General features: G+C 35.9%; 63 protein-coding genes and 3 pseudogenes (1 of these 66 cut by a window edge). 18 read left to right on the forward strand and 48 right to left on the reverse strand.

The window, feature by feature from the left end:
• Positions 1–108: 108 nt before the first annotated feature.
• Both AMD00_RS06290 and AMD00_RS06295 read right to left on the reverse strand, forming a co-directional pair.
• A complete protein-coding gene (locus AMD00_RS06290) occupies positions 109–594 on the reverse strand; it encodes a chemotaxis protein CheW (RefSeq protein WP_053416194.1) in 486 nt (161 codons plus the stop codon).
• 28 nt (positions 595–622) lie between these two features.
• On the reverse strand, positions 623–1,741 hold the full coding sequence (locus AMD00_RS06295; RefSeq protein ID WP_053416195.1) for a M20/M25/M40 family metallo-hydrolase: 1,119 nt from the start codon (positions 1,739–1,741) through the stop codon (positions 623–625).
• Positions 1,742–2,064: 323 nt separating this feature from the next.
• On the opposite strand from AMD00_RS06295, the gene AMD00_RS06300 reads away from it, so the two are divergent.
• Positions 2,065–2,574: a GNAT family N-acetyltransferase gene (locus AMD00_RS06300; protein ID WP_053416196.1), complete on the forward strand. Its 510-nt coding sequence runs from the start codon at positions 2,065–2,067 to the stop codon at positions 2,572–2,574.
• Positions 2,575–2,932: 358 nt separating this feature from the next.
• On the opposite strand, the gene AMD00_RS06305 is transcribed toward AMD00_RS06300, so the two are convergent.
• Both AMD00_RS06305 and mce read right to left on the reverse strand, forming a co-directional pair.
• Complete coding sequence (locus tag AMD00_RS06305; protein WP_038184838.1) at positions 2,933–4,480, reverse strand: acyl-CoA carboxylase subunit beta; 1,548 nt, start codon at positions 4,478–4,480, stop codon at positions 2,933–2,935.
• A gap of 6 nt (positions 4,481–4,486) precedes the next feature.
• On the reverse strand, positions 4,487–4,897 hold the full coding sequence (gene mce / locus AMD00_RS06310) for a methylmalonyl-CoA epimerase (RefSeq protein ID WP_053416197.1): 411 nt from the start codon (positions 4,895–4,897) through the stop codon (positions 4,487–4,489).
• 124 nt (positions 4,898–5,021) lie between these two features.
• Between mce and prli42 the strand changes: the two genes are divergently transcribed.
• A complete protein-coding gene (prli42, locus tag AMD00_RS23160; RefSeq protein ID WP_155981185.1) occupies positions 5,022–5,114 on the forward strand; it encodes a stressosome-associated protein Prli42 in 93 nt (30 codons plus the stop codon).
• A gap of 262 nt (positions 5,115–5,376) precedes the next feature.
• On the opposite strand, the gene AMD00_RS06315 is transcribed toward prli42, so the two are convergent.
• Complete coding sequence (locus AMD00_RS06315) at positions 5,377–5,580, reverse strand: hypothetical protein (protein ID WP_053416198.1); 204 nt, start codon at positions 5,578–5,580, stop codon at positions 5,377–5,379.
• Between the two features lie 244 nt (positions 5,581–5,824).
• A complete protein-coding gene (locus tag AMD00_RS06320; protein ID WP_053416199.1) occupies positions 5,825–6,364 on the reverse strand; it encodes a GNAT family N-acetyltransferase in 540 nt (179 codons plus the stop codon).
• 415 nt (positions 6,365–6,779) lie between these two features.
• Between AMD00_RS06320 and AMD00_RS06325 the strand changes: the two genes are divergently transcribed.
• Positions 6,780–7,037, forward strand: a complete 258-nt coding sequence (locus AMD00_RS06325) for a GlsB/YeaQ/YmgE family stress response membrane protein (RefSeq protein ID WP_053416200.1) — start codon at positions 6,780–6,782, stop codon at positions 7,035–7,037.
• A gap of 179 nt (positions 7,038–7,216) precedes the next feature.
• On the opposite strand, the gene AMD00_RS06330 is transcribed toward AMD00_RS06325, so the two are convergent.
• From AMD00_RS06330 to AMD00_RS06340, 5 genes are all read right to left on the reverse strand, one after another.
• On the reverse strand, positions 7,217–7,567 hold the full coding sequence (locus AMD00_RS06330; protein ID WP_053416201.1) for a hypothetical protein: 351 nt from the start codon (positions 7,565–7,567) through the stop codon (positions 7,217–7,219).
• Positions 7,568–7,644: 77 nt separating this feature from the next.
• On the reverse strand, positions 7,645–7,791 hold the full coding sequence (locus tag AMD00_RS23165) for a hypothetical protein (protein WP_157059186.1): 147 nt from the start codon (positions 7,789–7,791) through the stop codon (positions 7,645–7,647).
• 88 nt (positions 7,792–7,879) lie between these two features.
• Positions 7,880–8,182 (reverse strand): hypothetical protein, encoded by a 303-nt coding sequence (locus AMD00_RS06335; RefSeq protein WP_157059187.1) that lies wholly within the window; start codon positions 8,180–8,182, stop codon positions 7,880–7,882.
• Positions 8,183–8,717: 535 nt separating this feature from the next.
• Positions 8,718–8,894 carry a hypothetical protein gene (locus tag AMD00_RS23170; RefSeq protein WP_157059188.1) on the reverse strand — a complete coding sequence of 59 codons (177 nt, stop codon included), beginning with the start codon at positions 8,892–8,894 and terminating at the stop codon, positions 8,718–8,720.
• 247 nt (positions 8,895–9,141) lie between these two features.
• Positions 9,142–9,507, reverse strand: a complete 366-nt coding sequence (locus AMD00_RS06340; protein ID WP_053416203.1) for a VOC family protein — start codon at positions 9,505–9,507, stop codon at positions 9,142–9,144.
• A gap of 923 nt (positions 9,508–10,430) precedes the next feature.
• On the opposite strand from AMD00_RS06340, the pseudogene AMD00_RS22805 reads away from it, so the two are divergent.
• Positions 10,431–10,580 (forward strand): annotated as a pseudogene (locus AMD00_RS22805) (multicopper oxidase domain-containing protein); the annotation flags it as partial.
• Between the two features lie 186 nt (positions 10,581–10,766).
• Here AMD00_RS22805 and AMD00_RS06345 read toward each other — a convergent pair.
• The 3 genes and pseudogenes from AMD00_RS06345 to AMD00_RS06350 form a co-directional block, all read right to left on the reverse strand.
• Positions 10,767–11,171, reverse strand: a complete 405-nt coding sequence (locus AMD00_RS06345) for a DUF1259 domain-containing protein (RefSeq protein WP_053416204.1) — start codon at positions 11,169–11,171, stop codon at positions 10,767–10,769.
• Between the two features lie 402 nt (positions 11,172–11,573).
• The gene (locus AMD00_RS22810; RefSeq protein ID WP_083446142.1) at positions 11,574–11,726 is read right to left on the reverse strand and encodes a DUF3954 domain-containing protein; all 153 of its coding nucleotides are present in this window, start codon (positions 11,724–11,726) and stop codon (positions 11,574–11,576) included.
• Between the two features lie 185 nt (positions 11,727–11,911).
• Positions 11,912–12,325 (reverse strand): annotated as a pseudogene (locus AMD00_RS06350) (RusA family crossover junction endodeoxyribonuclease).
• Positions 12,326–12,505: 180 nt separating this feature from the next.
• Between AMD00_RS06350 and AMD00_RS06355 the strand changes: the two are divergent.
• Positions 12,506–12,976 carry a DinB family protein gene (locus AMD00_RS06355; protein ID WP_053416205.1) on the forward strand — a complete coding sequence of 157 codons (471 nt, stop codon included), beginning with the start codon at positions 12,506–12,508 and terminating at the stop codon, positions 12,974–12,976.
• 51 nt (positions 12,977–13,027) lie between these two features.
• Here the strand turns inward: AMD00_RS06355 and AMD00_RS06360 are convergent, their stop codons facing one another.
• Positions 13,028–13,315, reverse strand: coding sequence for a DNA cytosine methyltransferase (locus AMD00_RS06360; RefSeq protein WP_245639450.1), 288 nt, complete (start codon positions 13,313–13,315; stop codon positions 13,028–13,030).
• Positions 13,316–13,403: 88 nt separating this feature from the next.
• Positions 13,404–13,664 carry a hypothetical protein gene (locus AMD00_RS06365; protein WP_053416207.1) on the reverse strand — a complete coding sequence of 87 codons (261 nt, stop codon included), beginning with the start codon at positions 13,662–13,664 and terminating at the stop codon, positions 13,404–13,406.
• A 98-nt stretch (positions 13,665–13,762) separates the two neighbouring features.
• On the opposite strand from AMD00_RS06365, the gene AMD00_RS06370 reads away from it, so the two are divergent.
• The 7 genes and pseudogenes from AMD00_RS06370 to AMD00_RS06395 all read left to right on the forward strand — a co-directional run bounded on the left by AMD00_RS06370 (position 13,763) and on the right by AMD00_RS06395 (position 17,066).
• Positions 13,763–14,272 (forward strand): DUF3231 family protein, encoded by a 510-nt coding sequence (locus AMD00_RS06370; protein WP_053416208.1) that lies wholly within the window; start codon positions 13,763–13,765, stop codon positions 14,270–14,272.
• A gap of 402 nt (positions 14,273–14,674) precedes the next feature.
• On the forward strand, positions 14,675–15,100 hold the full coding sequence (locus tag AMD00_RS06375; RefSeq protein ID WP_053416209.1) for a hypothetical protein: 426 nt from the start codon (positions 14,675–14,677) through the stop codon (positions 15,098–15,100).
• A 38-nt stretch (positions 15,101–15,138) separates the two neighbouring features.
• A complete protein-coding gene (locus tag AMD00_RS24120; protein WP_281173040.1) occupies positions 15,139–15,270 on the forward strand; it encodes a hypothetical protein in 132 nt (43 codons plus the stop codon).
• A gap of 685 nt (positions 15,271–15,955) precedes the next feature.
• Complete coding sequence (locus tag AMD00_RS06385; RefSeq protein ID WP_053416211.1) at positions 15,956–16,141, forward strand: hypothetical protein; 186 nt, start codon at positions 15,956–15,958, stop codon at positions 16,139–16,141.
• Between the two features lie 27 nt (positions 16,142–16,168).
• Positions 16,169–16,261, forward strand: a pseudogene (locus tag AMD00_RS24125) (Arm DNA-binding domain-containing protein); the annotation flags it as partial.
• A complete protein-coding gene (locus AMD00_RS06390; protein WP_053416212.1) occupies positions 16,244–16,609 on the forward strand; it encodes a tyrosine-type recombinase/integrase in 366 nt (121 codons plus the stop codon). The pseudogene AMD00_RS24125 and the gene AMD00_RS06390, both read left to right, overlap by 18 nt.
• A gap of 55 nt (positions 16,610–16,664) precedes the next feature.
• Entirely contained in the window at positions 16,665–17,066 is a 402-nt protein-coding gene (locus AMD00_RS06395) for a site-specific integrase (RefSeq protein WP_053416213.1), read from the forward strand.
• 145 nt (positions 17,067–17,211) lie between these two features.
• Here the strand turns inward: AMD00_RS06395 and AMD00_RS06400 are convergent, their stop codons facing one another.
• The 12 genes from AMD00_RS06400 to AMD00_RS06455 all read right to left on the reverse strand — a co-directional run bounded on the left by AMD00_RS06400 (position 17,212) and on the right by AMD00_RS06455 (position 32,590).
• On the reverse strand, positions 17,212–18,213 hold the full coding sequence (locus AMD00_RS06400) for an aromatic acid exporter family protein (protein ID WP_053416214.1): 1,002 nt from the start codon (positions 18,211–18,213) through the stop codon (positions 17,212–17,214).
• Between the two features lie 79 nt (positions 18,214–18,292).
• A complete protein-coding gene (locus AMD00_RS06405; protein WP_053416215.1) occupies positions 18,293–18,733 on the reverse strand; it encodes a BrxA/BrxB family bacilliredoxin in 441 nt (146 codons plus the stop codon).
• Between the two features lie 131 nt (positions 18,734–18,864).
• On the reverse strand, positions 18,865–19,098 hold the full coding sequence (locus AMD00_RS06410; RefSeq protein WP_053416216.1) for a hypothetical protein: 234 nt from the start codon (positions 19,096–19,098) through the stop codon (positions 18,865–18,867).
• Positions 19,099–19,266: 168 nt separating this feature from the next.
• The gene (meaB, locus tag AMD00_RS06415; RefSeq protein ID WP_053416217.1) at positions 19,267–20,352 is read right to left on the reverse strand and encodes a methylmalonyl Co-A mutase-associated GTPase MeaB; all 1,086 of its coding nucleotides are present in this window, start codon (positions 20,350–20,352) and stop codon (positions 19,267–19,269) included.
• Complete coding sequence (gene scpA, locus AMD00_RS06420) at positions 20,352–22,505, reverse strand: methylmalonyl-CoA mutase (RefSeq protein WP_053416218.1); 2,154 nt, start codon at positions 22,503–22,505, stop codon at positions 20,352–20,354. Before scpA ends, meaB begins: the two co-directional genes overlap by 1 nt.
• Positions 22,502–24,205, reverse strand: a complete 1,704-nt coding sequence (locus AMD00_RS06425) for a methylmalonyl-CoA mutase family protein (RefSeq protein WP_053416219.1) — start codon at positions 24,203–24,205, stop codon at positions 22,502–22,504. The genes scpA and AMD00_RS06425 overlap by 4 nt, the downstream gene beginning before the upstream one ends.
• 118 nt (positions 24,206–24,323) lie before the next feature.
• Positions 24,324–25,625: a dihydrolipoamide acetyltransferase family protein gene (locus AMD00_RS06430; protein WP_053416220.1), complete on the reverse strand. Its 1,302-nt coding sequence runs from the start codon at positions 25,623–25,625 to the stop codon at positions 24,324–24,326.
• A 19-nt stretch (positions 25,626–25,644) separates the two neighbouring features.
• A complete protein-coding gene (locus tag AMD00_RS06435; protein WP_053416221.1) occupies positions 25,645–26,628 on the reverse strand; it encodes an alpha-ketoacid dehydrogenase subunit beta in 984 nt (327 codons plus the stop codon).
• Positions 26,628–27,644 (reverse strand): thiamine pyrophosphate-dependent dehydrogenase E1 component subunit alpha, encoded by a 1,017-nt coding sequence (locus tag AMD00_RS06440; protein ID WP_053416222.1) that lies wholly within the window; start codon positions 27,642–27,644, stop codon positions 26,628–26,630. The genes AMD00_RS06435 and AMD00_RS06440 overlap by 1 nt, the downstream gene beginning before the upstream one ends.
• 16 nt (positions 27,645–27,660) lie before the next feature.
• On the reverse strand, positions 27,661–29,088 hold the full coding sequence (gene lpdA, locus AMD00_RS06445) for a dihydrolipoyl dehydrogenase (RefSeq protein WP_053416223.1): 1,428 nt from the start codon (positions 29,086–29,088) through the stop codon (positions 27,661–27,663).
• A 185-nt stretch (positions 29,089–29,273) separates the two neighbouring features.
• Complete coding sequence (bcd, locus tag AMD00_RS06450) at positions 29,274–30,368, reverse strand: branched-chain amino acid dehydrogenase (RefSeq protein WP_053416224.1); 1,095 nt, start codon at positions 30,366–30,368, stop codon at positions 29,274–29,276.
• A gap of 173 nt (positions 30,369–30,541) precedes the next feature.
• Entirely contained in the window at positions 30,542–32,590 is a 2,049-nt protein-coding gene (locus AMD00_RS06455; protein WP_053416225.1) for a sigma-54-dependent Fis family transcriptional regulator, read from the reverse strand.
• 136 nt (positions 32,591–32,726) lie between these two features.
• Between AMD00_RS06455 and AMD00_RS06460 the strand changes: the two genes are divergently transcribed.
• Positions 32,727–32,978, forward strand: a complete 252-nt coding sequence (locus AMD00_RS06460) for a DUF2627 domain-containing protein (protein ID WP_053416226.1) — start codon at positions 32,727–32,729, stop codon at positions 32,976–32,978.
• On the opposite strand, the gene AMD00_RS06465 is transcribed toward AMD00_RS06460, so the two are convergent.
• The 3 genes from AMD00_RS06465 to AMD00_RS24130 all read right to left on the reverse strand — a co-directional run bounded on the left by AMD00_RS06465 (position 32,975) and on the right by AMD00_RS24130 (position 36,891).
• Complete coding sequence (locus AMD00_RS06465) at positions 32,975–33,691, reverse strand: glycerophosphodiester phosphodiesterase (RefSeq protein WP_245639451.1); 717 nt, start codon at positions 33,689–33,691, stop codon at positions 32,975–32,977. The two genes, AMD00_RS06460 and AMD00_RS06465, sit on opposite strands and share 4 nt — an antisense overlap.
• Before the next feature lie 7 nt (positions 33,692–33,698).
• Positions 33,699–35,330: a DUF342 domain-containing protein gene (locus AMD00_RS06470; protein WP_245639452.1), complete on the reverse strand. Its 1,632-nt coding sequence runs from the start codon at positions 35,328–35,330 to the stop codon at positions 33,699–33,701.
• Positions 35,331–36,759: 1,429 nt separating this feature from the next.
• Positions 36,760–36,891 carry a hypothetical protein gene (locus AMD00_RS24130; protein ID WP_281173041.1) on the reverse strand — a complete coding sequence of 44 codons (132 nt, stop codon included), beginning with the start codon at positions 36,889–36,891 and terminating at the stop codon, positions 36,760–36,762.
• Positions 36,892–37,170: 279 nt separating this feature from the next.
• On the opposite strand from AMD00_RS24130, the gene AMD00_RS06475 reads away from it, so the two are divergent.
• The 3 genes from AMD00_RS06475 to AMD00_RS23175 all read left to right on the forward strand — a co-directional run bounded on the left by AMD00_RS06475 (position 37,171) and on the right by AMD00_RS23175 (position 38,584).
• The gene (locus AMD00_RS06475; RefSeq protein ID WP_053416229.1) at positions 37,171–37,623 is read left to right on the forward strand and encodes a helix-turn-helix transcriptional regulator; all 453 of its coding nucleotides are present in this window, start codon (positions 37,171–37,173) and stop codon (positions 37,621–37,623) included.
• A gap of 24 nt (positions 37,624–37,647) precedes the next feature.
• Positions 37,648–38,016, forward strand: coding sequence for a hypothetical protein (locus tag AMD00_RS06480; protein WP_053416230.1), 369 nt, complete (start codon positions 37,648–37,650; stop codon positions 38,014–38,016).
• Positions 38,017–38,413: 397 nt separating this feature from the next.
• Positions 38,414–38,584, forward strand: coding sequence for a hypothetical protein (locus tag AMD00_RS23175; protein WP_157059189.1), 171 nt, complete (start codon positions 38,414–38,416; stop codon positions 38,582–38,584).
• Between the two features lie 316 nt (positions 38,585–38,900).
• Here AMD00_RS23175 and AMD00_RS06485 read toward each other — a convergent pair whose 3' ends face one another.
• The 14 genes from AMD00_RS06485 to AMD00_RS06550 form a co-directional block, all read right to left on the reverse strand.
• Positions 38,901–39,104, reverse strand: a complete 204-nt coding sequence (locus tag AMD00_RS06485) for a hypothetical protein (protein WP_157059190.1) — start codon at positions 39,102–39,104, stop codon at positions 38,901–38,903.
• A 348-nt stretch (positions 39,105–39,452) separates the two neighbouring features.
• Positions 39,453–40,427 (reverse strand): tyrosine-type recombinase/integrase, encoded by a 975-nt coding sequence (locus AMD00_RS06490; protein WP_157059220.1) that lies wholly within the window; start codon positions 40,425–40,427, stop codon positions 39,453–39,455.
• Between the two features lie 203 nt (positions 40,428–40,630).
• Positions 40,631–41,422, reverse strand: a complete 792-nt coding sequence (spo0A, locus tag AMD00_RS06495; RefSeq protein ID WP_038184908.1) for a sporulation transcription factor Spo0A — start codon at positions 41,420–41,422, stop codon at positions 40,631–40,633.
• 350 nt (positions 41,423–41,772) lie between these two features.
• Complete coding sequence (locus tag AMD00_RS06500; RefSeq protein WP_053416232.1) at positions 41,773–42,729, reverse strand: SpoIVB peptidase S55 domain-containing protein; 957 nt, start codon at positions 42,727–42,729, stop codon at positions 41,773–41,775.
• A 178-nt stretch (positions 42,730–42,907) separates the two neighbouring features.
• Positions 42,908–44,608 carry a DNA repair protein RecN gene (gene recN / locus AMD00_RS06505; RefSeq protein WP_053416233.1) on the reverse strand — a complete coding sequence of 567 codons (1,701 nt, stop codon included), beginning with the start codon at positions 44,606–44,608 and terminating at the stop codon, positions 42,908–42,910.
• 16 nt (positions 44,609–44,624) lie between these two features.
• Entirely contained in the window at positions 44,625–45,074 is a 450-nt protein-coding gene (gene ahrC, locus AMD00_RS06510; protein ID WP_053416234.1) for a transcriptional regulator AhrC/ArgR, read from the reverse strand.
• A 102-nt stretch (positions 45,075–45,176) separates the two neighbouring features.
• Entirely contained in the window at positions 45,177–45,998 is an 822-nt protein-coding gene (locus AMD00_RS06515) for a TlyA family RNA methyltransferase (RefSeq protein WP_053416235.1), read from the reverse strand.
• Positions 45,998–47,905, reverse strand: a complete 1,908-nt coding sequence (gene dxs / locus AMD00_RS06520; RefSeq protein WP_053416236.1) for a 1-deoxy-D-xylulose-5-phosphate synthase — start codon at positions 47,903–47,905, stop codon at positions 45,998–46,000. The genes AMD00_RS06515 and dxs overlap by 1 nt, the downstream gene beginning before the upstream one ends.
• Positions 47,906–47,996: 91 nt before the next feature.
• Positions 47,997–48,881, reverse strand: a complete 885-nt coding sequence (locus tag AMD00_RS06525) for a polyprenyl synthetase family protein (protein WP_053416237.1) — start codon at positions 48,879–48,881, stop codon at positions 47,997–47,999.
• A complete protein-coding gene (locus AMD00_RS06530) occupies positions 48,878–49,120 on the reverse strand; it encodes an exodeoxyribonuclease VII small subunit (protein ID WP_053416238.1) in 243 nt (80 codons plus the stop codon). Before AMD00_RS06530 ends, AMD00_RS06525 begins: the two co-directional genes overlap by 4 nt.
• On the reverse strand, positions 49,120–50,478 hold the full coding sequence (xseA, locus tag AMD00_RS06535; protein ID WP_053416239.1) for an exodeoxyribonuclease VII large subunit: 1,359 nt from the start codon (positions 50,476–50,478) through the stop codon (positions 49,120–49,122). The genes AMD00_RS06530 and xseA overlap by 1 nt, the downstream gene beginning before the upstream one ends.
• Before the next feature lie 109 nt (positions 50,479–50,587).
• Positions 50,588–51,448 (reverse strand): bifunctional methylenetetrahydrofolate dehydrogenase/methenyltetrahydrofolate cyclohydrolase FolD, encoded by an 861-nt coding sequence (gene folD / locus AMD00_RS06540; protein WP_053416240.1) that lies wholly within the window; start codon positions 51,446–51,448, stop codon positions 50,588–50,590.
• 35 nt (positions 51,449–51,483) lie between these two features.
• Positions 51,484–51,861 (reverse strand): transcription antitermination factor NusB, encoded by a 378-nt coding sequence (gene nusB, locus AMD00_RS06545; protein ID WP_038184952.1) that lies wholly within the window; start codon positions 51,859–51,861, stop codon positions 51,484–51,486.
• A 281-nt stretch (positions 51,862–52,142) separates the two neighbouring features.
• The gene (locus AMD00_RS06550; protein ID WP_053416241.1) at positions 52,143–53,081 is read right to left on the reverse strand and encodes a Gfo/Idh/MocA family protein; all 939 of its coding nucleotides are present in this window, start codon (positions 53,079–53,081) and stop codon (positions 52,143–52,145) included.
• Positions 53,082–53,314: 233 nt separating this feature from the next.
• On the opposite strand from AMD00_RS06550, the gene AMD00_RS06555 reads away from it, so the two are divergent.
• Together AMD00_RS06555 and AMD00_RS06560 are read left to right on the forward strand one after the other, a co-directional pair.
• Positions 53,315–53,584 carry an alpha/beta-type small acid-soluble spore protein gene (locus AMD00_RS06555; RefSeq protein WP_053416242.1) on the forward strand — a complete coding sequence of 90 codons (270 nt, stop codon included), beginning with the start codon at positions 53,315–53,317 and terminating at the stop codon, positions 53,582–53,584.
• A 327-nt stretch (positions 53,585–53,911) separates the two neighbouring features.
• Entirely contained in the window at positions 53,912–55,102 is a 1,191-nt protein-coding gene (locus AMD00_RS06560) for an MFS transporter (RefSeq protein ID WP_053416243.1), read from the forward strand.
• Positions 55,103–55,766: 664 nt separating this feature from the next.
• On the opposite strand, the gene AMD00_RS06565 is transcribed toward AMD00_RS06560, so the two are convergent.
• The 3 genes from AMD00_RS06565 to AMD00_RS06575 all read right to left on the reverse strand — a co-directional run.
• On the reverse strand, positions 55,767–56,042 hold the full coding sequence (locus tag AMD00_RS06565; protein ID WP_053416244.1) for a hypothetical protein: 276 nt from the start codon (positions 56,040–56,042) through the stop codon (positions 55,767–55,769).
• Between the two features lie 103 nt (positions 56,043–56,145).
• A complete protein-coding gene (locus AMD00_RS06570) occupies positions 56,146–56,778 on the reverse strand; it encodes a hypothetical protein (protein ID WP_053416245.1) in 633 nt (210 codons plus the stop codon).
• 325 nt (positions 56,779–57,103) lie between these two features.
• Positions 57,104–57,671 carry the end of a hypothetical protein gene (locus tag AMD00_RS06575; RefSeq protein ID WP_053416246.1) on the reverse strand. 1,259 nt of this gene lie beyond the right edge of the window, so only the last 568 of its 1,827 coding nucleotides appear in the window; its start codon lies off the right edge, out of view; it ends in the stop codon at positions 57,104–57,106.

Consider the following 57,671-nt stretch of genomic DNA (forward strand, 5'->3'; position numbering starts at 1 on the left):
TGTTCAACTCGTACTTTTGCCATAAAAAAACCCCCGTAAAAGTTAGAATGGTGTCTAACTTTTACGGGGCAGTTCACTTCGACTAAGGATGCCTTATCTCAAGACGAACTAAGCTTTTGCTGCTCTTTCGTCTTCTTTTAATTTTTGCATATAGGCTTTGATTTCTTTAATTCCTTCAAGCGAGTCAACTAGTACTGAAGGCGAAACGATTGTAATCATTCGTTCTTCTAAATTGGCAACTGATGTGAAATATTTTGTTTTGGAATAATTCACCAGACCTATTTGTTGCAAATGTTCAGCTGGAATATCGAGAATTTCTTTTGCTTCGACAACGAGTAGACCAAATAGGAAATCGCCTGTTTGTAAAACAACTATTCGCACTTGATCTCCCGCTGCTTGACCTCTGTATAAGATTTGCTCGAAATCTAATATCGGCATTAATTCTCCGCGCATTCTCATTAAACCTGTTACATAGCTTGGTAAGTGTGGAATGGGATTAACATGTTCCATTTTCTCGATTGATACGACGTGATCGATGGGAACAGCGTATTCTTCTTGACCACAACGGAAAACGACTACTTTACTACTAGACATTGGCTTCTACCTCTTCTTGTAATATGTGTTATTTAACTTCAGCCGCGCATTTTACAATTTCCACTAATAAGTCCGCAAGTTTCTCTAATTCTTCAACTGGAATACGTTCTTTTGTTGTATGAATGTCTTCATAACCGACAGCAAGATTGACTGTAGGGATACCAAATCCAGCGATTACGTTTGCATCACTACCCCCACCACTTGTCAAAATTTCTGGTGTACGACCAATTTTACGAACTGCTTCTTGAGCCACTTTCACGACTAAATCGCCTTCAGTAAATCGGAAACCTGGGTACATGCGCTTAATAGTTACTTCGGCTTTACCACCCATTTTTTCAGCAGTTTGTTCGAAAACTTCTTTCATATGGTCAGTTTGTGCCTCTAATTTGGCTTCATTAATTGAACGGGCTTCAGCTAAAATATGCACTTCATCACAAACGATATTCGTTGCTTGTCCACCTTCAAAGCGACCAATGTTTGCTGTTGTTTCAGCATCTAAACGACCTAATTTCATCGCTGCAATTGATTTTGCTGCAACAGTAATAGCTGAAATTCCTTTCTCAGGTGCAACTCCAGCGTGGGCTGTTTTACCATAGATAATTGCTTCCACTTTCGCTTGAAAAGGTGCTGCAGTTACGATGCCACCTACTTTACAGTCACTATCAACTGCAAAGCCATATTTAGCAAAGATTTTCGATGGGTCTAGCTCTTTCGCCCCTGCTAAACCACTTTCTTCGCCAGCAGTAATAATATACTGAATATCACCATGCGCGATATTTTGTTCTTTTAGGCGTTTTGGTAATTCAAGAAGTGCTGCTATACCCGCTTTATCATCCGCACCTAAAATTGTTGTACCATCAGAATGAATATAGCCGTCTTCTTTGATAATTGGTTTAATTCCTTTACCAGGCACTACAGTGTCCATATGCGATGTAAAATAAATTGGTTGTGCATCTACAGTCCCACGCAAAGTACAGATTAAGTTACCTGATGCATGGCCATTACGGCTTGCTGCATCATCTTCTTCGACTTCAAAGCCTAATGCTTCTAATTTAGTTTTTAATACCGGTGAAATTTTCTCTTCATGGAATGTTTCAGAATCAATTTGTACGAGTTCCAAAAATTCTTCTACGATACGACTTGTCATTATGAAAGAACCCCTTTATAAACTAGATTTTACTATCTTCTTATTCCCTTATTTTAGCATAGAATTTAAGTGAACTCCTGTAATTTACTTAGCGATTCTCTAATAATCAATATAATTTGATAGATTAAATGGATTAAATTTGCATCCAAATTAGCCCCTACATATATTTTAGCTGCGTGTGAAGAGTAATTTAATAAATATTAAAACTATTCAATCGAAGGATTTTTGTTGATGTGAGGGGAATTAATTTAAAGTCTGATTGGATCATTTAAATTTTCAACTTCTACTACAAATTGTTACTTTGCTACTCGAAAGGAGCACTTATGGATATTAGATTGTTAGAATCATCAGATGCAAAAAGTTATTGGGATTTAAGGTTAGAAGCATTAAAAAATAACCCCGAAGCATTTTCTTCAAGTTATGAAGAGGCTATTAAAAGAGATTCTCCTGTTGAGACTGTGTTAAAAAATTTATCGAGCGAAGGAACTTTCACATTTGGGGCTTTCAATGATAAAGAACTAATTGGGGTTGTAACTTTGGTTCAAGAATCTACTTCAAAACTTCATCATAGGGCTAATATTTTCGCTATGTATGTAAGTTCTAAATTTCGTGGGTTAGGCGTTGGTAAAGCACTCATATCTGCGGTAATCAATCATGCAAAGTCAATTGAAACCATAGAAAAAATTAATTTAGAAGTAATAACAACAAATGATACTGCAAGGAATCTTTATACTAAAATGGGGTTCAAAACATATGGACTGGAAGAACGCGCACTTAAAATCAAAAATGAATACTATGATTCAGAGTATATGGTGTTGTTCCTAAAAAGATAATGTTTAACCACAACTGATTTATTATCAAATGAATACCTGGCCAAAAAAGCACCTCCAACTGTTAGATTGCCTAACGATTGGAGGTCTTTTCATAAATGTTGGTCTTGACTGTTTTTCTATGCTTGTCTTGTATTAACGCCTGTAGCGGTTATACGGACTAACTAAGCATTTAGTCGGATTTCCAGCTTCGAACGCCAGCTGCTTGGGTCACTTCGGTCTCTCGGACAAAAGCTGAAGTGATGCTTTTGTTTCGAGCCCTCCAGTGCCTGTCGCGGGCCCACACTATGTGGGTCAGATAGCCGTTGCCACAGGATGTGGCGTTCTTTGGCTATCTTCCTCTATACGGGCGTTCTCAGCATTATAGTGGAATATTCCCATGTTTCTTAGCTGGTCTTGTTTCTTTTTTCGTTTTCATCATATCAAGAGCTTGGATAAGTTTGATACGTGTCTCGCGTGGGTCGATTACATCGTCTACTAAGCCATGAGATGCTGCTACGTATGGATTTGCGAATTTTTCGCGGTATTCTTCAATTTTCGCAGCACGTGTTGCCTCTGGATCATCGCTGTTATCAATTTCGCGAGCGAAGATGATGTTCGCTGCTCCATTTGGTCCCATAACAGCAATTTCAGCGTTCGGCCAAGCGTATACCATATCAGCACCGATTGCTTTAGAGTTAAGTGCTACGTATGCACCACCATATGCTTTCCGAAGGATAACTGTAATTTTTGGTACAGTTGCTTCTGAGTATGCATAAAGGATCTTCGCGCCATGACGGATAATACCACCATGCTCTTGTTTAATACCTGGGAAGAAGCCAGTAACGTCTTCAAATGTAATGATTGGAATATTGAATGAGTCACAGAAACGGATGAAACGAGATGCTTTATCTGATGAGTCAATATCAAGTCCACCAGCCATTACTTTTGGTTGGTTACATACTAGCCCTACAACGTCCCCTTTAATGCGAGCAAGTCCGACCACGACATTTTTCGCAAATTCTTTATGTACTTCCATAAACGAACTTGGATCAACGATTTCTTCAATAACTTTGCGAATATCATATGGACGAGTCGCTTCTACTGGAACTAATTCAATAATATTTTCTAAATAATCGTCATTGTCTTGTGGTTCAATACTTGGTGGTTTTTGTTCATTATTTTGAGGTAGGTAAGCAAGTAAATCACGTACTTGTTGTAATACCTCTTCTTCAGATGGCCCGCGGAAGTGTGCAGCTCCACTAATTGAGTTATGAACTTTTGAACCACCTAAATCTTCAGAAGAAATTTTCTCCCCAGTTACTGTTTCGATTACTTTTGGTCCTGTGATGAACATTTGGCTTGTCTTATCTACCATGAATACGAAGTCAGTAATTGCTGGTGAATATACTGCTCCTCCTGCACAAGGTCCCATAATAACTGAGATTTGTGGAATCACACCAGAATAGATCGAGTTTCGGTAGAATATATGACCATATCCATCAAGAGATACAACACCCTCTTGGATACGAGCACCACCAGAATCGTTTAAGCCAACGAAAGGTGTACCATTTTTAGCCGCTAAATCCATAACATTCGCAATTTTCATTGCATGCATTTCCCCAAGTGCACCGCCGAAAACTGTAAAGTCTTGTGAGAACAGGTAGATTGGACGACCGTTTACTTTACCGTAACCTGTCACGACACCATCTCCAGGTCCTTCTTTTGTATCCATACCAAAGTCTGTAGTTCGATGTTTAACGAAAGGATTAATCTCAACAAAAGTACCTTCGTCTACTAGTAAGTTAATACGTTCACGTGCAGTCAATTTACCTTTTTCATGTTGTTTTACGATGCGGTCATCACCGCCACCTAATTCAATCTCACGTTTTCTATCATATAACTCATTGATTTTATCGAACATATCCATAGATGATTACTCCCCCGACTCACTTTTATCGTATAACTCGTAAAGCACTCCATTAGATGACTTTGGATGAATAAAGGCCATTTTTGAGCCACCAGCGCCAGGACGTGGTTCATCTGATAATAGGCGAACTCCTTGTTCGCGAAGGTCTGCCATCTTCCCTTCAATACCCTTTACCCCTAGAGCAACGTGGTGAATACCTTCGCCTCTTTTTTCAATAAACTTAAAGATAGCGCTTTCTTCACTCATCGGTTCAAGCAATTCAATATGTGTATTCCCCGCATCTATAAATGCTACACGAACTTGCTCGGTCACTACTTCTTCTATTTTTAACAAAGGTAAGCCCAACACATCTGTGTAATATGTAATTTGTTCATCAAGATTACTTACTGCAATACCGATGTGGTCCACGTTCTCCACTTCTCCCCAACTCCTTCTTTGTTGTATAACACAATTGTACATAATTTATAATAAAAACTCTAGCACTTGTGTAATTTTTCAAATTTGATAGAATATTTGTAGGAAAAGAAGGAGCGAACGAGAAATGAGTAATAAGAAATTTCAAAAAATTGTTGTATATGCAATGATTGCTATTATGGTTATTTCTACATTAGCTTTCGGCTTAGCAATGTTATAATATACTTTGCGCGTCTGAAATTAGCTATTGTGATCTACAACCATACAAACTAAAAAAACAGCGTTATACCAGGATTAAACTGGTTTACGCTGTTTTTTTATATATAAATTCCACAGATAATCAAGCAGATTCTTTAATTCTCTAGGTCTAGCCATCTTTCATTTCACCACCTCCGAATGAGTAATTGTTTTCCAATCACCTCAATATGCTAATTGCTTAATTTATTCCAAATAAAAAGCCACATCAAAATGTGACTCTTAACTTAGTTTTCCACTTCTTCTATCGCTACAATATGTTTTGTAAATATTTGTGTAATAAGGTCACCCTTCAAATTATTTAATTCCAATGAAATAAAGCCACTTATGAAATTTCCTTCAGCATCAAGGTGTAGATCATTAAATTCTTCTAATGATATATTCATAAAAATTTTCTCTCCATTGGATAAGTGAATTTTTATATTTTCCATCTAGACTCACCTCCACAACCACTATAAGCAATTATAATAAGTAAGTATATTACATATTTGACAATATATATATTTCACTCTTTATAAAACAGTATAATCAAATTCATTATATATATTCCAATTAAGTAGGTATAATACTAACAAGAAAGTGTGATTAATGTGAAAAAGAAATTAGGTATAGAAATTAGGTATGCTTCCATTTGCTGCAGCACTTTCACAAAGACACACAATTTCTAAAATAAGATTATTTTAATGGCAAATTTCCATAATCTTTTCTGAGTATACTCATGATAATTTCATCAGAGTAAGTACCGTTATAGTATAAGGATTCACGTAAAACACCCTCTTTTACAAAGCCAACTTTTTCATATACTCGTATTCCTCGCAGATTATGACTGAATACCTCTAGTTGCAAACGATTCAATTTCAATTCTTCAAAAACAAAGCGCAATACAATTATTATTGCTTCAGTCCCATATCCTTTTCCCGTTAATTTAATAGAACTCATTGATATTCTAAAACCTGCTTTTTTATCTTCTTCATCAATTTCAAAGATAGATAATTCTCCGATCATTTGGTCACTCTCTTTTAAACAGATGGCAAAATCATAACGTGATGAATCATTATTTAGATTATTTATATGAGCTTTTATCTGGTTTAACGTAAAGTTAGATTTTGTACCTGTCATATAACGTATTTCTTCATCTGTTGTATTTCCTAGCACTATTGGTGCATCTGATTCCTTAAGAGTTCTTAAATAAATTCTTTCATTTTCTAATTGCATCTTACCTTCCTCCTAATAACTGCCCTTTTCTTAACTAAATATCAAAATATTCTTGTGTTTATTATAATGAAAAATTGAAAAAGATGGGGAAAAATAAAATTCAATCCATTTTTTGTACGACTATTTATTTATTTTTCATATATTTCACTCTCAAACAAACGAATATTATCCAATTAGGGGTTTTGGCCGACTAGTCATTCGTTTGTGTTAAAGCAAAAAAAGCCACACCGGTTAGATGTTCACTTTACTGATATGTATTCGACAAATGTGATATTTCCCCTTTATCTCTGGAAATTAAAAAATCATCACCTATCTACAACAAACATTAGATTCTGATACATTTTTTATTATTCAATAGATGTTTAATAATTAGTTTTTCGGGAAATATAACATTAAGATTAAGGGAGGTTTATATATGTTTAGTTTTATTTGGTTTCTTATTATAGGTGGTATTCTAGGATGGTTAGCTAGCTTAATTATAGGTAGGGACATACCAGGCGGAATTATTGGTAATATTATTGCAGGTATTATTGGTGCTTGGATAGGTGGAAGTTTATTTGGTCAATGGGGACCAGCCTTAAGTGATTTCTATATATTCCCAGCTTTACTTGGTTCAATTATTCTAATTTTAATAGTAAGCTTCATAATGTCATTAATGCGTAAAGCAGCTTGATGATGGCTTGAGCAAATGTTCAGGTTTTTTGTTTTTTACAGACAAACAAAAAAGCCCCATCCGATTAAGGACAGGGCTTTTTGGTATATATTTGATTTATTAATATAGAAGAAACATTGCATGAGAGCATTCGAGAAATTGTTTTACGGGTAGTTATCCAACTCGAATCGTCTCATAAACTATACTTTTTCAACAAATTCCATCTTTAGCATTTTAAAATATTTATCATCTATCTCAATGATTGACTGCTTTCCATCTTTAAATTTCACATGTACTGTATAGACTCCTTTTGAACGAGCTGTAAATGCAGCTGCCAAACCAAGAGGTCCTAATAACAATGCCCCAACTGTACCTCTAAGTGCAGCACTTGAACCGCTTGTCTTAGATTCTTCTGCTATATCCTCATAACTTTCAATTGTTTTTGCTGATATCTCAACGTTACGCTTAAAGATCTTAGTTAAATAGATAGTTCCACCAAGGTTAATGACTGTATACTTTTCATAATCACCTTTTAAAACGTTGTTAGACAAAGTAAATCCCTCCAATATATACATAGTACAAGTATTATCTATTATATTTTTCACCTTTACATTGACTTAGTACTTTTTTACTTATTATATAGATATTTAGATACAAAAAAACAGCCCCACGACCCAAATAATTTGTGTAACTCTCGTATTACTACACCGGCCAATGAGATACATAATATAGCCCACACTGCTTTGCTTGTAGCTACTTCTGCTGCAATTTCCATTCATCCACCTACTTTTCTGCATAATAAAAACCCTCCACAATAGCTGTGGAAGGCATATAAAAACACACCCAATTGGATGTGCTGATTATTATATTAACGCTTTACTTTCCAATATTGCTAATACGTCAGTAATAACTTCCTCTTTAAAATAAGCTGTTGGTACGAATTGTGCAATAGTTAGAGGACTTTTTGTTTCCTTATAATTATAACTTGAAACCTGAATTCCACTATGTTCTCTTAAATATTCCACAGTAACTTGTCGGTCAGCAAATTTTGTACAAATTGTTCTATAAATTTCATTGCGTTTTATTTCTGTTTTAAAACTCACTGTTTTATGAACTGCTTTTCCATTATCTAAATACGATAGCTCTATTTGATATTCTATCATCATAACCCCCTCCTTCATCAATATAATTCGCCAAAGAAGAAGAGGTTACCTTTAATAAATTTCTTTGCTTTTTAACAATAAAAATAACAGCATAATAAAAACACTAGTTCGTAGTGAAGCAGTGTTAGAAATTGCTATATTAATAAAACGTACCTATAATAAAATAAATCGGTTATCCTTCAAAAACAGTCACTGAATACTTCGATATGTCGGAAGTTAATAATAATTTTTTTTAGTTTTATTATTAAATTCTGTCTCTAGTTCTAAAAATTCATCATTTAATTTTCTAATGTTTGTGTTGAAATATGCTTTAAATCAATACCATTTACGTATTCTTGTCCTAAAAAATCTAAGTCTTGAGAGAAATAACTGATTCTATATTTACTCATCTTTCTCCCCCTTCCTGCAAACCTAACATTATTATCTCAATTATATACTTTAGCTTCCAACAATAAAATTCAGTCTTTGAAGTTAACTATTCTTTTTGGTAATCTCTTTAATAAATAACACACCTCTAATTGGTTGTGTTTAATTTCAGCTACTCATCTTTGACTTTCAACACCTTTTTACCCTCTTGGTTTAATATTTCAAACTCTTCATTTGTAATCAAGTTATTTTCATCTAGTAATTTCATCATAGAATTCATAAAAAACACTAGAGTGTTTTTATCGCTCATTTCACCCAAGGCTTTTTCTATTCCATTTAAATCGCTCATTTCTATCCACCTCCAGTAATAATTATCGGAGGGAAACAACTATTTTATACGTAAAATTAACAATAAAAATACTGCTAGTCGATTGACCGTTACGACGCTTTATATTCCTAATACGCCTTCATGTTCTTTTAACAAGCTTTCGTGTTGATCCAATTTTTATGTTCCCTATGTGCATCATCAATCATTCTGCACCTCTATGTCTAAAATATAAAAGAGCACTCAATTTAATTGGATGCCCTCTTTTAATCTATTCCGGAAAATAACACACCTCTAAATTATTCCCTTCTAAGTCTTGAAACTTAAACCATTTAACATTGCCATCGTCATTTATTGGTTCAACAGTTACATTACTCTGTATCAAATGTTTACGTGCAGTATCTATGTTTGAAGTATAAAAATTAAAAGAAATATGACTATTTTTTTCTTGCTCATCATTGTTGCTTTTGCGAACCAATGTTAAAGGTGTTTCACCTATCTCTAGGCAAGCGTATCCTCCTGTTTCATCTTTCCATCTAAGTTTAAATTCCAACACATCACAGTACCATTTTATTGCTTTGTCAAAATCATACACTTGTAAGAAAACTGTATCAATTCTCTTAAATATAGATGACATACCTCTTCCCCTTTTCAAAGCTTTATATTCGACAAAATGTAGTGTTATTCCTACTGAACATTTACTTTAATGTTAATAGTTCTTGTCGTTCATCATCAGTAATACGTTTTAATGACACAAGTGTTACTAAATCTTCATCTGTAAAATTAGTTAATCAAGAATCAACCCAGTTTATTAGATACAGATTTAGATTTAATTTCAAACTTTACAGGAGGAATCATTGCCTTAATTCATTATCTATCTTCAGAATCATTAAGATCCTTTAGGCTTCTTTTTGAACAAAAACATTTACATGAAATTAAACGTTGAGTTCAAAATTCACTTTCCTAATATCTTTAGTTTCAGTGAAACATTTCACAATGGATTGCTGAAATCAATCTTGCTTAAATTGCTTGGAACCAAAAGACCCCTAAATTGTTCATTTAGGGGTTTTTATATTTATTTTCTTTATTGAACTCAGCTGCCCCTTTAGTTGAATAAGAAAAACATACAAACATTAGTAGTACAAACCATGGCCATGGTTTGTGCTACTATTTTTTTATAGTAGAAGTGAAGGAAGGTCGCACAGCTCTTGGACCATTTGAGAGTCCGTATTAAAAAACCGACCAACTTCACACCCTTATTTGAATCAGTAGTGATAATAGCACGACAATTAGCGGCACAAACGAGGCTAATGAAAAAGGTGAATTTCATTTGGAAAGCCGAAGCAAACATCAAAGGCCTCTATTAAATAAACTAACATTCATTGTTACTTATGGGGATGACAATAATATTCCTTTTGTTGAGTAAGGATTGAGGGAAACCGTCCTAGTGAATGGTAAAGTACATACCTATTTAGGCTTTTAAATGGTTCCAATACTAGTTTTTTTGGATGAAGCTTAATTCCGTATCAAATTTCTACGGACGGAGGTTTCGTGCAGCCAAAGGATACCGTTCGAGCTAATCCTAACAAACTAACTCGAATAATTATGAATTTTGGTCCTTACACAGGTTTGTATGTATGGCATTGTCATGTATTGAAGCTCGAAGATAATGAAATGATAAGACCGTTTTTTGTTTCTGATAAAGAATAATCTATTTAATGAGAATTTATAGAATTGAAAGTAGCAGTTGTCGCTAAAGACCCGAAATGATGAAATGAACTTATTGGGGTTATTAAACAAGTAGGTTCCCTTCAGCTAAAGTACCTTGTTGTTGAAGAGAATAATTTCTTTTATGACGAATAATTCTCTCATGATTTATCTTCATTTGTAAAAGTATTATGGAATGGGTCTACTGCTTAAGTAGGAGAACGCTCTTTCAACCTTTATTGCAAATTGTAATGGCGGTTCAACAGATTGAACATGCATATATAGTATCATAGGCTCTACAAAAATCCAGTGATTATGCAAAGCACTTACAATAAGACCTTGCTGTGTAACCGCCCACATGAATGATGGTATCTCTTCTTGTAAAATAGCAATCTCCAAGATGTTTAAGGCATTTCCATTCTGGTCCAATGATTCAAATTCAATTCCTGCAGGTGTAACGGTCTTACTTGGTTTACCTTGCACGCTAGCATTGAAACTTCGTTTCAAAGATACAGAACAAACATCTTGATTTATTTCTGCTTTCCCACCAACGATTTGCGCGAACTGTTCACAAATCGATTGGAATGAACTCATTTTTTGATTCCCGCAATGTTGATTTGGTGTACATACGCATTGATCCCCACACCGACAATGTGGATTATTACAATATGGATTTAAACATATTCTAACCATATCAGAATATTCCTGTGAATATTCATCATTACTTTTGATGATAGTTCCTCCTCAATATCTTTATCATATTGTATGACTTAGGCTTTGAGTTGTTACTTTACTTCTAGGAGATATTATTAGAACCGAATCCAAATTCTTTAGGATGCAGGTAATTTGTGGACCTTCAATAGCGATTTTTTGTCTTTATTCAACTAACCTGCCCCGTTATTTTAAGTACATATCTTCACAATCTTTATAGTGATTTCAACATAAATATCCAATAAAAAAACACCTCTAAGAAACTAAAGAGGTGATTATTATCAACTAAAACCTTTGAGTATACTTAATCTCACTATGAGTAGGCTTCCCATTCTGCCAACTAATCTCCTGTTTACCGAATCCTGTTGGAGGTGGATCAACTGGTTTTAATTGTCCATCACTTACAACGTATACCGCATTTTTATATTTGAATCTCATGTTCTGTACTTGAAATATCTATGTATGCTTTCTCTCCTTTTACATATATCAGACCAATCCCATAACCTTTTAATACTGTTCTTGCAAATCTGTTTGGAGCCGTATTCTTTGGTTCAGGAATTGCAACAATAATTCCTTTACCGGTTCAAATAAATCTGATTCCTTCATTCTCTATTCACTCCCACTCAATAGTAACTACCCGCCTTAGGTTTATCCGAATAAAACTTCCTTGCAACCAACTCAATCACTTGGCTGTCATCATGCCATATAACCTTACTCAGACCATCCTTAATGCCCTTAACTAGATTATCTATGTCAGGTTTAGTTGTTGGTCTTTAAACTCCAATTTGAACCTGCTGATACTTCTTTTTGCTTTTCATAATCTCTTTGATCATTTTTCTATAGACATCAATGCACAAAATAATTGGGGCCGTTATTAATTCATCCAAAGCATGATCTGAAGCTACTAATCTAACAAAACTTTTATAGTCTTTAGATTCCTTTGGATCACGTACACTTACGCCTTTACCCATTCGTGAAAACTTCGGTCTTTGTTGCGCTTGAACGTCTCCGTCAATTTCAAATGTAATTTGGTTCAAATAACGCCCCCCACTGTTCTGTTATATTCCTCTATCAAACGCTCATCACAGTAATGTTCATATGCTGTTGCTGGCTTGTGGCCGAAAACAACTTTGTAATGTTTTAACTAAAATCGTTCTCTTTTATTCGAAAGTTCATTCGTGTATATTTAAGACTTACCAATAAATGGAGGATGAATTATGAACTCAATTGATTTAATTCTTTTAAATTTCAATGAAATACGAAGAAGAAGTATTAAAGTTTGGACAACTATTCCCCAAGAAAAACTACATTGGAAACCCGATAACGAAGCAATGACTTGTATTGAGATGATTAGGCATGTTCTAGAAAGTGAACACTATTACCATCTAGCTATCCAAAATCATGGAAGTCTGGAAGTATTTGATTCTCCTTTCGAAAAACAACCTTTTTCCACTGTAAATGCGGAATTGAAATTTGCAGAACCATTTAGAAATCACTTCTTAAAAACTATTAAATCATTTACTGAAGAAGATTTAACAAGCATTAAAATCGATCGTTCTGATTCAGGTTACATAAGAAGTTTGGGCGACATGCTGCTAAGAGTCGCCTATCATGAATCAATCCATACTGGCCAATTACTTGATTACTTAAGAACCGCAAGTGTTCCAAGAGTAAATATTTGGGATTAATTTATCTCACAGGTGTAATCACTTAGGTGATAGCCTTTTCCTTTTTAGTTACTACGCCTTTTCCTTCAATAACGTCTTAAAACGGCAAATCTGAATCATCCACTGGCGCCATTCTCCCATTTCACGAATGATACGGTTTGTTTCAAGTATTAGTTTAGAACGACCTTTATCATCGTTTAAGTTTGCTACACTATTGTCTTGGCAAGGTGAACCATGCACTAGAATGTCTGGCTTCAAATCCCAACCTCTTACATCTTGAGAATTATATCTAAATGGATTCATAGCGTTATACGCCTTTACTCTATTGGCTTTCCATTCAACATAGTCAATCGTTTTCACTTCTAAAAACCTAAGTTTTTCAAGGCTTTTATATCTGCACCTATCCCCCAAAAAAGCGATAATAATTTAATCACTTCATCATTTCCCCCTAACTAATTTGTACATGATATTCCTTACACCAATCTCTGCCCTTAAAGGATCCAGTGATGTAATAACCTTCGTTTATCAATTGCTTGATATATTCATCTTTAACTGGCGTAACAACCGTTGCAAAGTCATTGAATTTCGATTTCATTTCAACGTATTGTGTATACTTCACCATTGACTGCTGTTTACGATGATTAACCTTTGTTCTTTTCACGCGAGCTGCAGGATCGTCGACTAAAATACCGTTTCTTTTCATGTTCATTGATTAGCCTCCCTATAAATATTTGTATAAATTTCTGTTTTGCAACACACTCTGAATTCTGTTGGAAAAAATTCTAAAACGAGATAGGGAGTGTAATTATGGGAATACTAAGTGGAAACCCCCAAAAAGAACCTTTACATTATGGTGAAGTGTTCACTATATGGACGAGTCTTGCTGTAAATAATGGATTAATTGCTGGTTACCAAACATTTTTTAATCACACAGGTGACAAAGATTTAGCCAAGATTATTGAAGAATGTATTCAAATGATGAAAGAGGCAAATAAGCAATTAGAAAAGCTATTAAAAGTGAATGGCATTGCTCTACCACCAGCGCCTCCTGAACGTCCAAATGCAAGAATAGAAGCCATCCCTGCTGGAGCAAAATTTAATGACCCAGAAATTAGCGCTGCACTTTCATTGGATACCGCTGCAGGTTTGGTTGCATGCAGTCAAGCTATGGGAACATGTACTAGAGAAGACGTAGCTTTGATGTATGGACAATTCCATTTGGGGAAAGCTCAAATTGGTGCAAAACTGTTACGACTTAATAAAGAAAAAGGCTGGCTTGTTCTTCCTCCATTACATCTAGACTATCCAGAAAGCTAATCTTAATTATGGGGCGATCTATTTTGATTGCCCTTTTTTATATATTCTCTTCATCTTCATTCTCCTAACTCTCCACCGCACGCATAAGTACAAAGCACTTCGTATAACCTCGTAATCTAGCAACTCAATTGGATCACCTTTAATAAAGTAACAACCGACTACCTACTGGGTCGTTCAGATTTCACTTCATCAACAATAGATAAGGACGAAGAAGAGTTCCAAGCATTTGCGAATAATCCATCGTTACAGAAATGGTATAAAGACTTACATAAGTCTAGTGAAGAAGATTTACGGCTGTTCAGAGATAGGAAAATTATACAATGATGATAATCCACTGAAGTTTAATATAGATGGAGCTGAGCAACGAGAAAACTGTCCATATAATTTACGTCGATCAGTTACTTGGATAAAATAGACCCTTTGATTTTTTCTTTTTATATAAAAAATGATATGTTTTATTCTCACTATGCCGTAAAAGCTTCTAAAGGTATTTCGGTTTTTACATGGGAAAATTTTCAAGATGTACTAAATGAGAATTTAGGAGATGCTTCAACAACAAAGACTTTTTTAAAGCAAAATGTACAATCTCCTGGATTTATCTCTACACTCCTTCCTATTGAACATATGGCCACAATGCTTAATGCAATGACTCCTTATGCAGTAACTGCATTTGGTGCTTTTGGAGTATCAAAGTTGCAAATTAAATATGGTGAATATGATTTAAAAGGTCCCTTACCTTGGTTTTATTATAGAAAACAAATAAAAGAGAATATAGCAGAAGACACTAAAGCTAAGACTCTGGACAATCAAAAAAAGAATTGGAATTAGAAGAAAAAAGATTAGAAATTGAGGAAAGAAAAAGGAGAATGAACTCAGAATCTCAACTTAGTGTTGAACAAGTACCCGAGATGCAGATTGAGCCTAGAACTGCTGGAAACGTATTACTATTTCAAAGGCCAGGAAATTTTGCCGATCCTGGGGATGTGGACAGACTTTAATAACAGATATAATAATTAATATAGATAACAATATTGTGATTATATTCGAATAAGGAATAGTAATTATAACTCCAATATATATTTTAAAGGCCAAAATACCATTGAAACTAAAAGGGCATTTCCAAATAGTATTTGAACTTTATCCATTACAACTCCCTCCTTCAATAAAGAATATCACATACATAAATTACTAATTAAAACTTTTTATAAAAATTTCCCTCCTCACTAATTGTTGCTCTCTTCCAATTAGTGAGGTTTTGTTTATTGCTATAGTCATCTAGAAGACTTTGTTAAATCATTCTATTCAAGGTTACATATTTATCAACCGACAGATATAAACATGCTTCAAATCGCTAAAGAATTACATATCAAAGTATTTTACTGGCCTAGTGGCAGCCAGGCTCTTTTTTTTGACAAACCCGATACATATTCTTAAATAATGAATTATCACCACAACAGCAGTGCTACATAGTGGCGACCAAATGTACCTTCATCCCCTTTTCGTTGAATACCAAGAGCATAAGGCTAAGAATTTTGCCCTACATGTAGCGATACCAACTTTCATGTTGGACGAATTATATCAAATACATAAGTATCGTTTAAGTGTATGGATGATACAAGAGATGTTTAATGTCGAAGAAAATTTTGCAAAAAAAAGGTTAATTCAGTACGCAGAGAAGCTGAAATGTATTGGTTAACGGATACCAATATACAGCAATATATGTTGTTATTAATTAGAGGGGGTGTTGTTAATAGGCAAACCCGTCCGAACGCCTGCCAACGTTTGAAAGGAACAGTTAAAATGGCTAAACCAAAATTAATAAAAACCGCAAAAGATAAAGATTTATTCTGGTACAAAGATAATGAATGAAAGAAAAAATTCGCCTACGATTATCGCTATTATGATATTGGTAAGCGTAAAGAAAAGAGTCAGCAAGGTTTTAACACCGATAAAGAAGCGCTAAGAGAATTATTGAAGGTAAAGACACAGGTTGTTAACGGACATGTTAAACAAGTGTCAGACAGTAATTTAGACATAGCTACCTGGTGTGATATTTTTCTCGAGTCTAAAAAACCGTTTTGGAAACCCAATACGTATGACTCAAGAGCTAGAACAGTAAGACTTTATATTAAACCTTTGTTAGGATCATTTAATCTTTCGAAACTAGACATAATGACATACCAAAGAGTTTTCATTAATGTTCTTTCTTCAAAATTATCGCCTGGAAGCGTTAAAAGCGCTCATAAAATATTTTCAACTATGATCAATGCAGCAGTAGAAAATGAAATAATTCCAAGAAATAGGTTTTCAAAAGTTTCTATAAAAAAAAATATATGAAGATATTGAAGCCAATATCCTTAGTGTGGACCAGTTGTAACGTTTTCTAGATTTAATGAAACAAAGAAGCGTTACGCAATATACAATTGCGCATTTTCTTGCCTTTACAGGTATGCGAATAGGCGAAGCACTTGCTTTGACCTGGCAAGATGTTGACTTTGAAAATGGGATAATAAATATTAATAAATCAAGAGGCTCATTTGGCGTAGGAACACCAAAGACATTAAATAGCTATAGAACAATTCCAATTGACGAAACAGTCGTTTCTACTCTTAAAAAATATTCCATCTACTTCTACTGTAAGGAACTAAAGTTCTCTGTTAGAGTACCTTTTAAGGATGATGCACAAATTTTTATTCCTCATCTAAACTTAGATGGTATTGGTGTATCTTCTACCAAATCAAATTTCAATTTGGCTGGGAAGCTATTAGGATTTCAACTGTTGCAAATCGTCTAGGTGATTCATCTGAAATGGTTTTAAAAGTATATGCTCATGCTTCTGATGAAAACAAAAATGTACCACTTGAAGTGTTCAAAAATGCACTTCAAATGGGATACATTTTCATTTTTCTTTTAAAATGGGGGACTTTTTGGGGGACTAGTCAGTTTTCAGCATTTGATTTCTTTTTAAAATGCTTACGTGACGGGCTTATTCCCTTGAAATCTTTCTTTATCGCAAGGTAGAGGTCCATTTCCTCTATAAATTGATATAAAGAAGCCATAGCAAGGAAGTTCTCATGTGTTGTTGGTAAAGGTAATTTTGCAAACTCTGCTTTCACTACTTCTAACTTTTCTCTATATTTGTTAGCGGTATTCCCTGCTGAATTAATATTTTGTGACATATCCGCAAGAAAGTCCGCTACAAGCTCGGCTTGCTCTACGATAACTGGAAGATCTGTGATTTTAGGTAAGACTCGTTCTATTATTTCAAATTGTTGTTCACGTATATCAAAATACATATAATATAGATTTTCGCGTCTTGTTAAGTGATTTTCAACATCTTGAAAGGCTAAAGATTTTGCTTGATTTAGCACTTCAACAGCTTCAAGTAATTCTTTACCATCCCAACTCGTATCACCATTACGTAAATACTTCTCTATTTCCACAAAAATTGCAGTATAAAGCTCCTCAATGCGTATGAGATATTGTTCAAGTCTGTGTTTTATATCTGGCATATAAATGTTCAACGCTAGTCCTGTTCCGAATCCAATTAACATTAGCGATAACTCATTTTTTAAAAGAGCAATTGTAAAATCTCCAGTATGGAAAATGTGTAAAATAATAACGACACTGGAGACAAAAGCGGGTATTATATTCAACATTACTAAAATAGGCAAGTATAAAAGTATCATACAGCCAAGTACTATTGGGTGATACCCTACACCTTCAAAAAATAGAAATGCCATTATCATCCCAATAATGCTTGCTAATAAACGTGTATAAACTTCATGGAGTGACTGCTTTTTTGTAGTTTGAATACTTAAAATCGTTAAAATGCCTGCAGAGGTAAAAAAATCTAAGCCGAAGTATTCTGCTAATCCAATTGAGATCGTTGCACCAATTGCCGTTTTCAGCGTACGATAGCCTATTGAAAATCTCTTCACTGAATCATTCTCCTTGTCATTTTAAGCGTTAAAAAGGCCGTCTCTAGTCATATATGACATTAGAGACAGCCTATTTCTATTATACTTCTTCGCAGTATTCTTCAAATAAAGCTTGAATACTAGTTATAACTGACATTGGATCATGTCCTTCAATTTCATGACGTCCAATTTCAGCTACAGCTTGGCCATCTTTTAGTAAAACGAATGACGGAGATGATGGTAAATGATCCTCGCCAAAATGCATACGTGCCTGAGCAGTTGCTTCTTTATCTTGTCCAGCAAAAACTGTTACTAAATGTGTTGGTCGTTTATCATAATGTACAGCATGCGCTGCTGCTGGGCGTGCGATACCACCTGCACAACCACAGACTGAGTTTACCATTACTAAAGTTGTACCAGGACGTTTAAATGCCTCATCTACTGCCTCAGGTGTAGTCAACTCTTCATAGCCACTTGCGACCATTTCTCCACGCGCTTGGCGTAGCATATCTGTCATAAACAAATCATAATCCATATTCATGTTGTAACGCTCCCTTCAAATTCTCTTTAACTATAACAGGTGAATACATGCATTTCAAAGCACTTGTTCAAAAACAAGGTGATTTCCGATACTAATATAAGTTTTAATAGTATTCCGGCTCTCCACACAAATTATTCGTTGGTCAAAATTAAAGTGCAATCCTTCATATCGTCTTTATAGATATATTTCGCTACTACTTGCACAAACCCCTTTAACTTCAAAATAATTGTTACCCTCTTACCCTCGTATGTATAAAAAGTATTCTTTACTGAACCATCAATATTCAACTGAGAATCATCAATTAAGCGAAAAATACTTACCTGATGAATTTCAAAAGCAGATGCAGGTAATGATTTTGTTTGCACTGCAAAATAACACTTTTCATGACTGTATCTACTTCCACAAAAAATGATATTTTTATGATAAATTATTTTTAGTTATAAGTACAGTACTGAGTTGTTTTACGATTTAGAAATCAAAAGGACCATCAATTTACACAGATGGTCCATCCTTTTGGTATAAGTTGTTGATATTTATTCTTTATTAAATAATTGATCGACGCCTTGAGTGACGGTTAATCGACCTTGTAAAATCTGCTCTTCTAAGCTTTTTACTTGTTGCTTGCGTTCTGGCACTCCGTAAAAAGAATCGATTAAATGATCTGTAATCATTGAACGGAACCATTCAGTCGTTTGTTCATTACGTCTGGTGGACCAATAATTAGTTTCCTCACCGATTTCTTTAAACTGTAAAATCGTATCCCAAACTTTTTCTAAACCTTTATTTTCATACGATGAAACCGCCATAGATTGCGTCGTCCAGCCTGGTGTCGCTTGTTGTAGGAAATGAATAAATTGCTTATATTCAGCTACTGTTTTTTTAGCTGACCGTACATTGTCACCATCAGCTTTATGAACAACAATTGTGTCAGCAAGCTCCATAATGCCCTTTTTCATGCCTTGCAGTTCATCTCCCGCACCTGTTAAAACGAGTAAAAGGAAGAAGTCTACCATGCCACGGACGATCGTTTCACTTTGTCCAACACCAACTGTTTCAATCAAGATAATATCATAACCTGCTGCCTCACATAACAGCATTGTTTCTCGTGACTTTTTGTGCACACCACCTAGAGTACCTGCAGATGGAGAAGGCCTGATAAAAGCACTTGGATTGCGCGTTAGCTCTTCCATTCTTGTTTTATCTCCGAGAATACTCCCACCAGTTAAGCTAGAACTTGGATCAATAGCGAGTACAGCCACTCGATGTCCCATATTACATAATTTTCCGCCAAACGCTTCGATAAAAGTACTTTTACCTGCACCAGGCACCCCAGTAATACCAATACGAATACTATTTCCAGTATGGGGTAATAGTTCTTGTAATAATTCTTGGCCCTTCTCTTTATGGTACTTATTCGTACTTTCTAAAAGAGTAATGGCTTTTGATAAATGGAGTCTAGAACCAGCCAGAACTTGCTTCGCGAGCTCTGAGATATTAATATCGTCATTATTCTTTTTACGGAATTTTTTTCGACCTGAGGGCACCATTCCATCATGAGATGCGGCGATACCATCCATTACAAATAATGCACCATCGTCCATCCCTTTGTTGTAGTCCATTATTCTACCACTTCCTCGTAGCCTAATTTTCTATAGATTTCTTCAATCACTTTTTGTGCACTAACAGGAATTACTGTACCTGGACCGAAAATAGCACAGGCACCATTGTCGTATAGGAATTGGTAATCTTGTGCTGGAATTACCCCACCAACAACAATTAATATGTCTTCTCGCCCAATTTTCTTTAACTCTTCGCGCAGTTCTGGCACTAGAGTTCTATGACCAGCTGCGAGTGAACTTACACCAACGACATGAACATCATTTTCTACAGCCATTGCTGCAGTTTCTGCTGGTGTTTGGAATAATGGACTGATATCAACATCAAAACCAAGGTCAGCAAATGCTGTTGCAATTACTTTCGCTCCGCGGTCATGACCATCTTGTCCCATTTTCGCAATTAAGATACGTGGACGACGTCCTTCGTTTTCTAAGAAGCCTTCAGCCATATCTTGTACTTCACGAATCTCTTCCTCATTTGAAAAGTTTGCACTATAAACGCCACTAATTGAGCGAATAATTGCCTTATGACGACCAGAAACAACCTCAATAGCATCAGAAATTTCACCTAGAGTTGCGCGAGCACGCGCTGCATCTACTGCACAAGCTAATAAGTTTTCACCGCCTGTTGCAGTTGCATTTGTAATGCGAGCAAGTAAGCGTTGTACTTCTTTATCATCGCGTTTGTCACGCATGGCCTTAATACGGTCAATTTGTTTTTGACGCACGATTGTGTTATCAATATTCAAAATGTCGATTGGCTCTTCCTCTGTAAGACGGAATTTGTTAACTCCGACAATTGTTTCAGCTTTAGAGTCAATTTTCGCTTGTCGTTTTGCAGCAGCTTCTTCAATTTTCATTTTCGGAAGACCTGTTTCAATCGCTTTCGCCATGCCGCCTAATTCTTCGATTTCTTCGATATGTTCCCATGCTTTTTTCATCAGTTCATCCGTTAATTTTTCAACATAGAATGAGCCACCCCATGGATCGATTACTTTCGTCATTAACGTTTCTTCTTGTAAGAATAGTTGCGTATTACGTGCAATACGCGCTGAGAAATCAGTTGGTAATGCAATAGCTTCGTCTAGGGCGTTTGTGTGCAATGATTGCGTATGCCCCATTGAAGATGCATTTGCTTCGATTAAAGTTCGAGTTACATTATTAAAAGGATCCTGCTCTGTTAAAGACCATCCAGAAGTTTGTGAGTGTGTACGTAATGCTAATGTTTTTGGGTTCTTAGGATTGAATGTGCTCATCATTTGAGCCCAAATACGACGTCCAGCACGCATTTTCGCTACTTCCATATAGTAATTCATACCGATCGCCCAGAAGAACGACAGACGCGGTGCAAATGAATCGATATCGATTCCTGCTTTTAATCCTGTACGTACGTATTCAAGACCATCTACTAAAGTGTAGCCAAGCTCGATATCTGCTGTTGCACCTGCTTCTTGTAAATGGTAACCAGAAATAGAGATCGAATTAAATTTAGGCATGAAGTTTGAAGTATATTCGAAAATATCTGCAATAATTTTCATTGAAACAGCTGGTGGGTAAATATATGTATTACGCACCATGTACTCTTTTAAAATATCATTTTGTATTGTACCAGCAAGTTTATCAGGTGTTACACCTTGTTCTTCGGCAGCTACAATATAAAAAGCTAAAATCGGTAATACAGCACCATTCATCGTCATTGATACTGACATTTGATCTAGTGGAATACCATCGAATAGAATTTTCATATCTTCAATAGAGTCAATGGCAACGCCTGCTTTACCGACATCACCTGTTACACGAGGGTGATCTGAGTCATAACCACGGTGAGTGGCTAAGTCGAATGCCACAGACAGACCTTTTTGTCCCATCGCTAAGTTACGACGATAAAAAGCATTACTTTCTTCAGCAGTAGAGAAACCTGCATATTGACGAACTGTCCATGGGCGACCTACATACATCGTTGGATACGGTCCACGTGTATTTGGCGCAATACCTGGCCAGTCTTTTAAGTGTTTTAGGTTATCCAAATCTTGCTCAGTATAAGTTGACTTGATCTCTATGCCTTCATTGGTCATGAAATTCTTATCTTCTTTTACTACTTGATTAGCAGTTAATATGGCATCGATATTTATCTCTTTGAAATTTGGCTTACTCATCGTTGGACCTCCTTCACATCTGCTGTTAAGCTCGTCAATTTTTCAATGATATTTTGACCTGCGAAGATGAAGCCATTTAAGCCTGCTTCAATCCATTCATCTTGCTCTTCTTTGAACTTACCTGCTACATCAAGTGAAATATGTGCTGGCTTAACTTCTAAGAGTGCTGGTATATATTCGTACATCGCATCATCTTGCCCACACACTACGACGAATTTCGCATCTGTTGCAGTTAACCAATCTTTCGCTTCATCCACGGAAAGAATTTCAGGGCTTTTTTCTGGCACAATACCTGCTGTTGCAAAGAAGCCAGAAACAAAATCTGCACGTGGTTTGAATTGTTTTAATTGACCAATTGTTAGTAGTGCGACTTTAGGTTGGTTTTTAGCATAGTTTAAGCAAAGCTCTTCAAATGGTTTTGCTAAGCGATTGTAATCTGCAAATAACGGATTATTGCGCTCATCAATTTCATCTGCCGGGTTTGCGTAAATATTCGTACCGATTAGCGATTTTTTACGAGTTTCTACTTCTTTCATTCGCTGATCCATTGTTTCTTTTAATAAAGCATCTAATTGTCCATTTGTTTTTACAGCATTGTATCCGCCTGCTTCTTGTAACTCATTAAATAATGCCCATGCGTCTTTAACTAAATCGGCTGTTAAAGTTTCGATGAAATATGAACCACCAGATGGATCGATGATATGTTCTACATGTGTTTCCTCTTTAACAACTAATTGCACGTTACGTGCGATACGAATAGATTTGTCATCTGGAAAAGATAAAACATCATGTGGATGTACTGTACAAACGTCTGCGCCACCAAGTATTGCCGAGAACGCTTCATTGCCTGCACGTAAAAGGTTAACGTACACATCTAATTTAGAGAAACTACGTAAAGAAGTTTCAGTAACAATTGCTACTGGTAAGTCTTTATCCGTACCATAAGCGGATGTAAACGCTTTCCAAAGCACTCTGAAAGCACGGAGTTTAGCGATTTCAACGAAGAACTGAGTATCCACTGCAAAGGTAACAAAGAATTTCTTCGCAAATGATTCGATATCTTCTTCAGTTTCCATGTAATGGGCAGCTTGTAGTAATGCGATAGCCAATTCCTGTACTGCATGTGCACCTTCATAGTGAGCTTCTAGTACATTAGCATTGCGTGTACGGACATTATGGAAACCTTTTAAATTGAGTTTATCTGCACTAGATATGTAGCCTTTAACAGCATCTTTTTGGTCTTCTTTAATATAGTTAAATACTTGTAATAAAGCATCTTGATTGTTTTGTATATTCAGTTTGAATGAATTTTCAGTAAAAAGTGTTGACAATTCTTTCAAAGTTTGTTCATCCCACGCAAAATTCACTCGACTATCAATATTAATAATATCGTTACCTTTTGCCAAAGATTCTTTAACGCCTTGAAGTAAAGCTTCCGGTGAATCTGCAAATGTTTGTTGTGCTGCTAAACATTCTTCCCCTGTTTTTAATGAACGAATAGTCGAAACTTGTTCTGCTAATTTCCCATCTAATTTCTCAACTAGTTGGTCTTGTGTATAAATTGGCTCAAATGAAATACCCTCGATTGTTTTTGTGATTAAAGATTCGAATGGTTTACCTTTTAAAGCCTTAACAGCAGATTCTTGCCATTGATCGTAATTAGCTTGTGAGAATTCAATTTCTTTCATATTGTTCTTCATGTGGACGCTAACTAGCTTCCCCCCTTCGGTAATTCTATTCCTATTTTACACAAGTATATCGAATCGCAAAAGTATAAAAAAATCTGAAAATCGCAATATTGCGATTTTCAGACTACTGTTAATAAATAGAAGTGTTGTCTTTTGATGTATTTTCGAGAATTTCTTTGACTCTAGCAAGAAATTTCCCGCAAATCAATCCATCTAAAACTCTATGATCTAAAGATAAACATAAATTTACTATATCTCTTGCAGCAAACATTCCACCATTCATAATTACCGGACGTTTAACTATCGACTCAACTTGAATAATCGCTGCTTGTGGGTAATTAATAATTCCCATAGACTGCACCGAGCCAAATGATCCCGTATTATTTACAGTAAATGTTCCACCTTGCATATCTTCAGATTTCAATTTACCAGCACGAACTTTTCCTGCAAGATCATTAATTTCTCTAGCAATGCCTTTTATTGACTTTTCATCGGCGTGTTTGATCACCGGGACAAAAAGTGCATCTTCAGTTGCGACTGCTATAGAGATATGGATATCTTTTTTCTGAATAATTTTATCGCCTGCCCACATAGAATTCATCATCGGGAATTCCTTTAGAGCTTGCGCAATAGCTTTCACGAAAAAGGCAAAGTACGTAATGTTATAACCTTCAGATTGTTTGAATTCAGTTTTAATGGAGTCTCGGTAATTAACCAAGTTCGTAACGTCTGCTTCAACCATCATCCAAGCATGTGGAGCTTCGTGTTTACTACGTAACATATTATTCGCGATTGCTTTACGAATATTAGTTACAGGAATTTCAATATCACCTGTTGCTGTTTGTACTGCTGGAACAGGTTGTGATTTTTGTGGTTCAGGATCCTGTGTTACTTGTTCAGTAATTGCCTCCAGTGGTTGTTGTGCTGCTAGACTACTTGTTGGAATGTTTCCACTGTCTACAAGTTTTTGAACGTCTTTTCGTGTTATTCGCCCTTCAGCACCTGTACCTTCGACTAATTGAAGATCTATACTATGTTCTTGGGCTAGCTTTAAAACAGCCGGTGAATAGCGTGCCTTACCTGCACCGCGATTCACTACTGGCGCATTTACCGTTTGTTGAGGAGCTGATACTGATGCTGGCTGTGAGATTGGTTCTGACTGTTGTGAAGTTAGTTGTTGCTCAATTACCTCTTCTGTTTCAATTGTGCAGACGCTTTCACCAACAGCTAATGTATTGCCTTCACCAACGATTAACTCCTTAATGACGCCAGAGAAAGATGACGGCAAGTCTGCTGTGACTTTATCCGTGTTCACTTCCGCCAAAGAATCGTATTTCTGTACTGTATCACCAGGTTTTACTAACCATTTTTCAATTGTACCTTCCGTAACACTTTCCCCAAGCTGAGGCATCTTAATTGTTTGAATTGCCATGAATATCTCCCCCTTTACGTCAGAACGCCGCTAATTCGCGCATCGCCTTTTCAACTTTTTCTGGATTAATCATGAAGTATTTCTCCATCGTCGGTGCATATGGCATTGCGGGAATGTCTGGTCCAGCAAGTCTTTTTATTGGTGCATCTAAATCGAATAAGCAGTTTTCTGCAATGATTGCTGCCACTTCGCTAATAATACTACCTTCTTTGTTGTCTTCAGTGACAAGTAGCACTTTTCCTGTTTTAGATGCCGCTTCAATAATTGCCTCTTTATCTAATGGATAGATCGTACGCAAGTCTAGAATATGAGCCGAAATACCGTCTTGTGCCATACGTTCAGCTGCTTGTAACGCGAAGTGTACAGCAAGACCATAAGTAATTACAGTAATATCTTCCCCTTCACGTTTCACATCCGCCTTCCCGATTTCGATCGTATAATCCTCTTCAGGGACCGCACCTTTAATAAGGCGATAAGCTCGTTTATGTTCAAAAAACAACACCGGATCTTCATCACGAATAGCTGCTTTTAACAAGCCTTTCGCATCGTAAGGTGTAGATGGAATAACTATTTTCAAACCAGGCTGATTCGCAAATACAGCCTCTACAGATTGCGAATGATAAAGAGCACCGTGAATTCCGCCTCCGAATGGTGCGCGAATTACTATCGGACAAGTCCAATCGTTGTTTGAACGGTAACGAATACGTGATGCTTCTGAAATAATTTGATTGACTGCTGGCATAATAAAATCAGCAAATTGCATTTCAGCAATAGGTCTTAAACCGTACATTGCAGCACCGATCCCGACACCCGCAATCGCAGATTCTGCAAGCGGTGTATCTAACACGCGCTCTTCACCAAACTGATCGTATAATCCTTGAGTTGCTTTAAAAACGCCACCTTTTCGGCCAACGTCTTCACCTAATATAAAAACACGCTCATCGCGTTCCATTTCTTCCTTCATCGCAAGAGTAATTGCATCAATATAGGATAAAACCGCCATTAAATACTCCCTCCATCTTCAGCATAGACGAATTTTAGCGCATCTTCTGGAGCAGCATATGGAGCTTGCTCTGCATAATCCGTCGCTTCGTTTACTTCTGTCATAATGCGTTCATTGATTTCTGTTTCAAGAGCATCAGTTAGAATCCCTTGCTCATGCAAGTATTTTGCAAATGTAATGATTGGATCTGTAGCACGGCCTTCTGCTAAGTCTTCTGCCGTACGATATTGGCGATCATCATCATCAGAAGAGTGGGCAGTTAAGCGATAAGTTACCGTTTCTATTAAGCTAGGTCCTTCCCCGTTACGAGCACGGTCAGCTGCTTCTTTAACCACTTTATATACTTCAATTGGATCTTTACCATCTACAGTAACACCTGGCATCCCGTATCCAATTGCACGGTCTGAAACATTTTTACACGCTAATTGTTTTTCAACCGGTACTGAAATCGCATATTTATTGTTTTCAACCATTATGATTACTGGTAATTTGTGTACTCCTGCAAAGTTTGCACCTTCGTGAAAATCTCCTTGGTTTGAAGAACCTTCTCCGAGAGTAACAAATGTGATGAAGTTTTTCTTTTGCATTTTTCCTGCAAGTGCTACCCCAACAGCATGAGGGACTTGTGTCGTAACAGGTGATGATCCTGTTAAAATCCGATTTTTCTTTTGGCCGAAGTGCCCCGGCATTTGACGTCCACCTGAGTTAGGATCTTCCGCCTTTGCAAACGCCGATAGCATTAACTCTTTTGTCGTCATACCAAAGTGAAGGACAACCCCCATATCACGATAATACGGCGCAATATAATCTTTCTTATTATCTAGTGCAAAGGCCGCACCTACTTGCGCAGCTTCTTGCCCTTGACAAGAAATCACAAATGGAATTTTACCCGCACGGTTTAATAGCCACATACGTTCATCGATTCTACGTGCAAGTAACATTGTTTCGTACATTTTTAATACATCTTCGTTTGTTAAACCGATTGCTTCATGACGATTTTCAACCTTTTTAACCATTTCTCCCAGCTCCTTCTTACATATGAATTGCATTACCATCAACTGCTAATGCCGCTTCTCCAAGTACCTCACTTAATGTTGGATGTGGGTGAACACTATGCGCAATTTCCCAAGGCGTTGCATCTAACACCATTGCAAGGCCCGCTTCAGCAATCATATCTGTCACATGTGGCCCAATCATGTGCACTCCCACAAGATCGTTAGTCTCACTATTCGCTATCATTTTCACAAAGCCGTCTGACTCTCCGTAAACAAGCGCTTTGCCAATTGCTTTAAAAGGAAACTTACCAACTTTAATAGGTATTCCCTCTTTCTTCGCCTGTTCTTCAGTTAAACCAACACTAGCTGCCTCAGGACTTGAGTAAATACAACGTGAAATCCAATTATCATCTACTTTTTCAGTTGTGATTCCTGCAATATGCTCTATAGCATGTATACCTTCATGAGAAGCAACGTGAGCAAGCTGTAAACCACCAATGACATCACCAATCGCATATATATGCGATTCCTTCGTTTGAAAGTGATTATTTGTTTGGATAAAGCCATTTTCTACAACAATATCTGTATTCTCTAGTCCTATACCTTCTACATTTGCCTGTCTGCCAACCGAAACAAGTATTTTGTCTGCAATATAATTTTGATTTTCGCCCAATACTTCTGCTTCTATTGATACTTTATTATTTGCAATTGACAGCGTTTCTGCTAATACTTTTGCAGAAGTTACAAATTTAATTCCTTTATTTTCTAATAACTTTTTCATTTCTTTTGAAATATCTTGATCTTCAGTTGGTAGTATGTGATCTGCATATTCAATAACAGTTACTTCAACACCAAAATCGTTTAACATTGATGCCCACTCAATCCCTATGACACCACCACCAACAATTAGAATGGATGCTGGAAGCTCTTTTAACGAAAGCGCTTCATCAGAAGTAATAACGAATTCACCGTCAATTGTTAACCCTGGTAACGTACGTGGTCTAGAACCTGTAGCCACAATAACATTTTGAGGAATAAGCATTTCATTTTCCTCACCGTTTGCCAGTTCAACCGAAATTGTACCAGGCATTGGTGAGAAGATAGAAGGTCCAAGAATTCGACCGATTCCTTCATAAACGTCGATCTTGCCTTTCTTCATTAATGCTTGCACACCTTGATGTAATTGTGCCACAATGGAATCTTTTCTATCCTGCACTCTACTAAAATCAAGCGTTACTTCTCCTGTATTTACTCCAAATGAAGAAGCATGATTCTTTGTTGTCGCGAAGACTTCCGCACTTCTAAGTAATGCTTTACTTGGAATACAACCTTTATGTAAACATGTACCCCCTAGCTTCCCTTTTTCAACAACGGCTGTTTTTAATCCAAGTTTTGCTGCTCGAATTGCTGCTACGTAGCCACCTGTACCGCCACCTAAAATAACTACATCATAGTCCTTAGCCATTTGAACACTTCCTTTCATCAAAACATGTAAGACAAGCTCTCTTATAATATAACATTTCGTAGTTGACATTCCCCAATGTCAGCCTATTAAAATCACAAACTTATTTGCAGTTCGTAGACTTTTCTCCCAATATAAATCCGTTCAGAAATGAAGTACCCCTACCTTATTTCTGAACGGCCCTTTTATTAACGATTAGATAATATGTGCTTTCCATTTTGCAAGAATGTGCTACGTGATTTTGCCATACGCTCAATACGTTCCTCTGCTAAACGGTTAGCAGCTAAATAAGTTGGAATCCCATCACGTTTTGCTATATCTATTACTTTCGCTATATTATCGTAAATCCCTTCAACTCGCTTCATCGCACGGTCACGGTTGTAGCCATATAATTCATCAGCGACATTGATTACGCCACCTGCATTAATAACATAATCTGGAGCATAAATGATACCTTCGTTATGAATAATATCTCCGTGTATAGAATCTTTTAACTGGTTGTTAGCGGAACCTGCAATGACTTTTGCTTTTAATTGTGGAATAGTTTCATCATTAATAATAGCACCTAGTGCACATGGTGCAAAAATATCAACATCCTGAGCATAGATTTCTGTTGGATCAACCGCAGTTGCACCAAAGTCCTCTACCACTCTCTTTACAGCGTTTTCATTAATATCTGTGACGATTAATTGTGCGCCTTCTTCGTGTAAATATTTACACAGTGTGTACGCTACGTTTCCTAAGCCCTGTACAGCAATTTTCTTACCTTCCAAGTGGTCGTTACCAAATGCCTCTTTAGCTGCTGCTTTCATGCCCACAAATACACCATATGCAGTTACTGGCGATGGGTTACCTGATGAACCAAATGCTGGAGAAATACCTGTTACATAATTTGTTTCTTCATGAATCAAATCCATATCTGCTACAGTTGTACCAACATCTTCTGCTGTAATATATCTACCATTCAAACCTTGTACGAATCTTCCTAGCGCACGGAACATTTCTTCATTTTTATCTTTTAAAGGATCTCCGATGATTACTGTTTTTCCCCCACCAAGATTTAGACCCGCAGCTGCATTTTTATAAGTCATGCCACGTGCTAGGCGTAAAGCATCTTCAATTGCATCTGCCTCTGAAGCATAAGTCCACATACGAGTGCCACCAAGTGCCGGCCCTAAAGTTGTGTCATGTATAGCTACTATAGCTTTTAGTCCTGAAGTTTTATCCTGACAAAACACTAATTGTTCGTAATCATATTTCTCCATGTATTTGAAAATTTCCATTGTATTGCCCCCTTTTATATGTTGACCAATCTTTTACCCTAGTTTTCTAGGTCACTATATTATTAGCAAAAAGCGTGCCAACATATATAAAGACGAAATGCTTTATTTGACAACATTTCGTCTTTTTTAATCATGCAACATTTTGCATGGTACGCAGTTTTTTGCATGCAAATTTATGCAAGATTATATTTTTCTAACTTATAATACAAACTACGAATTGATATCCCTAACTTTTTCGCAGCTTGCATTTTGTTATTTTGGTTATCGATTAATACTTGTTGCAATATTTGTTTCTCCGTTTGTTCGAGCTGCTCCGCAAGTGTTCCTTCATAAAAGGACTTTTCAACGTAACTTTCTTGATGTACGGAATGGAAAAGTGTTTTTGGTAGATGTCGCTCATCTAAAATAGTTTCGTTTGATTGCATGAAAATCATTGCTCTGCTTAAGACGTTTTCAAGCTCTCGCACATTCCCTGGCCAAACATGTCCTATTAATAGCATTAATGCGTTTGAAGTTACTTTATGAATATTACGTCCGTATTCCTGATTCAACTTAACAAGAAGGCGATCTACTAAAGGCGGTATATCTTCTTTTCGTTGACGTAGCGGCGGTATATGAATGGGCATTCGATTTAATCGATAATATAAATCCTCTCGGAAAGTACCTTCTGACAATGCTTTTTCCATATTTACATTCGTAGCTGCTATAATTCGGACATTAATTGAAATCGGCTTTGTTCCACCAACTCTGACTATTTCGCCCTCTTGAAAAATCCGCAATAATTTGGCCTGAGTATTTAAAGACATTTCTCCAATTTCATCAAGAAAAATACTTCCTTGATCAGCTTCTTCAAATAACCCACGCTTTCCTCCACGTTTCGCCCCAGTAAAGGCTCCTTCTTCATAACCAAATAGTTCACTTTCTAGTAAATGCTCCGCAATCGCCGCACAGTTTACCCTGATAAACTTATTGTAAATACGATCACTCGCAGAATGTATTGCATGCGCAAACAATTCTTTACCTGTACCTGACTCTCCACGCAAAAATACTGTAACTGGTGTTTTTGCAGCTAATTTCGCTTGTTCTAATGAAATGCGCATTTCCTCTGAATCGCCAATAATATCTTCAAATGTATATTTAGATTCAAGCTTTCGTATAATCGTGCGCGCTTGATCCAATTCTTTCGTTAAAGACCGCATTTCTGTCATATCATGTATAACACCTACGCTACCTTTTAAGCTATCATTTACAACAACAGGTGCAACATTCACAATGACTTCTCGTTTGTTAGGCCCTAGTCGCATATTTACACCACGAATAGGTTTTTTCGTTTGTAAAACTTTTAAATGCATACTCTCACCTTCAGAAATATCAATCGTAGCAGGTTTCCCTAAAATTTCTTCCGGTTTTAAGCCAGTAATTCTTGTATATGCAGGATTGACAAGTATCCCTCTACCTTTCTCATCTACTACAGAAATGGCATCATCGCTTGATTGAATGATCGCCTCTAACATCATTTGAATTTCTTTTAGATTTGTTATTTCTTCTGCTAAATTGACAACCTCTGATATATCTTTAAATACAGCAAATGCACCAATTCGATTCCCACTACCATCAATCATGGGAAATCGAGACGTGACAATTTTCTTATCATTGGACAATTTCAGTTCTTGATTGATTTCTGCTATACCCGATTCAAATACTCGTGGCAGAGCACTATTTATTATAATATCGTTAATATGTTTACCTATCGCTTCTTTGACAGTAACATCGGTCATTCGTGCAGCACTTCTATTAAAGAAGATAATTTGACCTTGTGGGTCGATGCCAATCATGCCTTCTTCGATTGAATTAAAGATGATTTGCTGTTTATATGCCGCATGTTGGGTTTTATTTATGTAAAAATCTTTTTCATTCAACAATTGAACAATTAAGTAAGCAATTGCCCCTGGGATAAGTACTGTACGTTTCGGCAATGCCTGCAACAGTTCTTCAAATACTGCAGGTTCTCCAGTGACATCAACCACCATATCAATTTCATCTGTTAGAACAACTCGCCAATCCTGCTCCGTAGCGATGCCAGCTTCTCTAGCTAGCTCTAGCCCGGGTGCATCCTCACGTATATCTACAATTGCTACTGTGCTAAGTTGATCAGATTTTGATAATAGTTGTAATATAGCTGTACCTCCAGCACCTGCACCTATAATTAGTATGCTTTGCAAGGAACTTCACTTCCTTTCACAATATTGTGCAATTTTTTGCATAATTCAATGTAGGTTCATCATATCTAAACTTTCTTTCCTTGACAACGCTTCTCCAACAGGTAAAAATGAATATAGATTAGAGGAGTGAAAGTATATGGCACGTTTTGCAGCGTTTATCGTATTACTAATACCTGGTTTAATGGCTGCAGGTGGAATTAAATTAATGCGCGACACTTTATTTGCTAAGCTTGTGGATCCAATACCATTTCTTTGGTTACAATTCATTATTGGTATTGTACTTTTTGTCATTGGTTTTGGCTTTTTTGCAGGTTTTTTATTGCATCGAGATCGCAAAAAAGGGAAAGTTTCTGCTAAATTTGCAAATCAAAAGAACGCTGACCGTTAATTGTCAGCGTTCTTTTTTTGTACCCTTAGAACTCTTTCAGGAAAATCTGTAATCCAACCGACTACAGCTGTATGTGGATTTTCGAGATATTCTTCATCACCAGTAATGTTATAGAAACGACACTTCTTTTTAGCTATTAAACAAGCATCCAAATATTCAGTTTTATAATACCATGTTTTATTAGCATGAATGGCATCGATATATGGTAGGTTTTTGAGTTGATGCCAATTTAACTTTCTTGTGGCTATAAGTGCTGTCTCAATACGTTTGTTTATTTTCTTGGCATGTTCCAAAACTTCCAAGAAAAAAGACGAAAAATGTACATTTGGTAAGTGGGCGCATTTTTTTATAACAATTTCTAACACAAAAGGATTGTCGATAAAGGATTCCTTTAACTCAATATTCAAGGCTATAGGATTTTCCTTAACCCAAGCTATCAGCTCATCTAGTGTTAGCATTTCTTGACCCAAATATCTACGAGTAAATGGTTTACCTACTCGCAATCTTTTTATTTCCGCTAACGAAACATTTGTTACTAACCTACGTTTTCCCGTAACGCGACGTAAATCTAAATCATGTGTCACAACAGGAACATCATCCCTAGTAATTTGCAAATCTAACTCAATACCATCCGCATTCAATTCAACTGCCTTTTTGAATGCATTGAGTGTATTTTCCATCTCATAAGCAGAGGCGCCTCGATGTGCAAACACTAGGGGTCTAGGCATTGATTTCGCCTTGCTCTAATTTAAAATTACCACAAGTCTGCGTGTTTAATGTCGTCGACTTTTTACCAAGTTGAATATATGTCCCAGGAAACGCTTCTTTCGTAATTTGAATCTTTTCAGTTCCCATACTTTTCAATGATTGTAAAATAGTTTGCACCTCTTTATCAATCTTCGTTAATTCATTTTCTTTTTCTTGTAACAATACTTTTGAATCCTCAAACGCTTTTCGCTGCGCACCATTCATCTTATCTACGAAATCCAATAGTGGCGTAATACGAGCTTTAACATTCGAAATATCCGCTTCTAAAGATTTCATCTCTTCAGCTTTTTCTTTCACGATTTGCATGCTTTCTTTTCGATCCGGCATTGTAATAACTAATTCCGTTTTACGCTCTAAGCGATTTCCGGAAATCGCAGTAGTAATAGTACTAGTTGCTTCTGCACGTCCACCGATAATTTTTCCTTTGTACTCATTAACTAGTATACTACTCGCTTTTAAATTGGATCCAAGTGCGTATGAGCCAATCTGAATGTCACCTTTTGCAATTAACGTACTTTCATTTGTATGTTTAACGAAGATATTCCCACCTGCGCGTACGACCGACTCACCATTACCAAAAATACCGCCACGAATAAAAACGTCACCATTTAGAGATTCGATTAATTTAGGACTAGTAACACCTTCAGGACCATCAATCGAAATATCACCGGTTGCTACTACTGAATAACCCGCTAATACCGTACCTCTAATACTAATGGATCCATCGAAATTTAGATTTCCTGTTCCGACACCTACATCATTTGGAACAGGTAGATGTTTTTGAACTGACAAGAATCCATCTGAATCATCCAAAACTCCACCCTCAGTTGCATAGATAGTTACCTTTCCGTCGTCATCAACTTTTTCATACACAGTTTTCTGATCATATTTTATCGGTGCATCTTTACCTGGTAAAGCAGGAATGCTTTCACCAAGTACATTTTTCCCTGGTTCACCTGAATCTGCTGGTATTTTCTCTCCTAACCATGCATGGGCTTCTATTTCAGAGATAAAATTCATATCAAAATAATCCGCTTTACCATCTTCACGGATCAATGGTTTTCTCTCTGGCTGTTCTATATATGTAATTTTTGCGTTTTTCCCTGGTTTAGCTGGTGTCCCTATTGCAACTACAGTCGATTTTCCTTCTAATACGGTATCTAGAGTCAAATCTACAAAACCATGTACTATTCCTATATTATTTGCAAATTCTTTGATTTGTTCCTGCATTTTAGTACCATCTTTAAACACAGTTTTCGGATCTTCGTGGACATACATGGTTGCAGTCATACGATCACGAGAAGTCACAATTTCTATAGGCGGCAACCAATTACCAATTTCCTCAAATTGCTCTGTCACAGTAGCAGTCACTTTTCTTAAAATAGCAAAGCTCGACAGTTTAATACGCGGATATTTTTTCAAAATACTGTCGAATTCCTTAAGTGTGAATCCTTCCCTCACTGTTCTTATATATACCTTTTCGTTTTCTTCCTTTAAAACAATATAATCATTTTCAAAAATTAACACATTTTCTCCCCATCCTTCAAATCGATAATAAATATCTATACTTATTATCGTTTTCATATTGTTTTTTTACAGAAAAGCGCTAAAAAATCGCTTTGAAAAAAGTTTTGATAAATTAAATTTCAGTTTATAGATATTCGTTAGTTATATGTAATAAATAATAGATAAATGGAATTTATTCTTCTATTTATTATATCAATAAAATAAATAGAACCTCTATACATTTATACTATATACAAAAGAAAGTTGCGAAGGTTGATCAGTAGATATTTAGGTACTCAGAGAAATAGATACATATAGTGTTATAGTACCATTTTTTTGAATATTCGTATATCTATTTACAAAATAATGCTATGTATACAATTAACTTTCTATTCAAAAGAAGTCCCGCAAAATTTGCATCCGTAGCGGAATTTGTATTTGCTATATACATTTTAGAATACCAGCACTATCAATTAAATTTATTGATAGATTAAAGTTGATTTATTCTTACCTTGAAAAAAATTGATAAAACCAAATAAAAAGTATTACACCTCTAAATATTATTATAATATAATATATTTATTACTAAGGAAATAAAGTTTTCAACTGATTGCTGTATTGTTTAAGTATTAAAATAAAAGACTTCTCCATTTATGGGGAAGTCTTTTATTTTGCGTCATTTATCAAGCCTAAACGAAAAAGACACCTCCAAGATAATTGTGTTCGAGCACAATAAACTTAGAGGTGTCTCTATTCAATGAAAGCTTTCATATTATTTATTGCTCATACTCCCCTGATTATTGCTCACATTTCCTGTAAACATACTACTCAAAATATGAGCAATTCGCGGATTTATTAATGTCCTAACCCTTTCAGCTAGCAACCGTTTCAATACGAATTTTATCGGCAATCATGGCGATGAATTCGCTAAGGTTTTTAAACACTTTAATTAACTAAAGTATAAAGTCATTTATTGGTTTACGTTTGTAAATTTATCGGTTAATAAATTTACTTATTACCCCAAATTGTAATGTATGGGGTATATATTTACAAGTATGAAAGAAGCAGTTCAATCTAAAAAAAGCAATCGCTAACTTGTAGCAATCACCTTTTTTCTTATATATATGTATTTTTATCAAACTATCCAATTTGTGTAGTAACCCTCGCCTCCCTCAAAATCGATTAACACGCTGCTAATGTACAGTGCTTGACCTTTTTTAAACTCCGATTAAGTGACCACAATGTTATCTTCTCTTTTAATTTCTACGTCACAACGGTGGTTTTCCATCTCACCATAAACGTACTACTTAACTACTTCTATGTTTTCAGTGGCGTAAGGTATGATGTACCCGTCGCTAAAAGATATTATGTACTTTTCTATTTCTTTTCCTCCCCTCTCTACTATTAAATGGTACTCTTCGTGACATAAGACCGTCTATTGAGAAAGAAATGAGAAGAAAATAAAAAAACACATTACTGATGGATGTGTTTCAGGGAAATAACCAATTCAAATATTATGAATATTAAGCTTTTCAATCCACTTTTTACTTTCTATTTTTATTATTTCTAACTCTTTATTTGCATCTCTAAAGGAATTACCTTGCCCCGCTGTACTTACCCTTGCATATCCATATTTCATTAAAAAACACCTCTTTTTTCTATCTTACTTTTGACAGTAAGTTTTGAGTACCCTTTAAACCAACAATATCAATGATAAGGGGGGTGTGTAGCAAAAGAACCAAATCACACAATAAACAATAGCGGACATTTGAAAGGTTAAAAACACACTTTTTGAGACATAAACAACTATCAACTAATGTAAATATTCCGCATTATGCCTCCCTTTACAAAAGGTAACTAATAGTGTATTATTACACTATCAGTAGAAATAACCACTAACCCACGAAGGTGATGTTATTTGAATAAAGAAACTGTAATTGATTTGATTTCTAAGAATGTTCGACTGATTCGTCTTGAAAGGGGATATTCTCAAGAAAAAATGGCTACTGTTCTAGGCATTTCTAAAAAGACACTGGTTCAAATTGAAAAAGAAAGAACATCCATTGGTTGGACGAATGCAGTCGTAGTTTGCGCTTTATTTAAGGATAGTCAAATCTTAAAACATATTTTAGGAGAAGAACCTTTTGAAGTAATTGAAACACTAGCTCACGATGGTATGAATACTCCAAAAGTAAAAACATTAGGTGGAAAAATGTTTTGGAATGAGATTGCGAAAAAAGGAAAGTTTCAAGTACAACAAAATGTGATTAGTCAGCATTTTCGCAGTTTAGATGATAGTGAGTATCGTTGGTATAGCACGTTTGAAGAGGAAGATGTTATGAATCGTTTTCACGAATTAACTAACGAGTAATTAAATTTTAGAGGAGAAATTGCAATGGAGAAAAACAAGAAAGTCATTATATTAAACAGTATATTAGTAGGAACTATCATACTAAATCTATTTATCTTTACTTCACGTATGGACTTTGTCCCTTGGCATATTGAAGATGCATGGGGATATTGGGGAGTATTTCTTACTTCACCAATTTTAATAGGTATTTATTTCATACTAAGACATTTTCACAAGCAACAACTAGTCACAAATATAAATAAGACACTCCCATTATTTGTCGCAGTAACATCACTGATTATTGTGTTTTCACAGACAACTGATTTTTTAAATAATGTTGCACTTGTAATTAACGTACCTGCAGTATTTTTAGCAGCGTATTTCCTATTCAATCAAAATGAAGGAAAAAAATAATTACGGATTTAGAATCTCTATTTATTTTATAAAGCTTGAGCGTTTATCGCATCAAAAAGGAACTTGAGAAAGGAGTATAGACTCTATTCTCGAGTTCCTTTTTCTATCTTTATGCAATTTATCATTTAAAAACTACGCAAATTATCTCCTAAAGTTACACTAGTAACAATTGCCTTCACTTAATATTCGTATATCATGTTTACTTTTTAGAGAAATTATTTTATGGTAAATATAATCTATTATGGATAGAGGTATTGAAATGATAAAGAATTTTTGAACTTTAGACCAAGCAAAAAGTGATAGAAATAAAATTCAAGTTTATATTGACTTAATCGAAAATTACAAACCGATAAATTTAAAAGAACACATTATTTACACATATGCTCAAGTTGGAAATTTGGAAAGAACAGCCGACTCCTTTAATCAACGAAAGCATCTGTTAAACGGACAACCTTTAGAAAAAGAGGATATTTCACTGGTTATCCAGCAACGTGCTGCTAAAAATGATGACTTACACAAAGTGATACGTACACTTTATTTAAAAAAGACTAAAGCTGTACGTCATTAAATCTCTTTTAAAGATTCATCTATTTCAATTCATATTAAAACTTTTGAGGTTTTAGAAAAGATAAGTGTCTCAAAGACACAAGAAAAAAAGAGAAGTCTATATAAGACCTCTCTAAAATTAAATGTCGCGCAAATCTGTCAGACACGCTAAATTACCGTCATCCTCTGCATCCACAATCCTATCTGCTGCTATTATATATTTGCTGCTGTCCAGCCCTTTTCGGATATCTTTAAAATATCTCTCTGCTTCTATGTTAAACCTGTATATTTTTATTTGTGTTAACACTCCAAAATGAAGCAGCTTTATCTCTCTTCCGTTATACCTTCATAAGTACCTCTTGTAACTTAGCTAACTCACGTTGCATCACATCAATCCGAGCCATTACCACTGACATCCTGTCCACTTTATAACTTACATCCATGTCGGCTAGTCTCCCTTTTATAAGTCGATACTTTTTATCCGTTATATTACTGCTCCCCGCACGCCATACGTATATTGATGGTCTAGATATACCAAGCATCTCGCATACCTCCGTTATGTTGTAAGTAACTAACAAATTGTCTATTGCTGTTAGAATCTCAGCTGTACGTAAATCTTGCATTTCTTCTCTTTTCATTTTTATATCCCCTCTCTAATCTTAACCTTATGGTAATCTTCTAAATTCATTCCTTCCACCGCATCTTGCCAACTTTAGATTTTTTTTATTGCTTTATACTATAAAACTGTATTTTAGATATTTTTATTTTATGGATACTTTAAGTAATTGGATAACTTTTGGATTGAGGAATCATTTTTAAGTGTGAAGAGGATAGAGAGGAGTGAAGGAACAAAAAAAGGAAAGCCATATGATAGGCAATCCTCTCTTTTGTTATATATCTAAATTGTTTAAAGGTGAATGTTTCTGATACTTCCTTCCTATTTCTTGGTCTGTAAAATCCAGATAAGCTTTCATCGTCGTTTCAACGCTGGAATGACCTAAAATTCGGCTAAGTGTTGCAAAATCCCCATTTCCTTCTATTAAATAATACTTAGCAAAGTTGTTTCTCAATAGATGAGGATGCACATGTAAATCTATACGTTTCCCTTTTCTTCTTACAGTAGCTTCAAAATTAGTTACATCTAATTTTGTTCCTCTTGTTGTCGGGAATAAATACGGATTATCACTATAGCGGTCTCTGTGTCGTATCCATCTCTTTAAATCAACTGACATTTTATGACCAAAAAATACGTAGCGTTCATGACCATTTTTTGTATTCTTAACTAAAATTGATTTAGTACGGAAATCAATGTCTTCTGGAAATAAAGAACAGCATTCAGTCGCTCTTAAACCTGTGTCTAAAATCAAACGTAGTTGTATCCACGTTCTATATTCATGGAACTTTGTGAGATTATAAGCACCTAACATCAATTTAATTTCTACTGGTGATAATAGTTGTTTTTGCTTTCGCTTCGGTTTAATTTTTTCTACAGTATTCATAGGGTTTTCAATAATTTCTTGTTCCATTTTCAAAAAGTTAAAAAATACTTTTATATTCCTCGTGTAATTGGCTATTGTGACATCGCTCATCGGTTTTTGATAATCTTCTCGTCTATTTGGATAGTTAATACCTAAAGACCTATCTGAAGCCGTTACAGTGTATTTTCCCCTACTTCTCAAATACTTGATGTAATGTCTTATATGCGATGATTTAACTTTTGCAGCATCTTCAATTTTCAACTCCTGTTTTAGATAATTTCCAAATAATATTAATGTTTGTTCATAACTCTTTAATGTCTTTGCCGATAAGTGTTTAGCATCACAATGCAACATGAAGCTATCCAACTGTAAGTCGAATTCTGTAATCTGCCTCTCTTTTTCACGCAAAAAAACACACCTCCAACTTAATCGAATTTTTTTGTAAACTCAATAAATGAAAGTGCGCTAGTATTTACACGCTTATATTCAGTTAATTATAGGTTCATTTAGGTAGTTTATCGGTGAATAATTTTGCAGTCTGACAATTGACAACTACCTTAAAACCTTGATTTATCAATGTCCTAACCCTTTCAGCTAGCAACCGTTTCAATACGAATTTTATCGGCAATCATGGCGATGAATTCGCTATTTGTTGGTTTGCTCTTTAAGTGATGGACAGTATAACCGAACATTTTCGAAATAGATTCATAGTTTCCTCGGTTCCAAGCAACTTCAATTGCATGACGAATCGCACGTTCAACACGTGATGACGTTGTATCGAATTTTTTCGCTATATCTGGATATAAAATCTTCGTAATCGAGCCAAGTAACTCGACATCCATATATACCATTTGAATAGCTTCTCTTAAGTATGCGTAGCCTTTAATATGAGCTGGCACACCGATTTCTTTTATAATACCTGTAATCGTTGCATCAAGTTGACGTTGATCCATTTGTTGTGGCTGTGACCCTTGCAGAACGCTTACACGTTTTGTTTTTTCTGTTTTATGACCCGCGCATTGTAAAACTTTTGAAACAAGGCGATCAAATTCAAATGGTTTTAACATGAAATACGATGCACCTAAGTCCACTGCTTGTTTCATTACATCTTCTTGGCCAAATGCCGTTAGCATAATCACTTGAACATCATTATAAATTTCGTTTTCATGCATAACTTCCAGAACCGCTAAACCATCCAGGTGAGGCATGATAATATCTAATAATAGAACATCTGGTACTTGTTCCTCTAACATTTTCAAACAAAGTTTGCCGTTAGGGGCCGTTCCGATGACTTCAATTTCTGGGCTATTTTGTAGATACATCTCTAATGTACGAACAAGCTCCCGATTATCATCTGCAATTGCAACTTTTACTTTTCGCATTATTATTTCCTCCTTTGTGCTTGCGCTTCCGTTAAACACGATCAAAACCGACAAGATGAATTAAAGTAAACTCGTTTTTGATACAAAGTGGATAATTCGACTTTTTTGCAAGAATACCTTTTATTCTTAAAAAAATAAGTATGTAGACATAGAGATACTATGTATTTCGACAGTATTCATTCATTCCAAACAATTTGTCGATTATTTGTCACTTTTATTGTAACAAAAGTAGCAGAGAAAAAGAATGCTTTTTATCACATATTCTTTCCAATTTGAACATTTCTAAAAAAAAGCTGCACCAGCTTCCTAGGTGCAGCGTAAGTTTAATGGATATATTAAAGCACCTTCCTTTAAGATGGTTGCTTTTTCAACATTTCTGTTAGAGGAATAGCTGCTCCCTTTTCGGGACTTTCGATATACATATGTGTGACAGCTCCTACAAATCGTCCATTTTGTATAATAGGACTTCCGCTCATACCTTGTAAAATGCCTCCAGTTTTCTGTTTCAACTGCGCATCTGTCACTTCAAATTGCAATGTTTTGTCATCTACTTTGGTAATTTTAACATCAAATGCCTCTACTTTTTTCCCTTCAATAGTCGTTAGCAACTGTGCCTTACCGACTTTTATTTCAGAAGGTTGCATGATTTCCATAGGTTTAGGTAAACCTTGTTCTAAAGTATTCGACCATTTTCCAAATATACCGTACACATTATTTTCGGCAATACTTCCTAACTGTCCAGCATTATGTTCAATTGATGAAATTTTATAACCTGGCTCTCCAGGGACACTCTTTTTTATTTGTTCGATGGATGCATAGAAAATTGATCCGGACGAAAATTTAGGCGGTGCTGAAACAACCGAGTCGATAATTTGATGACCTAACGCTCCATATTCCTTTGTATCTGGGTCAATAAAGGTTAATGTACCAATTCCGTCAGTCTGATCTCTAAAGAAAGATAACATCGGTTCAAGTTCTTCCTTCATGATCTTAATATGTTGTGTTTTTTGCTGACGCTTTAGCTTCACATCCATTAATTTACCTGAAGAACTGACAAATAAGGATTTAACTTCTTCAAGCGTATTAATTTGTTGAGAATTGATGGCTTGAATAGTATCTCCTGCTTTCAACCAAGTGCCGTTCTTAAGGAGCACATCATTTGTTAAATAGACATTTTGAAGCTGAAGTTCTACACCTATTGAATGTCCCATCGGAATTAAGCTTTTGGCAGAAGCACCAAATGGTAGTAGCAAAATGGCAAATAATAATGCGACAAACTGCATGACATAACGCATTTGATTTTTCATTTTTCACCTCCTCATCGTCCTTTTACTATGGCTTTGTTTTAGCATGTTATGTACGGTAAATATTTGAGTTGAATTTGATGATTGGAGAAGGTGGAAGGTTTTACATTGAAGTTTTTTTAAAAACAATACATACGTAAAAAACTGCCCGCCCAATTGGTTGGGACAGACAGTTTCCTAATTAAATGGTCATTGCTTTTTTACGGCCATTAGCTATTTCTACCAATTCTTTTGCATGTTGGAATGTTAAATCCGTCACTTCTGCGCCAGACATCATTCGGCTAATTTCATCGATTCGAGCATTATCAAATATTTCAGTTAGTGATGTCACTGTTCGATGCGCCTCTTCTTGTTTCTTAATATAATAATGATGATCAGCCATCGCTGCAACTTGTGGTAAGTGTGAAATACATAGTACTTGTGAATGCATTGAAATAGCTGAAATCTTTTCAGCTATTGCCTGAGCAACACGTCCGCTAACGCCTGTATCAACTTCATCAAAAATAATTGAGGTAATACCATTTGTTGAAGAGAAAATGGTTTTTAAGGCTAGCATCATACGGGATAATTCCCCACCAGATGCAATTTTCGTTAAAGGCTTCGGTGGTTCACCAACATTGGTTGCAATATAGAATACAATTCGATCTAACCCATTATGATCGAATTGATCTGCAGCAAGAGGTTCAAAATGTACACTAAAGTCTGCTTTTTCCATATATAACGCTCTTAGTTGTTGCATAATGGCATCACTTAGTTTACGACCGGCTTTTTTTCTAACTTCAGTTAATTTCTCTGCTGTTAGCAGTAATTTTACTTTCAAGTCATTTAATTGTTGTTCGTTTTTTTGCATATTTTCATCGCGATTGATTAGAGATTCCAGTTCTTCTCCAATTTTTTCACGATAAGTTAGTATGTCCTCAAGTGTAGCACCGTATTTACGCTTCATCGATTGGATTAAAGCTAAACGTTGCTCTACTTCGTTCAAACGCTCTGGGTTGAATTCAAGGTCATCTAATATGTTTTTGATTTGAAATGCCGCTTCTTGTAAAGAATAAAAGGCAGCTGATACATTATCTGAATGCTCTCTAAAATCTTGATCCAATGTAGCAACTTCTTCTAAATCGGTCATAGCTTGCCCAATCCAGTCAAGTCCTCTAGATTCACCCAGAATGGCTTCGTGTGCCGTATTGGATCGTTCATAGATCTTGTTGAAGTTCATCAACCTACGACGTTCTTCAGCTAGTTCTTCTTCTTCTCCTGCTCTAAATTGGCAAGCGTCAATTTCTTTAATTTGAAATGAAAAAAGATCAATTTTTTGGGCTACTTGTTGTTCACCAAGTGAAATTGCAGCAAGTTCCTTTTTCAATTCACGATAAGCTGAGTATTCCGTACTATAACGTTCTTTCAATGGATCAATGTCTGCACCTGCAAACTGATCCAACAAGGAGATATGTCTCTTATCATCCATTAACTCTTGGCTCTCATGCTGGCCGTGAACATCGATTAATGTTGCGCCTATTTCACGCAAAAGAGAAAGTGGAACTAGCTTCCCATTAACACGACAAACACTTTTTCCATTGTCATTTAAATCACGGCGTAAAATAACCATTCCCTCTTCAATTTCAATACCAGCTTCTGCACATTTATGGTAAGCAGCGTGATTTTCAGAAGAAATGGCAAAGAGTCCTTCAAGCTCGGCTTTTTTAGCACCGTGACGGATGAATTCCTGAGAACCTCGACCACCAGCTAATAGCTGTACCGCATCAATAATAATTGATTTTCCGGCACCTGTTTCACCTGTTAAAACCGTTAAACCTTCAACAAAACCTACTGTTAAGTCTTCAATAATTGCAAAATTTTTAATCGATAGTTCTCGTAACAAGACAACTCACCTCGGATTACAACATTTCAAGTAAGCGATTTCTTACTGATTCGCGTTGGGATTCTTCACGACATAAAATCATAATCGTGTCGTCCCCACAAATAGTACCTAATATTTCTGTCCAATCTAAATGGTCCAGTAATGATCCAATTGCATGTGCATTTCCTGGTAAAGTCTTCATCACTAAGAAGTGACTAGCACCATCAATGCTTACAAACGCATCTGCTAACGCACGATGTAGCTTTTGAATTGGATTGAAGCGTTGATCTGCTGGCAAACTGTATTTATAACGACCATCTTGAAGAGGTACTTTGATTAAATGTAATTCTTTAATATCTCTAGAGATTGTCGCTTGCGTTACATGGTATCCTGCTTCTTTTAGTAAATCGACCAAATCATCCTGTGTTTCAATATCATTATTAGCGATCATGTCGCGGATTCGAATATGGCGTTGGCTTTTATTCAATTTTTTTCACCTCTATGAATAATTATGCTCTTCTTTTTATAACCGTAACATCGATTATATAAAATCACAAGAAAAAAACACGACCCAAAAGAATGGGCCGCGTCATTTAAGTTGTTGATGTGCCTCACTCACCAAGGTATTGAAGTCTGTAAATGATTGCAGCTCTTCTCCTTGGTGTGGGTTGTACAGATGGAATAGAAACTCAATATTCCCTTCTCCGCCTGTAATCGGAGAATAGGAAGCATCTTTTACCACAAATCCAACTGATTCAGCGAATGTTGCAATAGATTCTAATACTTCTAAATGTATTTTCGGTTCACGAACGACACCTTTTTTTCCAACTTTGTCTTTCCCTGCTTCAAACTGGGGTTTCACTAGTGCAATAACATCTCCACCAGGTACTAACAACGTTTTTAACACAGGTAAAATCAGTTTTAGAGAGATGAAGGATACATCGATTGTTGCGATTTCAGGTAAACCTTCTCCCAAGTCAGGTGCTGTGACATAACGGAAGTTTGTACGTTCCATAACTGTTACACGTTCGTCTTGGCGGATTTTCCAAGCAAGCTGATTGTAGCCTACATCAAGTGCGTAGCAATGCTTCGCACCATTTTGTAGGGCACAGTCAGTAAATCCACCAGTAGATGAACCGATATCTAACATTAATTTATCTTGTACAGCAACATCAAAAATATCTAATGCTTTTTCTAGTTTTAAGCCTCCACGACTTACATAGCGTAGCTGCGACCCTTTAATAGTAAGTTCAGAGTCAACTGGTATTTTCTCACCCGGTTTATCTAGTCTTACTTCATTTGAATACACTTGCCCTGCCATGATCGTACGTTTTGCTTTTTCACGTGTTTCACAAAGTCCTCTTTCAACAAGAAGAATATCAACACGCTCTTTTTGTATTTTTGTTGTCATTATGCTTTTAAACCCGCTTGCTCTTTATTGTCTTCATTCACTAACTGTTGAATACGTAATACAGTTTCTTCAGCAGTTAAGTTAATTTCTTCAAGTAACTTATCAACACTACCATGTTCAATGAACATATCAGGAATACCAATACGATCAATTTGAGTTGTTGAATAATGATTGTCATTTGCAAATTCTAACACTGCACTACCGAAGCCACCTTGCAATACGCCTTCTTCAATCGTAAGGATTGGCTTTTTACTTCGCATTAAACCATGTAACATTACGTCATCCATTGGTTTGATAAAGCGTGCATTGACAATTTCAACTTGTATGCCTTGATCTGCCAATACTTCAGCGGCTTCTTGTGCCATTGGAATAGTCGTACCGAATGTTAATATTGTTGCATCTTTACCTTCACGAAGTACTTCCCAACTACCGATTGGTAGAGCTTTAAGCTCAGTGTCCATTGGTACTCCTAAGCCATTACCTCGAGGGTAACGAAGAGCGATTGGGCCCTCATTATAGTCAATAGCTGTTTTCACCATGTGTTGGCCTTCATTTTCGTCTTTTGGCATCATAATTACCATGTTCGGCATATGACGTAAAAAGGCAATATCAAAGACACCTTGGTGGGTTTCGCCATCAGCACCTACTAAACCAGCACGGTCAATTCCGATAAACACATTCAAGTTTTGACGACAAATATCATGTAATACTTGGTCATAAGCACGTTGAAGGAATGTCGAGTAAATCGCTAAAAATGGTTTCGTGCCATCTGCTGCCATACCTGCTGCCATAGTAGCTGCATGTTGCTCAGCGATACCAACATCAAACATACGATTAGGGAATTCACTAGCAAAGCCTTCTAATTTTGATCCAACTGGCATTGCAGGTGTAATTGCTACGATTCGTTCATCGACGCGAGCCAATTTACGAACTGTTTCTGCAATTAAGCTAGACCATCCTGGAGCAGTTGTTTTTGGTTTTACAAGATCACCTGTTTCCATTTTATAAGGGCCGGTACCATGCCAAGTTCCAACTGTATCATTTTCAGCCGGCAAATAACCTTTCCCTTTTTTCGTAATAACATGGATTAAAACAGGTCCTTGCATTCTTTTCGCGTTTTGTAATGTTTCTTCTAACGTCTCAAAATTATGACCATCAATTGGGCCAAGGTAAGTGAAACCTAGTTCCTCGAAGAATACACCTGACACAAGTAAATATTTTAAGCTATCTTTTACTCGTTCTGCTGTCGATGCTAATTTACCACCAACTGCAGGGATTTTTTTCAATAGCTGTTCTAACTCATCTTTTGCTTTGTTGTAATTATTCGCTGTACGTAAGCGTCCTAAAACATTATGCAATGCACCTACATTTGGAGCAATTGACATTTCATTATCATTTAAAATAACGATCATGTTTGTTTTTTCATGACCAATATGGTTTAGAGCCTCTAAAGCCATACCGCCTGTTAAAGCACCGTCACCAATAATAGGTACAACAAAGTTTTTATCGCCTTTAATATCTCGTGCTGCTGCCATCCCCATTGCTGCTGAAAGAGATGTTGAGCTATGTCCTGTTTCCCATACATCATGTTCACTTTCAATGCGTTTTGGGAAACCACACAACCCTTTATATTGACGTAGCGTATCGAATTGATCGGCACGGCCAGTTAAAATCTTGTGGACATATGCTTGATGTCCTACATCCCAGATAAACTTATCTTGTGGACTATTAAAAGCTCGATGCAAAGCAATAGTTAATTCAACTACGCCAAGATTCGGTCCAATATGACCACCTGTTACAGATAGCTTTTGGATTAAAAACTTTCGAACATCTTCACTTAAATCTTGAAGTTGTTTCGTATTCAATTCTTTCAAAAAGGATGGACTAGATATTTTGTTTAAATCCATCGCCATCACACACCTTTTCATTTAAATATTCATCGCACAATGTTTCACCTATTATAACAGTGTTAATCAATTGTACAAACTAAAACGGCCATTACTTGTTTCGATGAACAATATAATCAGCTAAGTCTTTTAGTAGACTGCTTTCCGAAGGCAGTTTTTCAAGCGCTTGTATAGCAAGGTTGTAATGATCTTGCAACTTTTCTTTAGCGCCTACTAATGTAAGGAGTGCGGGGTATGTGCTTTTATCGCTAGCAACGTCTTTACCAGCTGTTTTCCCTAATTGTTCTGTTGTACCTTCAATGTCTAAAATATCGTCTTGAATTTGGAAAGCAAGTCCGATATGATGCGCATATTCCACTAAGATTGCACGTTCTGCTTCTGAGGCATTTGCAATTATGGCACCTGACTCAATACTAAAACGAAGAAGGGCTCCTGTTTTGTTGACATGAACTTTTTCTAATTCTGCCAATGTTAATTGTTTAGTTTCGCCTTCGATATCTAGGATTTGACCTCCAACCATACCTTCAGCTCCGGCTGCTTCACTTAATTTATCCACTAATAATAAACGTGATACCGGTGAAATTTGTTGCATTCGAGCAAGGATACCAAATGCTAGTGTATTAAGTGCATCTCCTGCAAGCGTGGCAAATGCATCACCATACACTTTATGGTTTGTTAATTTGCCTCTGCGGTAATCATCATTGTCCATGCTTGGTAGATCGTCATGAATCAGTGAATAAGTATGAATCATTTCAATGACAGCAGCTACCGTAAATCCATCATCATTGCGAACATTGAAATGGTCCATAACTGCAAGCACAAAAAGTGGTCGTACTCTTTTACCGCCTGCGTTTAATGAATACAACATAGATTCTTTTAAAACTGCTGGCGCTTCAATATTCTCAACTAGTTCTTGCATTCGTTTTTCGACTGTTGGAATATTGTTTGCCATAAATTCTTTTAGAAGCTCAGTCATTTACTTTGTCCCTCTTCCCCTGTTGGACTAAAAGGCTTTTCGTTGCCATTGTCATCCATAATCGAGATCAGTTGCTGCTCTGCATTTTGTAATTGATCGTGACAAAACTGGGATAATTTCATCCCTTTTTTATATAAATCTATTGCATCTTCTAAAGGTACTTCACCTTGTTCTAGTTGATGAACGATTTCTTCTAGTTCTTCGATTGATTTTGCAAAAGATTGTTTCTTTTCAGCCATTATTCTTCTCCCCTCGCTTTCATTGTTATGGACGTAATTTCAGCATTCGCCTGACCATCTGGAAAATGAATAGTCAAATTTTGTTTCTCTTCTAATTGTTGTACTGATTTTACTACTTTTCCGTCTTGATAAACGATGCTATATCCACGGTTCATGATTGTTAAAGGATTTAATGCTTCTAGAGTACGAATGATGGATTTAAACGCATCTTGTTGCTTATTGATTGATTGCACTACACTTTTATCAAGCTGTGTGCTTAATCTTGCTACATGTTGCTGTTTATATCTCACTTCTTGAAGAGGTGTATTCATTTGTACACGATTTGCTAATTGTTGCAATGCCGCCTGTTTGTCTTTGATATAATAAGTCATTTGAGCTTGTAACTGTTCATCTGTACGACTTAACTTCTCGACAAACGGACGAAATAGACGGTCTGGATAAGCTATAGGATAGGATTTCTGTAACCGCTCTAATTGACTTCTTTCATGCCGAATGCGCGATTGTGTTAGTTGAAATAGTTGCGATCTACGCGTCAACAAGTGCTTCATTAAATCTTCGCTATTGGGTACAGCTTTTTTCGCTGCGGCTGTAGGAGTAGCTGCCCGCCAATCCGAAACATGATCTGCTATCGTAGTATCTGTCTCATGTCCGACACCACTAATAACAGGTATGTCACTTTCAAAAATAGCTCTAGCAACAATTTCTTCATTGAACGCCCAAAGGTCCTCAATTGAACCTCCACCACGGCCTACAATTAAAACATCGATTTCTTCCATTAGGTTCGCTTGCTGTATTGCTTTTACAATACTAGGAGCTGCTTGTTCTCCTTGCACGAGTGCTGGGAAAATCACAACATCTGCTAGAGCGTAATGTTGTGTAATCGTTGTACAGATGTCTCGTATGGCTGCTCCAGTTGGTGCTGTTACAACACCAATTTTGCGAGGGAATGTTGGTATCGCTTTTTTATGTCTTTCATCAAACAAGCCTTCTTTTAAAAGTTTTGCTTGTAATTGTTCAAAGGCGATATGTAAACTGCCTATTCCATCGGGCTCCATTGATACTGCATATAACTGATAACGGCCACTACCTTCATAGACATTAACATCTCCACGTATAAAAACCTTCATGCCATTTTCAGGGACAAATTTCAATCGATTTGCACTCTTCGCAAACATTACTGCTGCAATTTGTGTTTTTTCATCTTTCAATGTGAAATAGATATGGCCAGAACCTGTATGTTTTTTAACATTTGATAGTTCTCCTTTTACAAATACATCACGTAAATGAGGATCGGCATCAAATTTCTTTTTGATATATTTTGTTAGTGCTTGGACAGATAAATAAGGTGTACTTGTCAAAAGCCTCAGACTCCTTATCCGAACGTTTTAGCAGAAATTTAATTTCATAAAAAAAGCTGTCTTTCATCAGAAAAACAGCTTCTGCGTTACTATTTTACCTGTTTTGAACTCATTTGTCTTGAGTAAACCTTCTTTTCGCTGATTGCAATGTATTAAATAGTAACATTGTAATCGTCATTGGTCCGACACCTTTAGGTACAGGTGTAATTGCTGATACTTTATCAATAACTGAATCAAGATCAACATCGCCGCAAAGTTTATTGTTTTCGTCGCGGTTAATACCTACATCAATTACAACAGCGCCTTCTTTTACATGCTCAGCACCGATCATTTTTGCACGGCCTGTTGCTACTACTAAAATATCAGCTTGTGTTGTCATGGCAGCTAAATTAGGAGTTTTAGAGTGACAATAAGTCACTGTTGCGTCTTTTTGTAATAATAGTTGTCCCATTGGAACACCTACAATATGGCTACGTCCAATGATGACAGCGTGTTTACCTGCAACATCAATATTCGCATATTCTAATAACTTCATCACACCAAAAGGCGTACATGGTAAATATGTTGGTTGACCCAGCATCATTTTCCCTACGCTTTCTGGATGGAAACCATCTACATCCTTCTCAGGAGAAATAGCCGCGATAACGTTTTGTTCATCAATGTGTTTTGGAAGTGGTAATTGTACTAAAATGCCATCAATTGCAGTATCAGCATTTAGTTTGTCAATTTCGCTTAATAATGTTTCTTCTGAAATATCTTCTGATAACTCGATAAGTTCTGAGTAAATACCCATTTGTTCGCATGATTTCTGTTTGTTCGAAACGTATGTTTTAGAAGCAGGATTATCTCCTACTAATATAACTGCTAGTCCTGGTGTAATACCTTGTTCTTTTAAATCATTCACTTCTAGTTGAATAGATTGTCGAATCAAATCTCCAATTTCTTTACCATTAATTAGCTTACCTGACATTATTAATAACACTCCCAAATTTAACTTAGAATTTATTATTTAGCGTATTTTGATAATACGCCATTTACGAAGCGGCTAGATTTCTCATCACCATATGTTTTACTTAACTCAATTGCTTCGTTTAAAACGACATTCTTCGGTGTTTCTGGTGTATATAAAATTTCATAAACCGCTAAACGTAAAATTGTACGTTCAATTTTCGCTAAGCGAGGTAATGACCAATTTTCTAGTTTTTCAACTAATGACTTATCGATTTCTTCCATGTGTAAAACAGTACCTTGTACTATTTGTTCGAAGAATGGCGAACTCTCTTCACCTACGATATGTTCAATTGCTTCTGTAACTGTTAATTCTGTATTTTCTAGTTGAAAAAGTACTTGTATCGCTTTTTCACGCGCTTCTCGTCGCTTCATTTATATAGTTCTCCTTTATACTACTACATTGGGGATATTCTGACATATTACCTCTATAAAACAGGATAAAACGTACAAAACAAACCCGAAATGTGAAGTGTTTCATTAAATATGCATTTAGCATTATCTTATCACATTTTTCGATTCAATTCATCGATTCATTTAACTTTTAAATAGTCAGAAAAAGCATCACTTCATATGAAGTGATGCTTTGCTTAGAGTTTAATAACAAAATATCAATAGAAATTATTAAATACTTTCATTACTTTTCAATCAATTCCCTATTTTAACAACTGATCAATCCACTCTTGCACTTTCAAACCTTCTACAAACGATACAATAAGGGAATCCTTACCGATGATCGAATTATGACACGCGTCCATAAGGCTTTCAGGCTGAGTATCTGCATTAAATAACACTTCTTTTTGATCTGTTTCACTAATCCATAGTTCTGACCAATTGCGGAGCGTTATCACTTTTTTTGTTCCAAAAACCTTAAATTCTAAACGTTCTTCTTGCCCAATCCCTGACAGGCTATTCAAAACAATTGGTATACCACTTTCTGTTTTAGCTAATGCAGACACACCTGTTTCACACAAATCCCTATTTTCTGGATATGTCGTCTCGTGAGAAGTAATCTTAAAATCACCGAATAGATAATGCGTAAGTTGAAAATAATGTGGAAATATCTCTCTTATGAAGCCTCCTTGTTCTCTTGAAGCAATCCACGGATTTTGTTGCCATTTCCTTGGCCAATGTGGAAAGTATGTATGCAATTCAATACGAACAATATCGCCAAGTGAAGCCGTATTTATCGCTTCTTTAAGACTATGTATAGCCGGACTGTACATTAACGGGAAATGCATTGCTGTTTTGACATTTGCTTCAGCTGCAGCTTTTACCATTCTCATGCTATCTTGTGCATCGTGAGCGAGAGGCTTTTCGGAAAGAATATTCAAACCATGTTTAGCTATTTGTTCTGCCAGAGGAGCATGACTTACTGGAGGCGTCCCAATATAAACCCAGTTTGGATTTGATAGAAAAAGCTCGTTTAATGTTTCTGCAACTGGAAGTTGATACTTTTTTGAAACTTCTTCTAGTCTTGTTTTATTTTCATCGAATACAGATACGATTTCGCAATTAGGATGAGCTAAAATTTGATTAATGATTCGCTCCCCTACAACTCCAGTACCAATTAATGCAAAAGTAGTTCTTGACATAACGCACTCTCCTTCTTAGATATATGTATAATTTTTTCTTCCTATTAAAGTCATTATTTTCAGAATGAAAATAATGACTATATAAATAGTTAATCATATTGATAGAATAATGAATAGTCAAAATATTTCTAAATCACTTTTCATTTCCTATAGTTCTAAATCAATATTAAATACCTCAATATGAGTAATGTTTCGCTAACGGGAAAGACTATTCTACAAAGGAGTGATGTAAAGTGGCGAAAAAGAAAATATTAGTTCCTGATGCTCGCGTAGAATTAGACAATTTAAAATCTCGAGTTATGAAAGACATGGGTTATGTTGTAGATAGCAACAATCCTAATAATGTAAAATACGAAATTGCCGATGAGTTAAATATCCCACTGAATAAGGGGTATAACGGAAAACTCACTTCTGAAGAGGCAGGAAAAATAGGTGGACCAATTGGCGGCAATATGGTTAAAGAATTGGTAAGATTGGCCCAAGAACAATTACAAAAAAAATGATATATCTGCTGATCCTTCATTAATAGCTTAGACAAACATCAGCCCCAGGTTAACCACTCAACTAAAGGACCAATGATGTTGTCTAATATACCTTTAAAATAAAGGTTCCAAAGAAAAACAAATTGTTTTTCTTTGGGATTTTTTCATTTGCTCTGTTTAGAGGAGAAATCTAACTCCTGCCGCATTGTTGATTCTGATAATCCATTAACATCTATTTAATAAGAAAGTGTTTTTCTCGCAAAAATATTTTATGGTATGATGTTTAGGTTGCTTATCTACTATGTGACAAATTTACAATTCATCCAAGAGAAGAGGTACTTACGCACCATGCACCACACAAAATTATCAAAGCGACATTGGTTGCTCATCTTAACACTTTCTTTATTAACATTTGTTCTCGGGACAAGCGAATTTGTTATTGTCGGAATCTTAACCGATATTTCCTCGAGTCTTCATATAACAAATGCAAAAGCAGGCACACTCGTTTCTGCGTTTGCAATTACGTTTGCTATCGCCACACCACTAGTAATGTCTGCAACAAGTCATTTTCCAAAGCGTAAATGGATGTTGTTTTTGATAGGGTCTTTCATCGTCCTGAATGCTTTATGTGTAATCTCGACGAGCTACTTCATGCTCCTTGCATTTCGAGTTATGACAGCGATTGTAACAGGAGTATTAATCTCTCTAGCCATGCTTGTTGCAAGTGAAACTATGCCGATTAAAAAACGCGGACTTGCTATATCTTTCGTTTTCGGTGGTTTCACTCTTGCAAATGTCGTTGGAGTGCCAATTGGTATTGTCATCGCCGAATCGTACGGCTGGAATGCCACTTTCTTGTTAACTACTTTCCTAGGTGGATTGGCTTTTTTGGCATCCTTTTTCGTCTTACCTAATAAACTCAGCCAAGTTCGCAGTTCAATACGGGATCAGTTTTCTTTATTGACCAATCCAAGAATTTTGATGGCTTTTTTCATTCCTGCTCTCGGATTTGGCGCAACTTATGCCGTCTATACGTACCTTGTTCCTATCTTGAAGGGAATGGAAGTACCGAATCATTCAATTAGTTTAGTCTTATTTGGGTATGGATTTATCTCGATTTTCAGCAACATCCTTGCCGGCAAAATTGCTAGCAACAATGCAATCGGTCGCCTTCGGTTTGTTTTTCTCGTGCAGGCAGTTGTTCTGACAAGTTTATTTTGGACTACAAATCATTTCATTATAGGATTGGTAAACATTGGATTTATGTCGTTAATGGCTATCCTTTTAACAACATCTACTCAACTTTATTTAATAGATCTTGCCGAAATTTATCAGCCAAAAGCAACAGGACTAGCTGCTTCACTTATGCCAGTGGCAAGTAACGTAGGTATCGCTTTTGGTTCTGCATTAGGCGGAATTGTATACCATCAAGGGAATTTAATGAATGTAACATGGGTCGGTGGGATAGTTGCAGTCAGTGCAAGTCTCCTAACTTTTTTTAGTTATCATTTAGATCAAAAACAAAAGAAATCAGCATAAAAGGGAAGCAACAAACACTTGGCTTGCTTCCTACTATATTTCCAAAAGAACTAAAATACCCCATGCCATAATTTGATATTATAGTGATCCCTTTATATAAAATTGAAAAAAGAAGTATCATGGACATTTAATTGTACTTTGATACTTCTTTTTTAATTACTGCTTACTATGATTTTGTTTCATTCCCAAAGAAGTGGGAGTTTAAATTAAACAATCAAATTAAAAAACCTTATTTTTTATGATACGGCTCGCTGTAACTAATCTAAATGAGTTTTTTTGTATTCTTAATCCCACATCATAATAAAATTCACATTATTATAACTAATAAAATAAGAGATATGCCTTTTAGAAATATCCCTCAGGCAATTGAATCTGGTAGGCTTCCGTTTGTTTAACTGAATTGATGAGATTTCCAATAGATGAGTTAGAAATTGTTTCCACTAGATAAACAAAGCTTATATTCTTAGGGTACACCATTTATTTCAAAAAACATTGGATGTGTGGAAAAACACCCGCATAAAATATGCATATCAAATCACCTCGACTTTTAGAGATGTTGAAGAAAAATAATAATGTATCTACTTAGCAAATTCTTCTTAACCTTCACTCCATAAAAATAACCCTCGTAAGTATTGTTAACCTACGGGGTTATTGTCTTATAATGCTACTCTTTTACATTTTCATCGGCTTCGACCAATTGCTGTCTTATCAGCTCTAACTGATCTTTATTTTGTTCCACTGTATCCATATGCTCATGACGGTGTTCTGCATTTGAGAGTGCATTTTTTGCATGGGATATAGAATTGAAAGCATGCTCAACCGCTATCTCCTCTGGGTGTGACATCGCTTGCTTAACGGCACGATCCGCCTTTTGAACAGAGTTGCTTAACAAAGTACTTGGATGATCCTTTTTCCAACTTGTATCCGAATGCTTAGCCATTGTTCCACATTCCTTTCCATACATATTGTGATCCAATGCTTAGTATTGTAATATGTTCAGAAAATATGCACTGAGTAAATCTAATGAATACCGATGTATTTTTTTATTCATTCAGTCCTAATACTTTATAAATTTTTCTAATTCTTTTTAATTGAGGTGCTGTAAGTTCATTTTCTCTTCGTTTTAACACAGTTAAAAATGCTTCTTTATTATCATTATTAACAGCTATTAGGGTACTCTCAGCGTGTTGGGGGAGATCTTTAAATCTGCAAGTTTCTAAATGATGAAGCAGGAACGGAAAAATTCGTTCATTGTTTTCCTTGCTCGTGGATGCTAACTTTGCTAAAGTTAATACCCCTTTATCAACAGTAATAACGGAGCCAGTTTTCATAGTTGAAAAAATCATTTCAAGATGCTCCATCATAATCGTAGATGACATTGTTACAATGGTAGATAATGCTGTCATTGCACCCCAAACTAAACGGTTATTTCTACTTTGCAATAAATTTATAAAGGTTAAAGTGAATTCACTTATAAGCTCTGGTTTAACTTCCCCAATTTCATATGCTACTTTAATACAATCTTGTTGAATTCCTTTATCCTTATTAGATAAGTTTTGTATAACTTCTTTTATACCTTCAAGATTATGATCTTTAACTAATTCCTGTGCTAGTTCAATATTTGGTTCTTCATCACGACGTTGTAACTTCGAAGCCAGCTTAGGCACTATCGTCATATTATCCCTCTTTTATGTTGATATCATTCTATTCACATACTATCATATTAGTCAGAAAATATTATGTATTAAGTTTTACAGAGAACATTGGGACAAAGATTTACATAAATTAATTTTATAGATTATTACAAAAAAATCTTTTACTTTACCATTTATAAAACCTCATTTACATGAAACGGTTCTCGTTAATGGAGCTAAGTGAGGTTTTATCAATTCACCAAAAAATAAGACTCGATTCTATACTAGAATCGAGTCTTATCATGTAGGAATAATGGATCATCTTAACCTTTTCTAGATAAAGATAAAACTTAATACTTATCTTTACTTATCTTTTTAATAAGTATTTTGCTAACTGGCGGTTTTCTTTATCTTTTGTAGTAGTTGCGATGTTTTTAACAATATCCTGTATAGTAGATTGTTGCGTGATCGATGGGGACCATTCTTCTAATACACTTAATGCATGGTATTGTAAACTCCCATTATCTGATTTAAGAGCAGCTTGAATCAATGCTAGTCCTACTCCTTCATGCTCATGTAAATCTTGAACAATAAGTTGCAGACAATCTTGTTCATCATTTGATAGACTCGATAACGATAAATGCGTTGCTGCAAATTCACAGAGGTCTTTAATATGCTGACGATTATTTGTATCCATAACCGCATAGTATAATTCACTGTTTGTGGGATATTTCTCTAGCATATCAAACAAATTCGGAGTGACGTCTACTTGATAGAAGCGAGCGATTTCAAGTGCTTTAAAATTATTATCCTGTTGTAGTGCATCCATTGCAAGCTGAGGCCATTTAGGATCATTTATAAATGGTTGAATCGCTTGTTGAATAGAAGTACACTCATGTTGTTTCCATTGGTCATTAAACCGTTCTTCCCAAACT

Origin of the sequence: Viridibacillus arvi (genome assembly GCF_001274945.1) — a bacterium.
Classification (GTDB): domain Bacteria; phylum Bacillota; class Bacilli; order Bacillales_A; family Planococcaceae; genus Viridibacillus; species Viridibacillus arvi.

Excerpts from the sequence above, each read along its gene's own strand:
- AMD00_RS06550 (WP_053416241.1), bottom strand. The coding sequence starts at position 53,081 with ATGTCAAGAACTACTTTTGCATTAATTGGTACTGGAGTTGTAGGGGAG.
- AMD00_RS06570 (WP_053416245.1), bottom strand. The coding sequence starts at position 56,778 with ATGACGATAGTGCCTAAGCTGGCTTCGAAGTTACAACGTCGTGATGAA.
- AMD00_RS06315 (WP_053416198.1), bottom strand. The coding sequence starts at position 5,580 with ATGGAAAATATAAAAATTCACTTATCCAATGGAGAGAAAATTTTTATG.
- AMD00_RS06565 (WP_053416244.1), bottom strand. The coding sequence starts at position 56,042 with ATGGCTAAGCATTCGGATACAAGTTGGAAAAAGGATCATCCAAGTACT.
- AMD00_RS23170 (WP_157059188.1), bottom strand. The coding sequence starts at position 8,894 with ATGAGCGATTTAAATGGAATAGAAAAAGCCTTGGGTGAAATGAGCGAT.
- AMD00_RS06500 (WP_053416232.1), bottom strand. The coding sequence starts at position 42,729 with ATGAAAAATCAAATGCGTTATGTCATGCAGTTTGTCGCATTATTATTT.
- prli42 (WP_155981185.1), top strand. The coding sequence starts at position 5,022 with ATGAGTAATAAGAAATTTCAAAAAATTGTTGTATATGCAATGATTGCT.
- bcd (WP_053416224.1), bottom strand. The coding sequence starts at position 30,368 with ATGGAAATTTTCAAATACATGGAGAAATATGATTACGAACAATTAGTG.
- AMD00_RS24120 (WP_281173040.1), top strand. The coding sequence starts at position 15,139 with ATGAACTCAGAATCTCAACTTAGTGTTGAACAAGTACCCGAGATGCAG.
- AMD00_RS06525 (WP_053416237.1), bottom strand. The coding sequence starts at position 48,881 with ATGACTGAGCTTCTAAAAGAATTTATGGCAAACAATATTCCAACAGTC.
- AMD00_RS06325 (WP_053416200.1), top strand. The coding sequence starts at position 6,780 with ATGTTTAGTTTTATTTGGTTTCTTATTATAGGTGGTATTCTAGGATGG.
- meaB (WP_053416217.1), bottom strand. The coding sequence starts at position 20,352 with ATGGACTACAACAAAGGGATGGACGATGGTGCATTATTTGTAATGGAT.
- lpdA (WP_053416223.1), bottom strand. The coding sequence starts at position 29,088 with ATGGCTAAGGACTATGATGTAGTTATTTTAGGTGGCGGTACAGGTGGC.
- scpA (WP_053416218.1), bottom strand. The coding sequence starts at position 22,505 with ATGAGTAAGCCAAATTTCAAAGAGATAAATATCGATGCCATATTAACT.
- AMD00_RS06300 (WP_053416196.1), top strand. The coding sequence starts at position 2,065 with ATGGATATTAGATTGTTAGAATCATCAGATGCAAAAAGTTATTGGGAT.
- AMD00_RS06295 (WP_053416195.1), bottom strand. The coding sequence starts at position 1,741 with ATGACAAGTCGTATCGTAGAAGAATTTTTGGAACTCGTACAAATTGAT.
- AMD00_RS06385 (WP_053416211.1), top strand. The coding sequence starts at position 15,956 with ATGTATTGGTTAACGGATACCAATATACAGCAATATATGTTGTTATTA.
- folD (WP_053416240.1), bottom strand. The coding sequence starts at position 51,448 with ATGTCAGGTAAGCTAATTAATGGTAAAGAAATTGGAGATTTGATTCGA.
- AMD00_RS24130 (WP_281173041.1), bottom strand. The coding sequence starts at position 36,891 with ATGAAATATGGATATGCAAGGGTAAGTACAGCGGGGCAAGGTAATTCC.
- AMD00_RS06355 (WP_053416205.1), top strand. The coding sequence starts at position 12,506 with ATGAACTCAATTGATTTAATTCTTTTAAATTTCAATGAAATACGAAGA.
- AMD00_RS06405 (WP_053416215.1), bottom strand. The coding sequence starts at position 18,733 with ATGAATATGGATTATGATTTGTTTATGACAGATATGCTACGCCAAGCG.
- AMD00_RS06395 (WP_053416213.1), top strand. The coding sequence starts at position 16,665 with ATGAAACAAAGAAGCGTTACGCAATATACAATTGCGCATTTTCTTGCC.
- AMD00_RS06435 (WP_053416221.1), bottom strand. The coding sequence starts at position 26,628 with ATGGCGGTTTTATCCTATATTGATGCAATTACTCTTGCGATGAAGGAA.
- AMD00_RS06560 (WP_053416243.1), top strand. The coding sequence starts at position 53,912 with ATGCACCACACAAAATTATCAAAGCGACATTGGTTGCTCATCTTAACA.
- AMD00_RS06470 (WP_245639452.1), bottom strand. The coding sequence starts at position 35,330 with ATGAAAACGATAATAAGTATAGATATTTATTATCGATTTGAAGGATGG.
- AMD00_RS06440 (WP_053416222.1), bottom strand. The coding sequence starts at position 27,644 with ATGGTTAAAAAGGTTGAAAATCGTCATGAAGCAATCGGTTTAACAAAC.
- AMD00_RS06480 (WP_053416230.1), top strand. The coding sequence starts at position 37,648 with ATGGAGAAAAACAAGAAAGTCATTATATTAAACAGTATATTAGTAGGA.
- nusB (WP_038184952.1), bottom strand. The coding sequence starts at position 51,861 with ATGAAGCGACGAGAAGCGCGTGAAAAAGCGATACAAGTACTTTTTCAA.
- AMD00_RS06290 (WP_053416194.1), bottom strand. The coding sequence starts at position 594 with ATGTCTAGTAGTAAAGTAGTCGTTTTCCGTTGTGGTCAAGAAGAATAC.
- AMD00_RS06320 (WP_053416199.1), bottom strand. The coding sequence starts at position 6,364 with ATGCAATTAGAAAATGAAAGAATTTATTTAAGAACTCTTAAGGAATCA.
- AMD00_RS06335 (WP_157059187.1), bottom strand. The coding sequence starts at position 8,182 with ATGATGATAGAATATCAAATAGAGCTATCGTATTTAGATAATGGAAAA.
- AMD00_RS06530 (WP_053416238.1), bottom strand. The coding sequence starts at position 49,120 with ATGGCTGAAAAGAAACAATCTTTTGCAAAATCAATCGAAGAACTAGAA.
- AMD00_RS06345 (WP_053416204.1), bottom strand. The coding sequence starts at position 11,171 with ATGAGTTCATTCCAATCGATTTGTGAACAGTTCGCGCAAATCGTTGGT.
- AMD00_RS06460 (WP_053416226.1), top strand. The coding sequence starts at position 32,727 with ATGGCACGTTTTGCAGCGTTTATCGTATTACTAATACCTGGTTTAATG.
- AMD00_RS22810 (WP_083446142.1), bottom strand. The coding sequence starts at position 11,726 with ATGAGATTCAAATATAAAAATGCGGTATACGTTGTAAGTGATGGACAA.
- spo0A (WP_038184908.1), bottom strand. The coding sequence starts at position 41,422 with ATGCGAAAAGTAAAAGTTGCAATTGCAGATGATAATCGGGAGCTTGTT.
- AMD00_RS06485 (WP_157059190.1), bottom strand. The coding sequence starts at position 39,104 with ATGCTTGGTATATCTAGACCATCAATATACGTATGGCGTGCGGGGAGC.
- AMD00_RS06425 (WP_053416219.1), bottom strand. The coding sequence starts at position 24,205 with ATGAAGAACAATATGAAAGAAATTGAATTCTCACAAGCTAATTACGAT.
- AMD00_RS06365 (WP_053416207.1), bottom strand. The coding sequence starts at position 13,664 with ATGAACATGAAAAGAAACGGTATTTTAGTCGACGATCCTGCAGCTCGC.
- AMD00_RS06515 (WP_053416235.1), bottom strand. The coding sequence starts at position 45,998 with ATGACAACAAAAATACAAAAAGAGCGTGTTGATATTCTTCTTGTTGAA.
- AMD00_RS23165 (WP_157059186.1), bottom strand. The coding sequence starts at position 7,791 with ATGGAAATTGCAGCAGAAGTAGCTACAAGCAAAGCAGTGTGGGCTATA.
- AMD00_RS06340 (WP_053416203.1), bottom strand. The coding sequence starts at position 9,507 with ATGTCATCTATATTTAAGAGAATTGATACAGTTTTCTTACAAGTGTAT.
- AMD00_RS06430 (WP_053416220.1), bottom strand. The coding sequence starts at position 25,625 with ATGGCAATTCAAACAATTAAGATGCCTCAGCTTGGGGAAAGTGTTACG.
- dxs (WP_053416236.1), bottom strand. The coding sequence starts at position 47,905 with ATGGATTTAAACAAAATATCTAGTCCATCCTTTTTGAAAGAATTGAAT.
- AMD00_RS06305 (WP_038184838.1), bottom strand. The coding sequence starts at position 4,480 with ATGGATATGTTCGATAAAATCAATGAGTTATATGATAGAAAACGTGAG.
- AMD00_RS06370 (WP_053416208.1), top strand. The coding sequence starts at position 13,763 with ATGGGAATACTAAGTGGAAACCCCCAAAAAGAACCTTTACATTATGGT.